Origin of the sequence: Bacteriovorax sp. Seq25_V (assembly GCF_000447795.1) — a bacterium.
In the GTDB taxonomy this organism is placed as follows: domain Bacteria; phylum Bdellovibrionota; class Bacteriovoracia; order Bacteriovoracales; family Bacteriovoracaceae; genus Halobacteriovorax_A.
Genome location: NZ_AUNI01000010.1, coordinates 56,945 through 114,615, shown reverse-complemented (window position 1 = coordinate 114,615; position 57,671 = coordinate 56,945). Strand labels below are relative to the sequence as shown.

General features: G+C 36.1%; 50 protein-coding genes and 1 tRNA gene (2 of these 51 running past the window's edge). 12 read left to right on the top strand and 39 right to left on the bottom strand.

The window, feature by feature from the left end:
- Positions 1–557, top strand: partial view of a hypothetical protein gene (locus tag M900_RS04655; protein WP_021273647.1) — the final stretch only. 2,755 nt of this gene lie to the left of the window's left edge; only the last 557 of its 3,312 coding nucleotides appear in the window; the start codon falls outside the window, past its left edge; it ends in the stop codon at positions 555–557.
- Between the two features lie 2 nt (positions 558–559).
- Here M900_RS04655 and M900_RS04650 read toward each other — a convergent pair whose 3' ends face one another.
- The 4 genes from M900_RS04650 to M900_RS04635 form a co-directional block, all read right to left on the bottom strand.
- Positions 560–2,101: a hypothetical protein gene (locus M900_RS04650; RefSeq protein WP_034731333.1), complete on the bottom strand. Its 1,542-nt coding sequence runs from the start codon at positions 2,099–2,101 to the stop codon at positions 560–562.
- Positions 2,043–3,590: a glycosyltransferase family 39 protein gene (locus M900_RS04645; RefSeq protein WP_034731330.1), complete on the bottom strand. Its 1,548-nt coding sequence runs from the start codon at positions 3,588–3,590 to the stop codon at positions 2,043–2,045. Before M900_RS04645 ends, M900_RS04650 begins: the two co-directional genes overlap by 59 nt.
- 1 nt (position 3,591) lies before the next feature.
- Positions 3,592–5,559: a type II secretion system protein gene (locus M900_RS04640; RefSeq protein ID WP_021273596.1), complete on the bottom strand. Its 1,968-nt coding sequence runs from the start codon at positions 5,557–5,559 to the stop codon at positions 3,592–3,594.
- 197 nt (positions 5,560–5,756) lie between these two features.
- On the bottom strand, positions 5,757–6,836 hold the full coding sequence (locus M900_RS04635; protein WP_021273723.1) for a radical SAM protein: 1,080 nt from the start codon (positions 6,834–6,836) through the stop codon (positions 5,757–5,759).
- A gap of 43 nt (positions 6,837–6,879) precedes the next feature.
- On the opposite strand from M900_RS04635, the gene M900_RS04630 reads away from it, so the two are divergent.
- A complete protein-coding gene (locus M900_RS04630) occupies positions 6,880–8,217 on the top strand; it encodes a DegT/DnrJ/EryC1/StrS family aminotransferase (RefSeq protein WP_034731324.1) in 1,338 nt (445 codons plus the stop codon).
- Here the strand turns inward: M900_RS04630 and M900_RS04625 are convergent.
- The 4 genes from M900_RS04625 to M900_RS04610 are packed head-to-tail and all read right to left on the bottom strand — an operon-like array spanning position 8,154 to position 12,055.
- Positions 8,154–9,719 carry a hypothetical protein gene (locus M900_RS04625; RefSeq protein ID WP_021273654.1) on the bottom strand — a complete coding sequence of 522 codons (1,566 nt, stop codon included), beginning with the start codon at positions 9,717–9,719 and terminating at the stop codon, positions 8,154–8,156. The two genes, M900_RS04630 and M900_RS04625, sit on opposite strands and share 64 nt — an antisense overlap.
- A complete protein-coding gene (locus M900_RS04620; RefSeq protein WP_021273764.1) occupies positions 9,712–10,653 on the bottom strand; it encodes a hypothetical protein in 942 nt (313 codons plus the stop codon). The genes M900_RS04625 and M900_RS04620 overlap by 8 nt, the downstream gene beginning before the upstream one ends.
- Complete coding sequence (locus M900_RS04615) at positions 10,650–11,057, bottom strand: hypothetical protein (protein ID WP_021273598.1); 408 nt, start codon at positions 11,055–11,057, stop codon at positions 10,650–10,652. The genes M900_RS04620 and M900_RS04615 overlap by 4 nt, the downstream gene beginning before the upstream one ends.
- Entirely contained in the window at positions 11,054–12,055 is a 1,002-nt protein-coding gene (locus tag M900_RS04610; protein WP_021273769.1) for an NAD(P)/FAD-dependent oxidoreductase, read from the bottom strand. The genes M900_RS04615 and M900_RS04610 overlap by 4 nt, the downstream gene beginning before the upstream one ends.
- A 119-nt stretch (positions 12,056–12,174) precedes the next feature.
- On the opposite strand from M900_RS04610, the gene M900_RS04605 reads away from it, so the two are divergent.
- Both M900_RS04605 and M900_RS04600 read left to right on the top strand, forming a co-directional pair.
- Positions 12,175–14,790, top strand: a complete 2,616-nt coding sequence (locus tag M900_RS04605) for an ankyrin repeat domain-containing protein (protein ID WP_021273724.1) — start codon at positions 12,175–12,177, stop codon at positions 14,788–14,790.
- Positions 14,783–15,613 (top strand): hypothetical protein, encoded by an 831-nt coding sequence (locus M900_RS04600; protein ID WP_021273733.1) that lies wholly within the window; start codon positions 14,783–14,785, stop codon positions 15,611–15,613. The genes M900_RS04605 and M900_RS04600 overlap by 8 nt, the downstream gene beginning before the upstream one ends.
- Here M900_RS04600 and M900_RS04595 read toward each other — a convergent pair.
- The 3 genes from M900_RS04595 to M900_RS04585 all read right to left on the bottom strand — a co-directional run bounded on the left by M900_RS04595 (position 15,610) and on the right by M900_RS04585 (position 18,678).
- Positions 15,610–16,950: a hemolysin family protein gene (locus M900_RS04595; protein ID WP_021273646.1), complete on the bottom strand. Its 1,341-nt coding sequence runs from the start codon at positions 16,948–16,950 to the stop codon at positions 15,610–15,612. The two genes, M900_RS04600 and M900_RS04595, sit on opposite strands and share 4 nt — an antisense overlap.
- 204 nt (positions 16,951–17,154) lie before the next feature.
- Positions 17,155–18,417 carry a DUF3373 family protein gene (locus M900_RS04590; RefSeq protein WP_034731320.1) on the bottom strand — a complete coding sequence of 421 codons (1,263 nt, stop codon included), beginning with the start codon at positions 18,415–18,417 and terminating at the stop codon, positions 17,155–17,157.
- Positions 18,418–18,432: 15 nt separating this feature from the next.
- Positions 18,433–18,678 carry a hypothetical protein gene (locus M900_RS04585; protein WP_021273707.1) on the bottom strand — a complete coding sequence of 82 codons (246 nt, stop codon included), beginning with the start codon at positions 18,676–18,678 and terminating at the stop codon, positions 18,433–18,435.
- A gap of 87 nt (positions 18,679–18,765) precedes the next feature.
- Between M900_RS04585 and M900_RS04580 the strand changes: the two genes are divergently transcribed.
- Positions 18,766–19,476, top strand: a complete 711-nt coding sequence (locus M900_RS04580; RefSeq protein ID WP_021273689.1) for an ABC transporter substrate-binding protein — start codon at positions 18,766–18,768, stop codon at positions 19,474–19,476.
- On the opposite strand, the gene M900_RS04575 is transcribed toward M900_RS04580, so the two are convergent.
- The 3 genes from M900_RS04575 to M900_RS04565 are packed head-to-tail and all read right to left on the bottom strand — an operon-like array spanning position 19,451 to position 21,134.
- The gene (locus M900_RS04575) at positions 19,451–19,927 is read right to left on the bottom strand and encodes a hypothetical protein (RefSeq protein WP_034731317.1); all 477 of its coding nucleotides are present in this window, start codon (positions 19,925–19,927) and stop codon (positions 19,451–19,453) included. The genes M900_RS04580 and M900_RS04575 overlap by 26 nt on opposite strands.
- Complete coding sequence (locus M900_RS04570; RefSeq protein WP_021273700.1) at positions 19,924–20,700, bottom strand: hypothetical protein; 777 nt, start codon at positions 20,698–20,700, stop codon at positions 19,924–19,926. Before M900_RS04570 ends, M900_RS04575 begins: the two co-directional genes overlap by 4 nt.
- Positions 20,700–21,134: an NUDIX domain-containing protein gene (locus M900_RS04565; protein ID WP_198295941.1), complete on the bottom strand. Its 435-nt coding sequence runs from the start codon at positions 21,132–21,134 to the stop codon at positions 20,700–20,702. Before M900_RS04565 ends, M900_RS04570 begins: the two co-directional genes overlap by 1 nt.
- Positions 21,135–21,198: 64 nt before the next feature.
- Here M900_RS04565 and M900_RS16965 point away from each other — a divergent pair, with 64 nt between their 5' ends.
- Positions 21,199–22,191 carry a tRNA-dihydrouridine synthase gene (locus M900_RS16965; protein ID WP_021273675.1) on the top strand — a complete coding sequence of 331 codons (993 nt, stop codon included), beginning with the start codon at positions 21,199–21,201 and terminating at the stop codon, positions 22,189–22,191.
- On the opposite strand, the gene M900_RS04555 is transcribed toward M900_RS16965, so the two are convergent.
- From M900_RS04555 to ftsY, 5 genes are all read right to left on the bottom strand, one after another.
- A complete protein-coding gene (locus M900_RS04555) occupies positions 22,171–22,563 on the bottom strand; it encodes a hypothetical protein (RefSeq protein WP_021273751.1) in 393 nt (130 codons plus the stop codon). The two genes, M900_RS16965 and M900_RS04555, sit on opposite strands and share 21 nt — an antisense overlap.
- A 30-nt stretch (positions 22,564–22,593) precedes the next feature.
- Entirely contained in the window at positions 22,594–24,153 is a 1,560-nt protein-coding gene (gene rny, locus M900_RS04550) for a ribonuclease Y (protein WP_021273760.1), read from the bottom strand.
- Positions 24,154–24,162: 9 nt separating this feature from the next.
- A complete protein-coding gene (locus M900_RS16960; protein WP_021273678.1) occupies positions 24,163–24,735 on the bottom strand; it encodes a 5-formyltetrahydrofolate cyclo-ligase in 573 nt (190 codons plus the stop codon).
- Positions 24,735–25,028, bottom strand: a complete 294-nt coding sequence (gene zapA, locus M900_RS04540) for a cell division protein ZapA (RefSeq protein ID WP_021273766.1) — start codon at positions 25,026–25,028, stop codon at positions 24,735–24,737. The genes M900_RS16960 and zapA overlap by 1 nt, the downstream gene beginning before the upstream one ends.
- Before the next feature lie 66 nt (positions 25,029–25,094).
- Positions 25,095–26,327 carry a signal recognition particle-docking protein FtsY gene (ftsY, locus tag M900_RS04535; protein ID WP_021273672.1) on the bottom strand — a complete coding sequence of 411 codons (1,233 nt, stop codon included), beginning with the start codon at positions 26,325–26,327 and terminating at the stop codon, positions 25,095–25,097.
- Positions 26,328–26,411: 84 nt separating this feature from the next.
- Here ftsY and epmA point away from each other — a divergent pair, with 84 nt between their 5' ends.
- Complete coding sequence (epmA, locus tag M900_RS04530) at positions 26,412–27,368, top strand: EF-P lysine aminoacylase EpmA (protein WP_021273728.1); 957 nt, start codon at positions 26,412–26,414, stop codon at positions 27,366–27,368.
- On the opposite strand, the gene M900_RS04525 is transcribed toward epmA, so the two are convergent.
- Both M900_RS04525 and M900_RS04520 read right to left on the bottom strand, forming a co-directional pair.
- On the bottom strand, positions 27,365–28,171 hold the full coding sequence (locus M900_RS04525) for a hypothetical protein (RefSeq protein ID WP_021273586.1): 807 nt from the start codon (positions 28,169–28,171) through the stop codon (positions 27,365–27,367). The genes epmA and M900_RS04525 overlap by 4 nt on opposite strands.
- Positions 28,172–28,182: 11 nt before the next feature.
- Entirely contained in the window at positions 28,183–29,478 is a 1,296-nt protein-coding gene (locus tag M900_RS04520) for a sigma-54 dependent transcriptional regulator (protein ID WP_021273693.1), read from the bottom strand.
- Between the two features lie 194 nt (positions 29,479–29,672).
- Here M900_RS04520 and M900_RS04515 point away from each other — a divergent pair, with 194 nt between their 5' ends.
- A complete protein-coding gene (locus M900_RS04515; protein ID WP_084703458.1) occupies positions 29,673–33,071 on the top strand; it encodes a putative Ig domain-containing protein in 3,399 nt (1,132 codons plus the stop codon).
- Here M900_RS04515 and rimO read toward each other — a convergent pair.
- Positions 33,068–34,462 carry a 30S ribosomal protein S12 methylthiotransferase RimO gene (rimO, locus tag M900_RS04510; RefSeq protein ID WP_021273663.1) on the bottom strand — a complete coding sequence of 465 codons (1,395 nt, stop codon included), beginning with the start codon at positions 34,460–34,462 and terminating at the stop codon, positions 33,068–33,070. The two genes, M900_RS04515 and rimO, sit on opposite strands and share 4 nt — an antisense overlap.
- A 145-nt stretch (positions 34,463–34,607) precedes the next feature.
- Here rimO and M900_RS04505 point away from each other — a divergent pair, with 145 nt between their 5' ends.
- Positions 34,608–36,614, top strand: a complete 2,007-nt coding sequence (locus M900_RS04505; protein ID WP_157680539.1) for a lytic transglycosylase domain-containing protein — start codon at positions 34,608–34,610, stop codon at positions 36,612–36,614.
- 2 nt (positions 36,615–36,616) lie between these two features.
- Here M900_RS04505 and M900_RS04500 read toward each other — a convergent pair whose 3' ends face one another.
- From M900_RS04500 to M900_RS04490, 3 genes are all read right to left on the bottom strand, one after another.
- Positions 36,617–37,213 carry an outer-membrane lipoprotein carrier protein LolA gene (locus tag M900_RS04500; RefSeq protein WP_021273660.1) on the bottom strand — a complete coding sequence of 199 codons (597 nt, stop codon included), beginning with the start codon at positions 37,211–37,213 and terminating at the stop codon, positions 36,617–36,619.
- Between the two features lie 50 nt (positions 37,214–37,263).
- The gene (smc, locus tag M900_RS04495; protein WP_021273674.1) at positions 37,264–40,947 is read right to left on the bottom strand and encodes a chromosome segregation protein SMC; all 3,684 of its coding nucleotides are present in this window, start codon (positions 40,945–40,947) and stop codon (positions 37,264–37,266) included.
- A 167-nt stretch (positions 40,948–41,114) separates the two neighbouring features.
- Positions 41,115–41,522, bottom strand: a complete 408-nt coding sequence (locus M900_RS04490; protein WP_021273752.1) for a hypothetical protein — start codon at positions 41,520–41,522, stop codon at positions 41,115–41,117.
- 154 nt (positions 41,523–41,676) lie between these two features.
- On the opposite strand from M900_RS04490, the gene M900_RS16955 reads away from it, so the two are divergent.
- Positions 41,677–42,819: an HD-GYP domain-containing protein gene (locus M900_RS16955; RefSeq protein WP_021273681.1), complete on the top strand. Its 1,143-nt coding sequence runs from the start codon at positions 41,677–41,679 to the stop codon at positions 42,817–42,819.
- A gap of 121 nt (positions 42,820–42,940) precedes the next feature.
- Positions 42,941–43,249: a hypothetical protein gene (locus M900_RS04480; protein WP_021273656.1), complete on the top strand. Its 309-nt coding sequence runs from the start codon at positions 42,941–42,943 to the stop codon at positions 43,247–43,249.
- Between the two features lie 407 nt (positions 43,250–43,656).
- On the opposite strand, the gene M900_RS04475 is transcribed toward M900_RS04480, so the two are convergent.
- The 3 genes from M900_RS04475 to rph all read right to left on the bottom strand — a co-directional run bounded on the left by M900_RS04475 (position 43,657) and on the right by rph (position 45,062).
- Positions 43,657–43,734, bottom strand: a tRNA-Pro gene (locus M900_RS04475).
- A 22-nt stretch (positions 43,735–43,756) separates the two neighbouring features.
- The gene (gene rdgB, locus M900_RS04470) at positions 43,757–44,362 is read right to left on the bottom strand and encodes an RdgB/HAM1 family non-canonical purine NTP pyrophosphatase (protein ID WP_021273739.1); all 606 of its coding nucleotides are present in this window, start codon (positions 44,360–44,362) and stop codon (positions 43,757–43,759) included.
- Positions 44,355–45,062, bottom strand: coding sequence for a ribonuclease PH (gene rph / locus M900_RS04465; RefSeq protein WP_034731412.1), 708 nt, complete (start codon positions 45,060–45,062; stop codon positions 44,355–44,357). The genes rdgB and rph overlap by 8 nt, the downstream gene beginning before the upstream one ends.
- Positions 45,063–45,120: 58 nt before the next feature.
- On the opposite strand from rph, the gene M900_RS04460 reads away from it, so the two are divergent.
- Positions 45,121–45,804: a biotin--[acetyl-CoA-carboxylase] ligase gene (locus M900_RS04460; protein WP_021273729.1), complete on the top strand. Its 684-nt coding sequence runs from the start codon at positions 45,121–45,123 to the stop codon at positions 45,802–45,804.
- Here the strand turns inward: M900_RS04460 and M900_RS04455 are convergent.
- From M900_RS04455 to M900_RS04405, 11 genes are all read right to left on the bottom strand, one after another.
- Positions 45,784–46,944 carry a response regulator gene (locus M900_RS04455; RefSeq protein WP_021273655.1) on the bottom strand — a complete coding sequence of 387 codons (1,161 nt, stop codon included), beginning with the start codon at positions 46,942–46,944 and terminating at the stop codon, positions 45,784–45,786. The two genes, M900_RS04460 and M900_RS04455, sit on opposite strands and share 21 nt — an antisense overlap.
- A 57-nt stretch (positions 46,945–47,001) precedes the next feature.
- On the bottom strand, positions 47,002–47,742 hold the full coding sequence (locus M900_RS04450; protein WP_021273619.1) for a PP2C family serine/threonine-protein phosphatase: 741 nt from the start codon (positions 47,740–47,742) through the stop codon (positions 47,002–47,004).
- Positions 47,739–49,967, bottom strand: a complete 2,229-nt coding sequence (locus M900_RS16950; RefSeq protein WP_084703456.1) for an FHA domain-containing protein — start codon at positions 49,965–49,967, stop codon at positions 47,739–47,741. Before M900_RS16950 ends, M900_RS04450 begins: the two co-directional genes overlap by 4 nt.
- Positions 49,942–50,925, bottom strand: a complete 984-nt coding sequence (locus M900_RS04440; RefSeq protein ID WP_021273639.1) for an FHA domain-containing protein — start codon at positions 50,923–50,925, stop codon at positions 49,942–49,944. Before M900_RS04440 ends, M900_RS16950 begins: the two co-directional genes overlap by 26 nt.
- A gap of 6 nt (positions 50,926–50,931) precedes the next feature.
- Positions 50,932–52,497: an FHA domain-containing protein gene (locus M900_RS04435; RefSeq protein ID WP_021273604.1), complete on the bottom strand. Its 1,566-nt coding sequence runs from the start codon at positions 52,495–52,497 to the stop codon at positions 50,932–50,934.
- Positions 52,485–52,826: a DUF192 domain-containing protein gene (locus M900_RS04430; RefSeq protein ID WP_021273645.1), complete on the bottom strand. Its 342-nt coding sequence runs from the start codon at positions 52,824–52,826 to the stop codon at positions 52,485–52,487. Before M900_RS04430 ends, M900_RS04435 begins: the two co-directional genes overlap by 13 nt.
- Positions 52,826–54,067 (bottom strand): type II secretion system F family protein, encoded by a 1,242-nt coding sequence (locus M900_RS16945; RefSeq protein WP_021273633.1) that lies wholly within the window; start codon positions 54,065–54,067, stop codon positions 52,826–52,828. Before M900_RS16945 ends, M900_RS04430 begins: the two co-directional genes overlap by 1 nt.
- A 73-nt stretch (positions 54,068–54,140) precedes the next feature.
- Entirely contained in the window at positions 54,141–55,214 is a 1,074-nt protein-coding gene (gene nagZ, locus M900_RS04420; protein ID WP_021273745.1) for a beta-N-acetylhexosaminidase, read from the bottom strand.
- Positions 55,215–55,256: 42 nt separating this feature from the next.
- Positions 55,257–56,066, bottom strand: a complete 810-nt coding sequence (locus M900_RS04415; protein WP_021273666.1) for an ABC transporter permease — start codon at positions 56,064–56,066, stop codon at positions 55,257–55,259.
- On the bottom strand, positions 56,063–56,962 hold the full coding sequence (locus tag M900_RS04410; protein ID WP_021273634.1) for an ABC transporter permease: 900 nt from the start codon (positions 56,960–56,962) through the stop codon (positions 56,063–56,065). The genes M900_RS04415 and M900_RS04410 overlap by 4 nt, the downstream gene beginning before the upstream one ends.
- Positions 56,962–57,671, bottom strand: partial view of a hypothetical protein gene (locus M900_RS04405; protein WP_021273749.1) — the 3' portion only. Its footprint extends 7 nt past the window's final position; only the last 710 of its 717 coding nucleotides appear in the window; its start codon lies beyond the right edge, outside the window; its stop codon occupies positions 56,962–56,964. Before M900_RS04405 ends, M900_RS04410 begins: the two co-directional genes overlap by 1 nt.

Here is a 57,671-nt window from a genome sequence, read left to right as displayed (position 1 = left end):
CGACGACCGAGTGGACTTGGACTTGTGAAGGTCAACACGGTGGTTCAAATGCAAACTGTACTGAAACAAGACCAGGGCTTTGTGCTTCTACTCACTATAGCTGCACGACGGGGACGTCGACAGCTAACGTCTCTGGTGCAACAGAATGGACCTGGACATGCTCTGGATCTTCAAATGATAGCTGTAGTGAAACGAAGCCAATGTCAAATTGTTCGAACTCTTCAGCTCCATCGATTTCAAATGCAACAGCATCATCGTCAGGAACAACTCTGCACGGTGGCACATTAAGTTATTCATGTGATTCTGGATTCTCCGGTAGTCCTTCGGCATCTTGTAATAACGGTTCATGGTCAGCAAGTGGTAGCTGTACTGCTGTCTCGGTTTGTACAGAAGGTGATACACGTTCTACTGGAGCTAGCCGCAGTAACTGCTGTACGGGCGCAAGTCAAAAATATTGTGAGGGCTGGAACAGAGAGGTATGTACTAGTGGGTCATGGGTTGATGATGGACACTGCACAGGTGAAATCTGTGTAGGCACTACTCAATATTGTCCGTAATATCATTTATTTTCTATTAAATACCAAGTCTTAATATCATCTGTGACGATAGCATCGTCATAGATGATAATATTATCTCTATTGATGTAATTTAAGCATGTCACAATTAAATAACTGATAATAAAAAAATGTGGAAGATAGCGTCCTATAAATTCTCTATTTCTAGAGATAATACATAAGAAACAAAGAAGTAAAATAAAAAGAATTAACCGTAACCATGAAAAATGGAAAGCCTGTACAGAAAGAAAGAAATAATTCGGTAAAAAGCTGATCCCCTCAGCAAAAACATTTAAATAAAAGCTATAACTTTCACCGAATGGTAAGTGGTTATAATAAGCAGAAAGAAACATCGTCCAAAGCATGCAAATAACACTAATTAACAGAAATCCTCTCTTAAATTTATGATTTTTAAAGATATGAGCAAGAACAAGAGCCCAAATATAAAGATTCCCAATGACATCACGCCAACCAAAATCAACTCCAGAATTAAATGCAAAAGAAATTGCAATGAATTTTGCGAGAGGTGAAAGCAGTAAAATTGTAAGATTTCTATCTTTAGTCTTTGTCGAGAAATAAAAAATCAGCAAAAATATGAAAATAGGACAAGTATATAAAAGACCTGAAAATGGAGTAAACAACATTGTCAGAGGAATAAAAGAACTTGTAACACCTCCATAACCAAGGTGTAAACTTCCATACTGCAAGTAGCGATTCACAAGAAAGAGAATCAGAACAAGTAGAACTACAAAACTAGGACCCACGTAATCTTTTGGCGTAAGATTTCCTCTTGATCTCCAAAAAACAATTGGTAAAAAAACAGCAACAAAAGCGATATCAACTTTTATAATAAAACCAATAGATAATAATGAAACAAAGTAAACTAACTCTCGTTCATTTAAAGTAAATTCTCTATCATAAAGAAATTTATATAAAAGAGTTAGAAGCGGCAGGAGAACGATATTCATATTACCTGGATAATGAATTGTATACATATAAAAAGGTGTTGCCCACATAAGAAGGGCCATGGAGATAACTTTATCGCGATTGGTACTCTCTCTGAAACAAAAAGACCAAAGCTGATAAAACCCAATCAGGGCGAACATAAATAACCCTACACCTATAAACATATCTTCTAAATATCTTGTTTCAGTTAAGGGCCAAGGTGCTTTCAAGTATTGCGATATATCACCGGAAAGACTTCGAGAGATATCACTAAAGAGTTTACCAATTATAATAAAAGGAGCGAAAACAAATGAGCTACCGTGACTGTGGTAATCTGGGTCATAGTTTGTAGGAGTTTGTATTATTGGTTCTTTACGATATTTTCTGATTTCATAAAGCTCATCACTAATATTAAGATTGCCATCTTCAATAATACTATGAGCGTAGCTATTGTACACTCCGTAATCAATATAGTCATAGCGTGGATATTGCCTGAAGAAAAAAAGCCCTAATAAAGTGAGCAGGAGAAAAATTTGATTTCTCTTATTTTTTGAATTTATAATTGATAATATAGTATCCTGTACCTTCTTTTTTCTTAACATGATCATATTCTATAATTTCAATTCCATCTCGGCGAGCCATTTCTTCAAACTTTTGATAATCAAAAATACCTTGATTCTGATACCAAGCTCCCCAAATATCCCTCTCAGGAAGAATAAGTACTCCATCTTGCCCGAATAAAGCTAGTGCAAGATTTATAGTCATATTATCGTACTCATAAAAATATCTATTTAGATTATAGATTTCTAAGTTATGGCCCAAATAATTTCCTTTCCCATGATCTGAGTCACTAAGATTTACTATCTTTTTACCAGAGAAAGCAGCCGCCTTATTCCATACTTGTTCATTTGTCTTGTAATCGAATATCGCTAATACGCCGGACCCGTAGTATGCACTTGAAAAAACTAAAAAACGTAAAAATAGAATAATCACTAATGGCTTAATCCGTATTTTATTCGTAAAAACAAAGAAATAGATCGGTATTATTAGAAAAGACAAATATAGAAAATAATTCTCTCCTGCGCGAGTACAAAAATAAACAGTTAGCAATGACAAAAATATCCCTAAAAGTATTTTCTTATTCATTTCACTAAAATTCACTTTACCAAACACTAGCAGCAATACAAACATACACAAAATCGTTTCTATAGGTACTGTAAGTGCTGATCCCACTTCTAAAAAATATTGATTATAAGCTGTCGGACTCATGAGTAGTCTCACAAAATAAAATATTAAGTGTGTTGGATCCCAACTTTGCATAACGAGACTAACTTCAGCCAATAAACGAGAAATATCCAATCGATACAAAAACAGGGCCCCTCCGAGGAAACCTCCTATAAAGAATAGTGACACTCGTTTTTTTGTTAGAGTTTGTCTAAGTGATTCTTTTGTATAAAATATTGGAATCACCCAAACAATCATCCAAAGAAAATTAAGCCTGAGATAGAGATTGAAGCCAATTAGGGCTCCGACTAAAAATAGCCCCCTCGAATTAATCTCTTGTTTCCTAGAAAAAATATAAAAAAGAATCATCATTGAAGTGAGATTTATAAGTTCAGTTATAAAAACAAAATAGCTTGTGAGAAACATCGGATCAATAACTAACATCATTGTCGCAATTGATGATTTCCTTTGACCTATAAAATTTCTTAACGCGAAAAAAAAGAGAAGTGCGGCAAGAGACTTAAATAATGCATGCCAAATTGCAAATGTATTTTCATTGAACACATAATTTAGAATTTTATATAATGAAAGACCTAGCCCTCCATGTCTAGCTGAGAACTTTATCGGGAACTCTTTCCCTACAATCTTAAAAGTTAGTATGGGTGTACTATTTCGAGAGACAATATTTTTTGTTAAATAAGTTTTTTCATTTATGCCTTTAGCTTTATCACTAACTAGGATATCTTGCTGATCATTAATTCCATATATTATGTCCGCAGGAATTATTTTATGGACGCTCATAAATGTAAATTGAATTACAAATATGAGCGCAAATAAGATGAGATGATAACTTTTTTTCGCTTCCAAATTATGGGTTTAAATTAACGGCCTTACAGCAAGAATAGCTAAATCCAGTCACGAGTGTAGGTGATGTCGACTTAGCTACCGATACCGAAGTAACAGAACCATTATAATAATTTGGAGTTACGTTAGAAACATACTGAACTGTTGTCGTTGTTGTATTAATTCGTGAGATAAAGTATCCGGAAGAGCATTGATTTCCAGCAGAGACCGTAACACAGCTTGAAGTCCCAATATTTATTTGCTCCCAATTACTTTTACAATTTCCGTTCAAACATAACTGACTTGCTGCTGATACTCTATTAGCACTCACAGTTCCGTTCGGGGCTGAAATTGTTGCACCTGCTTTAGGAGCACTAATATTACCTAAATTGGCTGTAATATTACCATTTGTAGAGGTTATATTACCAATTGAAGTTACCCCACCAGTTCCAGCATAAACAGCATTACAAACACCTGATTCGGTACAGTGTTTTAAGTCAAAATTACATCGTCCCGCCGAGTAGACCCCTACCGTATATGAACCATCAGCACTTTGAATTTGCATTCCTTGACATATTTGAGCAAATCCTACTTCTGATGGATTAGACGATAAGATATCATTATAAACAGATGTTAAGTTTCCAATCGCTGGTGTAATTGTATCTGCAATTTTTCTAGCGACCCATCCCATTGTTGCGGCATGAGTTGGAGTATTGGCCTGACTTTCAGTTTGATTTGGAATGTGAACATAACCACTAACAACGATATTACCTGCTCCAGGGTCCGCTAAAGATGTCCCCGAATCAATAATTAAGCTACCAGCTCTTAATGAACCAGCATTTGCAAACGGTGGCCTGGTAGAACCAACACCAATCGAATTATTTATATGCGCTTCACCAGCCGCGCGCGCCGCTGGATTAACACCAACACCTAATGACTTTTGAACTGAAGCGTTTCCATCGCCACCTGGATAAGCGACAGTTGAACCGATTGCGATAGAAGCCCCTACTGTGATCGAACCTTTTGCAGCATCAGCATCTCTCCCAACACCAAGCGAGTTATTAAAGAAACCAACACCTGGTTCTTCATAGGCAGTCACATTAGGAGGAGCCAGTGGAGAAGCACCAACAACAATTGAGTTTTTAACGGCCATGTATCCACCCTGTCCAGCATACTCAACTGGATCACGGCCAATACCAACCGAACCATCTACCCTAAGATCATTTGCCGTTGGAGTTATATTACTTGCTTCAATATTTACATTACCTTTAAATGTAGCTGCATAATCAGAGTTCGGTGCGAGATCATCTTCTACAGTAATATGACGACAGAAACCATCTGTATTCAATTCACCTTGAAGAGAGTCACATAGAGCTTTCGTATAGGTATTTGATTCAGTATCACAAGTAACTACCGATCCAGCTGTATCATGAACTAGCTGAACAGGGATTCTTAACTCATTAGTAATTGACCCTAGAGTTTTCGCTTTTTCATCAGCATCTGTAGTTGCTTTATTTTCATAATCCCCGCGCTTATAAACAACCACAAGATCAACCGTTGCATTTTGTCTATCTGTAGCACCAAGGGTTGGATCACTTCTATAAGCAGCGCCATTCGCTTGATAATTTTCTGTATGAATATCAGTAATAGTGATACGTCCTGAAGCATCTGTTAGATTTGGATCACCAAAAACGGCACCAGATGTAATGACGGCCCCACCACCAGGCCCAGCAATGCTTGCAAGGTTTGCGTTTGCCGTTACTACTGCTCCTGCAAATGTTGTCTGACATGCATTTTTTGATCTTAGTGAGGTGTAGAGAGTCGCACGTAAAGAGTTCGCAGTCATCGACTGGTTTGTATATCTTGTCGACTTAAAAAGGTTTCCTGTTAACTGCATAACAGCTACTGAGATAACCCCAACAATCCCGGCCGAAATCATAACCTCGGCTAGCGTGAAACCACTTGAAGATTTGAACAAATTTACTTTTTTCATAGGTTTTCCTAAATATCAATGTCTTCTCATTATATTTTAAAGACGTAGTAAACAAAATAAAATAACAAATTTAATTGTAAAACACTAAATTTCAACAAGTTAAGGCAAGTAAGCAAAATACCTGCTGCCAACAAAATATGGGCATTATCAACCTATTTTATCGAAAATTTAGCTATTTGCACCCTTAGGCAAAAGCTTCATCGTTTAGCTTGATGACAATGAGCTAGTGGGCAACCCTCACATGCGGGTAGGAATTGATTTATCTTCATGAATTTTTGAAAAAGCTTTGTACGCTTTGCTTTAACTATAGTTCCCAATTGATAATCGATCTCTTTAACGTTTCCAAGTCTATAGTTTAAGCATGAAGTAATGTCTCCATTAGGAAGAACTGAGATATCTGTCCAAGGTAAAGTGCACTTTTTTACACCATATGATCGAGGTGAAGTAATATAGTCGAGTAAATCGTTCTGATTTTTTAGTTTTAATGTAAATGCTGACTTGACCGCTCGCCCCTCTTTGGAGCTTAGAAATCGCTGAAGGCGCAGCTTTGCCTCTTCACTATATTCAAAAGTATTTCCCACATAGAAGTTTTCATTTTCAAGATCACTAAATGAATAAAGTGCACCATTAGGAACATTGTCATAGATAAGGTTAAAGGCAACATCAGAAACACAACGATGCTTCTTACTAAATTCCAATAATTCGAAAACCCCTTCTATTGAGGTTTCACTTAGAACAACCTTTAGTCCAACGCTCAAGCGATTATTATATTTTTGGTCAATGTAGTCCAATGCTTTCTTGATCTTGGCAAATGAACCTGGCACGCCTCGACTTTCATCATGGATTTTCTCAAAGCCGTCGATCGAAATCATTAAATAATCTAAACCACTTTCATAAAGCGAATCTATCTTTTCTGGAGTTAGAAGACTTCCATTCGTAACAAGAGTCACCATGCATAGGCGTTTTTTTGACTTCTTAATAAGTGATTCTATATTTTTAAAGAGTAATGGCTCTCCACCAGTAAAACTGACAATCGAGAATGGTCTGATTCTACTAACAACCTTCATCCACTCGCTAAGCTCAATTGGATCCTTGTCATTATTTAGTCCAGTAGCGACGTGGCAGTAAGAACACTTAAAGTTACATCGCGATGTCGGATGGAGTGTTATTCGGAGAGGAGCAAGATTAAGGATATTATTGGTCGCACGTAAGAAGACACCGTAAACCTTTGAAAGGAAGAAATAGATCGGTCTTGAATACTGCAACAGAAACATCATATAATTAGACTAAATCATTTTCGAAATAAAAACGAGCATTAAAATGAAAATCCCTAGAGGTAGATATTTTGCCAAGACCTCTGAGTTATTAAATTTACTCATCAATACAATTTTTTCATTTAATTCATCAACAGATGAAATCAATCTAAGTATCGAAGCTTTAACAAAGAAAAATTTAACAAATAATCAATCATTTATTTTTTCACCTTCATTTCGAATTGGTCTTTACTATGCGTTGAGTGCCATTAAAAAGATTTATCCTGATCGCAAAAGAATTGTTACAACATCCATTACAATTCCAGACACGATAAATGCCATTCGCTTAAATCAGCTCCAAGAATTATTCATTGAGATGGATGAGGAAACTCATGGTATTGACATTCAGAATGCAAAAGAGTGTCTCGACTCTGATGTATTAGCGATTATAGTCACACATCTAAGTGGGTCTATAGACCCCGAATTATCTTCACTCTACAAGTATTGTAAGGATAGAAATATTTTCGTCATCGAAGATTTCTCTCAGGCTTATGGCAACGAGCACTGCTTTAAATTTGCAGACATCTCAATTGGATCACTATCCACAGGAAAAACAGCATCAACACTTATTGGCGGGATTATTACAACCAAAGATCAATACATATTAAATGAAATTAAAAACGAAAAATCGAAGAATGAGGACAGAAATAAAGTTCAAAAATCAATGATTATATTCCAAATTATTGACAGTCTTAAAATCAATTTCTTTTGCAATAGATATATTTTTAGCTTTGCCACTTACTACGCTCTACGTATATTTAAAATACTATTTCCTTCCTCTTACTCAAAGCTTGAGCAAGCGAGAACAATCACAAGGGCCATTAATCAAGACCGTTTTTTTGAAAACTCGTTTACACACAGAGAAGCTTTTCCTTCCTTTTTCTTCTTTTCACTAAGTAAAGGACAACTATCTTTGTATATGAAGATGCTCAAGCGTCTAATATCAGGAAACCGAAAGAGAAGAGAAATTTTAGAACTATATCTTAACTTATTAAGTGAAGACTCAAAGAAAGCTATTCCAAAGAACTTCCTTACTCTTGAGAACAATACGTACTACCATATCCCTATAAAGACTTATGGAAAAAGGGATCTCATTCAAAATCTATTCTTTAAAAATGGAGTTGATATCTCTTCATATGGTCTTCCTCTTTGTCACAGTTATTTCTCAGAAACTAACAAGCAGATATCAGAACGCATTAAATATGATACTCTATTCATACCAATAAACGAGTTTTCAACAGATGATGATGTTAAGAAAATTGCGAATGTGACAAATAAAATTTACATGCAATTGAAAGAAATTTCTGTAATTTCTCGCGCACCTTTGTCGGGTAACGCAAACTGACTAATTACAACGGAATTATTAAATTTATTGGTGTAATAACAAGACGACATAATTCCTGGCTGCAGATAACCTTTCTGTCCAAAGTTATTCTTATATTCAATCTTTGAGCAATCTTCTTCCGTTTTAAATACAATTCTATATGTACAGCTTCCCACTACAGCGCTAGTGATCGAAACCCAATGTTCATCAACAAAGCAGTGCTCATTATCTAACTCAACTCCTTTCACCAGGCGATCAGTCAATGTTTTATCTCTGCACGATAAACTATTTGTAATTTTATTTGACCATGGTTTTGAATCAAGTGCCCCTTCACTTAAGAGCGTTCTAATAGCTTTAGAGGTCAGCTTTTCATTTTCAAATACAAGTGGCTTAAAACTAATATTATAGATTAACAGAACAACGACCTGTCCGAGTAACGCTAACAGATATTGCTTTCTACTTAGTTTAGAAACGGCAAAGGCACAGATAGTTATTAACACAAAGAGATAAGAATATGCATAACGAACAAAGAAGGTCTCCGATGCAATTGCAATTGCAAAGAATTGAATGAGACAAAATACTAGGATCAATCTGTAATCTCTTACAACTTTTTTAATCTCCCTTTTTCCAATCAATGGAAGCCACCAGTAGAAAAGTACAAGGGCTAAAGGTGTCCCTAAATAGAACATACCATCAGAAGTGAATGAGAAAATATTCATGCTTGGATCAAAAAATAGTAATGACTTCAAATGAAACCATATACGTGACATGAGATAACGAGGACTATCAAGCAAGGAAAACTCATAATAAGAAATCAATGCATCATGAAGACGCCCTTGCCCATCTGCGAAAGATGGAAACTCTCCAGTCCAAATATAGTTTCGATAAAACATAAGAGCAATACCGACAAAATATAAAACCACGGCCCTCTTCCTACTGTATATCATCACACCAGCAAGAAGTGAGCATATAACAATATATTCGGAACGTGTAAGTACAGTTAAAAGAAAAAGAAAGCTACTTAATAAATATTTATTTCTTCTGAGATACAAAATTCCCCATGATAAGAATGTAAGCGCATACCATGTCGCAATTTCTGAACTAAACATTTTTGTAAAAAACAAATCGACAACAGGAATAAAGAAAAAATAGAACAGAACTACACGGCTTCCATTATATTTATTTTCATCAGCAAGTAATTTAACACTGAAAAGATGGAGAGATATAACGAGCACAAGTAGTATCGGGCCGAATGCAAAATCTCCCAATATTGCATATAGTAGTGAAACAGGCGCTCCATTATTGTTATAAATATGACCTTTGATATATGTGAGATCGATTAAGGCGAAGCGACTCAATAGCTTCGAGTGACTTAGCCCATGCCAAAAATTTAAAAACTCATTACTTAAGTTAAAGTAATCATACTCAAAATACTGAAAGAGATTTTGAGTCATATATTTGAGAGCAAATAGAAAGTAAACGCCTACAAATATTGTAATAAATGTTTTCAAATTCTTAATCATTTAAAACCATGTATAGTAGATTTTTTAACATTTTAGCACGATTTAAGTTCCAATTCTTATTATTGCTAACAAACGGCGTAACTCGCTTTAATCTTTTAAGATTAAGTACTGGTAACAAGTGATCGACACCCTCTTCATGGACAAAATCACCAACATTTAACGTTGTTGATGAAAGCTCTACGAGGCCATCATTATTTCCCTTCCTTTCCATAATATAATCTCTCGTAAAACCTAGGATTGTCTCGACCCCTTCTTCATCTTTAATGTATGAGCCATACTGAAGAAATTTCTTATCACGTAATTTTTCTTCAATCATTTTAGTGTTCAACTTAATATAACCTTCACGGTCTTTGACAGAGATTGACTGAACACCTCCAGAGCTTCCCCCTAAAAATGAGAAGAGCCATTCGACGCCTTTTTTAAGAATTTTATTATCTAAAAATATCTCCGTTGCGACTGCTCCTTTAAATGGCGACTGCATTGCTATCCACGCATGTGTTCTCAAACGAATATCGTCATCATTTAGAAGTACATTTAAAAACTCAAGTCCACCTTTTGAGTGAGAAATCACTATTAGTTCACCAGTAATATCGGAAAGACTTTTTCTCAGTTGCAGACTATTCACATCAACACTTGCTTCAGACTCTAATATTATGCGTTGGCATTTAATTTTCTCTGTGGCACACCAGTTTAACTGTTCCTTAAAGTAATCGCCCATAAGATATGAGAAGTTTACTATTTGGCTAGAATCCTCAATCACAGTTTCAGAAAGAATTCCTGGAATAAAAACGATAGTTCTATTACCAACTAGCTTCTTTATTTCGGTCGTAGAAATCTCATTTTTCCGTTCGATTAATTTTAGATATTTATTAGAAAGGTCACCACCAAAGCAATGACCAGTTAGTAAGATGACAACAAGATATTTTATTTTCAAAGTTTACTCAGACTCGATTTAATTACTAATGAAGAGCTATCGTCTTTCCACTGTTCTTTAAATATAATCTCATTTCCGTCTCGTATTAGATCAACTTGATAAAGTCCATCATAATAAGAAAGATGAAGGGTATTGTCGTTAACATATCCCACTTCATCACCTTCATAAAATAATTTATCACCAGTTCTTTCAAAAACCGAATTTGGATATTCTGCAGACATAAATGAACAATTATATCCACCAGTCACTATCTCAAAATTCTTATCTGTCTCTACGAGTTTAAAGAAAACCTCAGTACACTTACCTTCTCTTCGAGTTGAGTAGAAATAACCTTCACCACTCCATTCCCCTGTAAAATCAGCATATATAAGTGAACTTAGAACAAGACAAATAATTATTTTCAACTTTTATTCCTTTTTTTTTCAAGGAGAATATGTCTCCTTTCTGCCCTAATTTTTCTATTGATGTCATCAACTGTATCTACGGCCATATCCCATGCAGTATAAATTTGCTTTTTAAAGCCTGCTCTAATATCACCAGCGACATAGAAATTTTCAACTCTTGTCATTCCTTTAGAGTCAGTAACGACATAACCTCGATTATCTATCTCAGCTCCAATTTCCTTCGCTAATTCATTATAAACAATTGTTCCAAGTGAAACAAACGTAAATTCACTCTGGAGTTGGCGCCCACTTTTAAAACGGTAGCCTTCAAGCACGCCCGTTTTTTTGTCACCAAGAACCTCTATAATCTCACTCTCAAATACTTCAATTTTATATAAATCAATTAACTCTTTTACATCATCATCAAATTCAGCCTTTGCACCATTTAGGAGAATGCTCATACTTGGTGTTTGATATCTTTCCTTTAGCATTACAGCGACCCAAGCTGCACTGCTTGTATTTCCAATGATTGAAGTATGTTTTCCAAGTACATGATGTCCATCACAACGGAGACAGTAATCTACGGTTTGTGCATTTGCATATGGGAAGATCTCTTTGATTGAATTATTAAAGTGAGGTTGAACATCCATGATCCCAGTACAAAGTACGACATACTTTGCTTTATATTTCTGATCATTACTATCGGTTATTTCGAAAAAATCATCTCTTTTGGTAATTGATCTTACTCCAACATTTTTAACTTGTGTGAGCCTATCTTTGAAATGACTTTGCTCTATCCATTCGATAGTTGACTTATTTGGGTTATCAATACCTTTTTTATAATCATGATAGCCTGGCATATTTTCTACTTTAGAAACCCAAAATGCACGTGAACGCTTTTTATCTTTTCCATCACCTGGAAATAATAAAACTTCATCGTTATTGAGAACACCTCTTAGTGTGGCCATAATTCCAGCAGCCCCACCACCAACAACTGCAATTTCATAAATTTTATTCATTCATCAGCTCCTTAGCTTCTCATAGTATATGCGGTGGAAATAGTTGCCGCCAATCAATTATATCTATGGAGCGATAAACATTGACACATAAGATACCGATTTTATTTATGAGAATAATCATGACTATTGATACCCAAACCCAAGAAATCTTGGTTGATGCTGTTGAAAATGACGCTATTTCCGTCTTAATCGATCACATCAAGCGAGATTTAAACATTAACGAGAAGCTTTCCAGTGAAGAAACTCTACTTCACAAGGCACTCCAATACCGTAAATTCCATATTTCTCAACAACTCGTTTTACTTGGTGCCGATATCAATAGTGTTGATCAATTCAATCGTTCTCCTCTTCATCATGCATGCCGCTCTGGATTTTACGAAGGAGCTAAATTACTAACACTCATTGGGGTGAACTTAAATCAGCAGGATCATAAGGGCCGAATTCCTCTTATGCACGCGATTAAGTTCAAGCAAATGCCACTTGTAAAACTTCTCATGAGTAAAGGTAGTGACAGCGACATAGAAGATAACAATGGCTTTAATTCACTAATGTGGGCAGTAATGCACCTCAGTCCAGAAGAGCTCAAAGAAATGATGAGCGCAAGTGAGGACGATGGTATTGAAGAAAAAATGGAACAAACATTTGTTGCGCACAAAGAGAATGAGATCAAGGTTGCAAATGAAACGTTTGATGCTATCAAAGATGAAAACATTGATTCTGACTCAGCTGACGAACGCCCAACAGACATTCCAGATGTCATTCGAGAGCAATTACCAACAATGGAACAAGCAGCAAGCTACTCAATTAAGGAGCATTTAGCTAGCTTACGTGAAAAGGCTGAACAAGATGGTTTTGACTATCAAATAGTTCACGAGTCAGAAGATGAAAAAGATCAGATCATCTATGAAGACGGTTCTACTTATGATGACACTATTAAAACGAAGGAAGAAATTGAGACGGCGTCTTATTCTATAGACCGCTCAACTCCAGAAAAGAGTGAATCCCAGCCAGAGTCCAGTGAGGACATATATCGCATTACGAGCAATGAGAATACTAATTCAGTAGACAATGAAAGACAGACAGTAACGTCAACTGATCCAAGCCTTATTGAACGCGAAAGTATAACAGTAAGCCAACAAGATATTAAAACACACCAACAAGAAAAAATTCACGTTGGCGAGTATCAAATCAATGTTAAAGAAAATGAAAAAATTGAAAGACCACTTTCTAGTAATCATCTGGAGCAAAATCAAAATGAGAACACTACAGTAGCTGGACATACTGATGTATCACCAGAAGAGCGAACAACTGTCGAAGGGATTTCTGAAAAAACGTGGGAAACGTCTAAACTATCTGGAACGGATCACATTAAAGAAGATCGCTCATTTATATCAGGTAATGAGCATGAATCAGACATAGTAATTCAAAAGCTCAAAAGATCTGAAGAGGGTTCAAACAATGAAGTCGAAGATGACTTCATGAAAGTAAAACACTTACAAGGTGGCGAAGAACAGGAAGATGAAAATTCTTTTCAAGTGCCAGACAGTACAACAGATGAGCAAAACAAAGTCATTCTCGACAAGAAGAAAAATATTACTTATCTTCGAGATGGCTTCAAAGATGAATATAAAGATGAATATGGTCAAATTCGTACTGTGGATAAAAATGTTGAGGACGACACCTTTGGAATTCTTAAGTCAGATGATCGCGTTATTAAGGATGAGTATGGAGAAATCACTACTGTAAACAAAGAAGTCGAGCCTTCATACGAGACAAAGGAACTTCGTCGATCTGAAACACCACAAGAGCCTTCGAAGGCGAGAATAATTAGCGGTTCACCAGAAGTTCAACAATCTGAAAAAATCACAGTCAGTGAGTCTAATCACCAAATTCTTGAGAATGAAAAAATAAAAAGGCCTGAACTTCTCACTCCAGGCAAACAGTCAGACTCTATAGATATTAAGAGAACTGAAGGATCTGAACCGGCATCAGAATCTAGCTTTGACCGGCTAAATGATACTGTAAAATCAGCAAAAAATGACAAAGAGACCGATGGTTATATCGTCAAAGGATCTATAGACGAAGATAAGAATAATGATGTGATTGCCATTAAGCATCTAACCTCTGATGCTCAAGAAGAGAAAGAGAATGAGAAGTCAAAAGAGGAAAATACTGAAGAACTAACAGAACAAGAACAAAAAGTTCTCGAAAATGCTGTTGATCCCAACATGAAAAATGCCAAGGGACAAACCCTATGCTGGATAGCTTCGGAGAAGGGTCAAGTTGCACTTTTAAAGAAACTCATTCTCCAGGGAGCAGATTATGAAATCAAAGACACAAAAGGTTTATCTTGTCTAATGATTGCCTCGCTTAATGGACATACTGAAGTTGTTGATTATCTCGCTCACAAAGTTCGCAATATTGACGAGAAAAGAACTGATGGTCACACAGCACTGTCACTGGCAATTGAGGCAGACCGTGCAGATTGTGCTCGTATCCTCATTGATAACTCTGCAAGTATTGACACTAAAATCAAAGGCAATACTCTCCTAATGCAAGCAGCATCTGTAGGAGCCTTAAACTCTATCAAGCTTCTTATTATGCTAGGGCAAGATCCTATTGAAAAAAACTTCCGTGGAAAAACAGCATTAGACTTAGCCAAGACGATGAAACAGAAAAAAGCCTTTATGATTCTCGGAAAAATCGTAGCCTCAAGGATAAAGAAAGATGAATGATGCTCTTTTAAAAATTACCAACAAAAAATTTGATGCCATCACTTTATTTCGAGAGAATCATACTGACATAACTAAAGCTTTGTCAGGGTACCTTGAAAGCCCGAAGCATATTCTTTTAAACCTGGCTCCACTTGACTCCCCAACTGACGAACTCCTTGATCTTATTAACTTTGTCTCTACAATTTTAAAGAGTTCATCTTATTCGCTTCAAGTATTTGATGCAGATCAAAAAGTTTTAAACAAGCTTAGTGATCATCGTTATCGTAATATTTTACCTGCGACAGATATGATCAAATACATCACACTCCTCGACAACATAGAGCGAGAGCTTAGAGTAGAGAGTTTACTTAAATGTTATGTGGATGAAACAATGAAATATTTCTTTTCGAAGAAAGGAATCATACTCAAGCGTGGCGAATTATCCCTAGATGATTCACCACAAACTTTTTTAAATCAAATGAATTATTTTCAAACATTTGAGCTTAGTAATTCTTTTTTCTCATTTGTTATTGGTGGAGCTGAGTCGTTCTTTGAAGATTTCATCCAAGAAATGGGTGAAAAAGAGTTATCTCCTATTTTTAGTGCTATTACAGGAAATATTCCTTCCAAATACTTTGAAGATGTGAAGCTTCATGATTACCTAGCTCACCCTTATAATAAATTCCCATCAGAGAAAATTGAAGTTGCAGGTAGCGCCCATCACCACTTCCAAAATTGCGTGGTGATGAAGATACCTCTAGAATTTAATTCGAAAACTTTTTATCTTGAAGTTTGGATACCAAAAGTATTCAGCAAGGAAGTATTTAACTTCTTAAATCCTTAGTTAATAACTTCTGGTTCTTCTGGCTCCGGTGACGCTGATTCTACAACTTCACGCTTAGAATATAAGTGCTTTTCACCATCAACGTCTTTGATACGAACTTCTCTAATTTCGTAGTCATCTACTTTCAATAAATGGAAACTTAATCCTTCCCAAACGATAATCTGCCCTTCTTCAGGAAAGTTATTTCCAAGCATATCCAGTACAAAGCCAGCTAGAGTAGAATAATTATCATTTAAAGGAATTTTAATGTCGTAATCGTTATAAAGTTCTCTAAGAGAAATTGATCCATCAACAACAATTCCATCTTCAGAATCAACTTCCATATACTCTTTTAGAACTTCTTCTTCATCAAGGTCGTGCTCATCTTGAATCTCCCCAAGGATTTCCTCGATAATATCTTCTAGGGTAATAATACCCACGATCAGTCCATTCTCATCTTTCACAAGGGCAAGGTGAACTTTCTTTCTATTCATGTGATCAAATACAGCCTGAATTTTCATATGCTCGAAAACAAAGAACGGTTCCTTGAGGTAATTCATTAAATCAAAATCTTTCTTATCCTCATCTTTAACAAAGGCAAGTGATTTCACATGAAGAAAACCTTTTATATTTTCAAGTTCTCCATCACAAACAGGGTAGCGACTGTGCGTATCGAGATTAACTATACTGATAATCTCTTTATACTGCATTTTTACCTGAATATACTTTACTTCCTTTCGAGGAATCATGATGTCTTTTACTTTAATTTTTGGAAACTCAAGAATCGAGTTAATCATATCGATCTGCTTAGCATCCATTGTATTTTCTTTTTCCGCTTTTTGAATCATGTACTCAATATCGTCTTTCGTGACCACTCGTCCGGTAAGTTGAGCATTTTCTCCAAGCACTGTATTGATAACCCAAACCATAAGCTTAATAACTGGGTAAGTTAGATAGTAGAAAACCTGTAGAACACGAATAGTGAAAACAGATAGAGATTCTGCATGAGTTCTTGCAAAAGTCTTTGGCATGATTTCACCAAAGATTAGAATAATTAAAGTTGTTACCCCTACTGCAATACTAATAGCATCAGTTGCAAAAATTCTTTGCGCAATTACTGTGGTTAGAGAAGATGCGAAAATATTTACAATATTATTTCCAACAAGAATTGTCGTTAAAAGTTCGCTTGGTTTTTCAACCATAAAGCTAAGGGCCTTACCTTTAGGTCCACCTTCTTCAATTAATTGTCTTGCGCGATCATGACTGACTGATAGTAAAACTGCCTCTGATCCTGAAAAGAATCCAGAAAGACAAAAGCATACCGTTAATGAGACTATCTCAAAACTGTCTATCTCCATTTAATAATGTCCTGGGGTTTTTGAAAAAACGTTTAAACGCTTCTGCGGGGGTTCTATGTTAAATTCCTTGTTATTTAACCTAACTAACAATTAGTCTTAAATTAATTAAGTTTAGCATTATTTTACACTATTTCAAGATTTTAGTCTATAGCCAGAAACGTAGTTTACTTAGGATCACGTAACCGTGACCCTAAGTATTTGTAATTAGAAGCTTAATTTTACCATTGCATAGTACGAGCTCCCCTCTTGCTTATTATAATAATCAGAGTGTGAAACTTCGTATTGATACGTACCTAATCGCATTCTTAAGTTATCATATATAGGCATTGACCAGTATAAATGATATCCAGTCATATCTGATGTCTTATAAAATGGAGCGATGTTAAAATACGTCCATTCATCAAGATAGTAGTTCTTATTTGTTACAAGATACTCGGCCCCAACTACATGTGTACTATCAAACTTATAATTTAAGTTGAATAGATATCCTTCTCCATTAATGTGCTTATTATTTGCTTTTGCTTGCCAGTCTGTACCAATAAAGCTCATCCAAAAATTTAGGCCAGTATTAGCAATTCCATTTAACCCAAGTGTCCAATTATATCCCCATCCTCTATAAGTATCTTTGTATGACTCCCACCAGAAATCTTCATAGTTCAATGTGAAAATATACATTTCTAAGCTGTCTACCCATGAAAGATTTTTAACTTCGTATTCTCCCAAAAAAGCCCATAGAAGTGTATCAGATTTAACTTTCTCATTTGGCCCAGGCTTACCAGAAGTATCCGCAGGCGTCTTCCTTTGCTTTGTTCTGTCTGATTTATCAATATTAATATACGGAGTGTAGAAAAATTTTAATTTTAAACTATGATCTTTTGGAAGAAATTTTGCTAAATTAATAGATAGTGCAACACCGTCAAATATTGAATTATATGCCATTCTTGGATAAGTACCACTTCTCTCTTGCCCATCTAACTGGTGCTGAGGTGGCCCGAAGTTCGTTGGCATTCTTCCAATAGCAAAATTGTAATATTCATTAGGTGTATACGTAAAAAACACTTTATCAAAGCGAGCTGTTGATCCCTGATAACCTAAACTTCCCTGATTAGACTTATTCCAGTAATCTTCTGCATCACCATCGCGTCCTTCGTTATTCCAAAACTTAGACATTCCCAATGTTGAATAAAAATTGATCCTATCATTCACATCATAATTAACGTCAAGAGACGCAATTGTTGCATAAACATTAACTTCATCTTTCTCTGTCGCTCCAGTTGAGATATCCGTTGTTTTTTTCTTTTCATATGCTTCATACATATTAATCAACTGACCAGAAATTGAAAAATTCCTAGTATAGTTTACAAGCTCCAGTTCCTCTAATCGAGACTGAATATCATTAATCTCTTTTTTCGTAACCTGCGCATAAATGCTTGTTACCGAAAGAACAATTACAAATAATTTTTTCATCATACTTTTCCTTATTTAATTACCTACAACATTCCCAGCAGAAGCTGAGCAACTAAGCTTACAATCCTCAGAAACTACAACTGGATTCTGTGGGCACAGTTTGTATTTAATTACATTTCCAGCTCTACCTGGCGTAGCTAAGGCAGAAGCCTCATCCTCAGATTTGCCACATTCTTTTTTCACTTGCTCCACAAAGTCCTCTTTGATCCCTGCAAGTGAAGACAACGAACAAATGCTAAGAAAAACTAACAATTCCTTCATTCCAAAACCTCCATATATTTTTTTGTTATCTTAATAAAAGCTATTGTTAAATGTAAATAATTTATTACGTTATGTTATGCTTAAGATATGAAGAAAAGTCTTGTAGCAACACTAGCTTTACTAATATTTTTACCTTCACAAGCTGGAGAAGTAGTTAAGGTCTCCACACTTGAGTGGCCTCCGTACACTTCAGCTCTTACTGACAAGTTCAACGAGAGTAATATACTTGTGAAAAAGATTTTCAAACAGGTCAATGTAAAAGCGGAGTTTAATTTCTATCCATGGTCTCGCGCCCTTATGCTAGCATCAAATGGTCTTGTTGATGCCCTTGGACCGGAATATTATAGTGAAGCGAGAAGCAAAGACTTCTATTACTCTGAACCATTTTACGAAACACCTCTTGTGCTAGTTGCACGCAAAGATTTTCCTCTCGATAGTTATAAAGAGTTATCTTTTTTAACTAAATATAAAATCGGAGTCGTTAAGAATTACATCAACAATGAATACATCGACGATAATAATACAATCACAAAGGAAAATGCTCTTGATGATCTTAATAATATCAAAAAACTAATCGCCAAGAGAATTGATGTCATTGTCATTGACAAAAAAGTAATGGATTATTTGATAGAAAAAGAAGGTTTGGGCCATGACTTTAAAGTTCTTGAGCCAATTCTTGAGAGAAAAAAACTATATGTGGTTTTCCCAAAAAAGAAAAAAGGCTCACTTGAACTAAGAGATAAATTCAATGCGGGCCTCAGAAAATTACAACTTAGTGATCGAGGTGCTCACCCTTAAAATCATGGTCTGAATAAACAATTCGATCATTCATCTCATGGTTAAAATCATGGATATCTTGAATATTCGTCACATTCCTAAAGATTGTATTACACTTATAGCAAATTCCAATCGGCTTAAGCTTTCTAAATAGAATAAAGTCAAAAACATAAAGTACAAGAAATGGAGCGACTGCATAAGGTGCATAGGGACTCATAAAGATCCAAACTGATAATAATGCAGCTGTCACGAATAATGTCACTCCTAACTTTCTATTGAAATCTTTTTGCTTATAGAAGTCTTGGCGCTGACAGCATGGGCAATCTTTTAAAACACCATCAAAATGCTCTGGTGTAAAATATATATTATGTTCTTTTCCACAAATTTTACACTCGCAACTCTTTGCATCCAGAGTTGGTGCGATTGAAATCCCTGATCCACATTCAGTACAAGTAAGAGTAATCTCCATCATATTAGTAGTCCAAATTTAAAGAATAAATAACTAGAGATTAGCTCTCCAATAAATACAAAAATTGTCATTGAATAATAAATACCTGTGGCACTTTGAATACTTCTCATGCACACAAGACGCCAACCGAAGTAACTCATTACTCCAATTACCAAGTATCCCCAAACACCTCTCATGATAAACATGATCCAGTTAAAAGAATACCCTCCTCCAAGCATAGTACCCAATTCAAGGTAAGCACTCGCATTCGAAGCTTCATAAAAGCTCCAAATGATCTTTGGAATCATGATTGCCCACATAATAAGTGTTGCAACTTTTAATGGTTTCTCACTTAACTTTGGAGTTACAAGGTACCAGTGCCCCAAGATCATCGCATATGTAATCGCTCCTAAGTAGTAAGCAGAACTCATGATGAACAAGTAGTTTCTTAGTGTGTATGTTTGATAAAAATAAAATTCAACAATTCCTAATGCTGCCGGAATTGCATAAAGAAGCCATAAAAGAGAATTTTTTTCATCGTGTGTATTGTGTAATTGGCGATGAAAAAGAAGACAAATACTTGATACAACAAGAATTGCTCCTTCAATATTTGCGAGAGACTTTCCCATTACAACATGACAGATAATCGCGCCAAAAATCGAGCTTAGACAAACAGTCGTTAGTAATTTTTGAAAACCTCCACCAGTCATTTTTGAATTTGCTACTGGAGCAAAGATAAAAACTCCAAAGCCAACTGAGAGAAGATAGAATTTTGAGAGCTCTAAAATATAATTCATTAAGCACCTATTATATTACTTTTCTTGAATTCCAAGAATTTCATCACAATACTAAAATTTGCATCAAGAAGATTTAATTTAATTACCTCATTTTTCATCATTTCAAAAGGAATGAATTTTGAGATCAAGCTATCTGTAAACTGATCTTCATCAGTTACTTCTAAATAAAAGGAATATAGTTGAACCTGGCGGTCTTCATAGTCAAATTGATCTATTGAGAATTGAAGAAAGCGAGGCTCGGCAATTCTAGGACCAACTTCCTCTTCAAATTCGCGAATACAGGCCTCAACTGGGCTCTCATTTATCTCAATTTTCCCCCCTGGAAACTCAAGCTTCCCATCAAGTGCACCAGCCTCTTTACGCTCTTGAAAATAGAACGTTATCCCCTCTCTTGAAGTTCTTATTGGCATGGCAAATGAGATAAATTTTCGCATGTGCTTTTCTACACATTTTTTAAAAAGTTGGCCAGTTTGTTGCGCATAGTCTATAAGGGAAGCCATGGAAAATCTGCCATTTAAAAAACATTCCCTACTCTTCGCCCCGATGGAAGGTGTAACTGACGGTGCATATAGACTCGCTGTTGGCAGAGCATTCAGTGAATGGGACTATTTTAGTACTGATTTTTTCCGTGTTCCTAGCGTCGGGAATATTTATCCAGAAGCTCTCAACAATCACTATGGAAAAAGAGCCCTTGAAAATAAGAAGCTCTACCAGAAAACTTCATATCAGATTCTAACTTCGGCCCGTGCTCAAACGAAAGAGACGGTTTCGATAATTAATGATCTTGGTTATCACCATCTTGATCTTAATCTTGGGTGCCCATCAAAGAAAGTTAATGCACACCATGGTGGCGCATTCTTACTCTCCGATCTTGATGCCCTGAGAGTAATAATCAAAGAAATTCGTGAAAGTTTTAAAGGTGTCTTCACTGCAAAAATTCGTGTTGGCTATAAAGATGATCTGAACTTCTTAAATATTTTGAAACTTCTCGAAGATGAAGGCGTTGAGGCCATTACAATTCATGCACGAACAAGAGACCAACTCTACCAAGGAATTGCAGATTGGAAGTACATTAAGCAAGCCGTTAAGGCCTGCAATATTCCAATCATTGGAAATGGTGATATCTGGACGGTTGAAGATATTGTTCGAATTTTTGATGAGTGTGATCCATACGCAGTAATGTTAGGACGAAGCGCTCTTAAAACCCCATGGCTTGCAACGCTCTTTGATCAGTTCAAAGATAATAGTCATTTTCTAAGTGAAGAATTTCTTCTTGAAGAGAGAAAGCAACATCTTGATACTTACTTCTATGAACTAGAAAAAGAATTTAGAATCGAAGGTCTTAAAGAAGAGATTATTCTTAAGCGATTTAAATCTTTTTCAAGGTATATCTTTGATGACTTCCCTGACTTTGAAACTGTACGCGGAAGGTTTCTTCGTAGCGAAAAACTCGAACATTTTAAAGATCATTTATCGAATCTTATTGTATAATCTTTCAAAACCAATAAAGACCACAACTCCAAGCAAGTAAGCAAGAATTAAAAGAAAGTTCATTTGTAATAGCAAGAGCACACAGAAAAATGTGAAGCTTGGAACAAATGTCACAATCACATCGCGATACTTATGCCCCTCAAATTTCTTGCTTAGAAAATTATGAAAGCCAAAAAGCGCTCGTGAAAAGCTATAAAATCGCCTCGGACTCTTTTTATATTCTTCGATATTTGGATGTGTCAGATACAAAGAAAATACTAATGGAACGAGATAGGATAGATGATATTCGAGTGGGATATCAAAGAAGTAATCGAGAAGGCTTTCGATTAAAAATAAAACAAAGAGAATGATGTAATACTTTTTCTTATCCATAAAAAAAAGGGTGCCGAAGCACCCATATCACTACTTGGCTACGCCAACTGATTTTGTTTCACGTACAACTGTAATTTTAATTGTACCTGGGTAAGACATTTCGTCTTCAATTTTTCTAGCGATTTCACGAGAAAGCATAACAGTTTGCTCATCGTTAACCTTATCGTTTTCAACGAAAACTCTAACTTCACGACCACCAGAAATTGCATAAGACTTCGAAACACCTTCGAAAGAGTTAACAATTTCCTCGATATCTGTAAGACGAGAAACATATGATTCAGTAAGGGCCTTACGGGCACCTGGACGAGCACCAGAAAGAGCATCCGCAGCTGCAACAATATGAGCAAGGATTGATTCTGGTTTTTCATCATCATGGTGAGCTCTAATCGCGTGAACGATATCTGGAGACTCTCCGTATTTCTTAGCAAAGTCTGCACCGATAACAGCGTGAGAACCTTCAGCCGAAGCATCAAGAACTTTTCCGATGTCATGTAGAAGACCTGCACGTCTTGCTTGCTTAACATTTAATCCCATCTCAGAAGCCATTGCACCAGCAACAAATGCTGCTTCAATTGCGTGCTGATATTGGTTTTGTGTATATGAAGTTCTGTAGTTCAGGGCCCCAATCAGTTTTAAGATTTCTGGGTGGATTCCGTGAACACCAATTTCCATCTGTGCTTTTTCACCAAGAGTTAGAAGGTGCTTTTCAAATTCAGCTTTAGACTTCTCGTGGAATTCTTCAACTTTTGCTGGGTGGATACGTCCGTCAGCAATTAGTTTTTCAATTGTTCTCTTTGCAATTTCACGTCTAACAACGTTGAAAGAAGAGATAACAACTAGCTCAGGAGTATCGTCGATAATTAAATCAACACCACAAATTTGCTCGAAAGCACGAATATTTCTACCTTCTCTACCAATTAGACGACCTTTAACATCGTCAGAAGGAAGGTCAACTGTAGTAATTGTTCTTTCCGCAACATATTCACCAGCAAATCTTTGAATCGCAATACCGATAATTCTCTTAGACTTATCTTCTGCGTTCTCTTTTGCTTCTTCTTCCATTTTGATAAGCATTTTAGAAAACTCAACTTTGGCTTCTTCTTCCATCGTCTTAACAAGTTCTTCTTTAGCTTGTTCTTTAGTCATCATCGCAACTTCAGTTAATTTAGTTGCATATTCTTCTTGTCTTACAATGTATCTTTCTTTTTCTTTGAAGATCTCAAGTTCTTTCGTTTTAAGTTCTTCTTCTCTCTTATCAATTTTTTTCTTAGCTTCCTCAATTTCATCAAGCTTCGTTTCTAGCTTAGCTTGTTTCTTATTGAGATCTTTCTCAGCTTCGTTAAGCTCTTTCTTCATTTTATCAGCAACTTTCTCTGCTTCTTCTTTGATTTCTTGAGCTAATTCTTTCGCTTCTTTGCGTGCCTTGTAATTGATATCCTTAGCTTGCTCTTTAGCTTTTTCGATGATCTCGTCACCTTTCTTTTCTCTTTCTGCTAGTTCTTTCTTAGCCTGTCCTGCTCGTACAACGAATCCTGCGATTACACCAACGATCAGAAAAAGCACAGAAGCCAGTATTACTTCAGTATTCATTCTTTCTCCCTATTTTCTATTCTCAACTTTCAATTGCAATTTATCAGTTATGACGAAGTCCATTTTCACGTCTGTCTCTTCCATTGGGACCTCATCTACTAATTGCTCATGAAAGCAGATGCCGATTTTTATCAAATTTTTATTTTCAAGATAACGATCATAGTAACCTTTCCCTCTACCTAACCTTGCTCCGTCTCTGCTAAAAGCCAAACCAGGTATCAATAGAATTTCAGGAACCACTTCCTCACTATCTTCGCTTGGTACGAAAAAACTTCGGCCAAACATTTCTTTTTTCTTCAGTTCATGACCTTGGCCAATTTTAAAAACCATGCCAGTGTCTTCACCAAAACTTGGAAAAGATATTCTTCCAAGGTTTTTGTTTACAAAGAGATCTGTAATCTCTGGCTCATCATCAAGTGGATAATAAGCTCCTAAATTTAGGTGGATAATTTTATTAGATAGAAGTAGTGAATATATTTGGTCTGTAATTTCTTGAGATTTAGAACTTAAAAGCGCCTGATTTTTACTGAGCTCTTTTAATATTTCTCTACACTCTTTTCGAAGCTCACTTTTTGTTTTCATCAGTGAGTCGATGGTGTTACTTCCTCAATCAACCTGAAAGCATCCTCAGCCATTTTTTCAAACTCAGTAATACTTTCTTTATATTCTCTCTCGAGTGTTACTTTATCAGTCGCATATTTTAGCGCAAGTAACACTGCGATTTGTGAATCTTTTAGATTAGGGTTTCCCTGCTTCATTTTTATAGCTTCATTGTTTACATAAGAAACAATTTCATCTGGTGAAACAGCTGTCTCGTCTTCGACTTCCTTAAGTCTTATACTGTGCCCTAAAATATTAAATTCTTTAACTTCCATCTTTATATCCGTCCTATAAAGATTCTAATATTATGCACTACTACCGTCAACGTATCAATTGAGCTTTTAATTCCCAACGAGAGCGTCAAGGTACTCATCCAGGGTGAACTGGTTTAAATCTTCAACATTTTCACCCACTCCTATATAAGTTATAGGAACTTGGAGATTTTTAACGATAGATACCGCACTCCCCGCTTTTGAAGATCCGTCACATTTAGTAAAAATTAGACCAGTTAAGTTTAGTGCCTTATTAAATTCCTCGGCCTGTCTTAAAGCATTCTGTCCAGTAATCGCATCAATAACCAATAAAGTATGGTGAGGCGCTGAGTCATCTAGCTTTTTAAGAACATTCTTACTCTTTGTTAGCTCTTCCATTAGATTTCCAGCAGTATGAAGTCTGCCCGCTGTGTCGAGGATACAGTAATTTGCTTCCTCATTCATTGCCGTCTGCAGTGCATCGTAACCCACACCACTTGGATTAGCTCCCTCTTTAGCTCGAATCATTGTTGCATTTGCTCGGTCACACCAAACTTGTAGCTGATCAACCGCTGCGGCCCTAAAAGTATCACAAGCACCAACAACAACTTTTGCTCCTTGCGCTGTAAGTTTTGTCGCAAGCTTTCCAATTGTCGTCGTCTTCCCTGCACCATTAACGCCAACGATCATAATAACCTTGAGTTTCTTATCCGCTGGATTGAACTCAAATAGGTCCGAATTAATACTTTCTTGAATAGATCCCATCTGTTCCGTTAAAAACTTTTTAATGAAATTCTTAAAATCAGATTCTTGCATCTCGCCTTTTTTAACTTCTTTTTCAATGGCCTCAATTAGCTCAGAAGTTACTGTTGGACCGAGGTCTGCTCCATAAAGAATTTCTTCAATCTCATCTAAGATATCTTCAGAAATTGTTCCCTTCCCAAAAAGAGAGCCAAGTTTCCCCCAAACATCAGTACGAGACTGACTAAGCCCTTTCGCAAGTCTGTCTTTCCATGAAAGCTTTGGCGTCTTCAGTGGCTCAGGTGCTTTTTCTTCTTTCAGCTCTACTGGAGCCGGAGCATCAAGTGACTCTTCAACGTCAACAATCTCGGCATGAGCTGAAACTTCTGCTTTTACAGCTTCAGTCACTTCCTCAATTTGTTTTTCAACATCAGTTGAAGAGGTTCTAAAAATTAAATAAAGACCAGCAAGAAATACTAATCCAATTAAAGCTATTGCAGCGTAAGCATGTGTATCAGTTACCACAAGATGAAGTCCTGCTTCATCAACCCAAGATTGTAGTGTAGAAATCAATTCAACCATTATTTACCCTTTTAAATTTTCTCTTGTTATGTCATATTCAACTACAAAAACAAAGAGCGCAAAGCGTTAAGTACGAGTTATCTTATGAAAAAATATGAGCCACTTTTTATCATACAAAATTCAATCAAAGAATATTTTAATTCGAAGAGTTTTCTTGAAGTAATCACTCCTCCCGTTGTAACAAATCCAGGCATGGAGACCCATATTCACCCTTTTCAACTCCACAGTATTCACGCAAAGCAAAACAGAGATCTATACCTTCATACTTCCCCTGAGTTCCATATGAAATCTCTTCTGAGTGAAGGCTACGAAAATATCTTCACTCTAAGCTATGCCTTTCGTGATGAGCCAGATAGTACCACTCACCGAAAACAATTCTTAATGCTCGAATGGTATCGAAGTAATGAGCGCTATGAGCAGATCATGCAAGATTGTGAAGAGCTCTTCTCTTACTGTCTCAACTCTTTAAAAAGTAAACAAGTTCCAACAAATTTTGAAAAAGTAAAATTCACTCGTATGACAGTGGCGCAAGCTTTTAAAAGGTATGTTGGAGTTAATATCCTAGACTATCTCAACAAAGACGATCTGTATGAGCTTATTAAAAATGAATTCAAAACAATTCATCTCGCCGCCAGAGAACAACTAACATGGGACGATCTCTTTTTCTTATTAATGCTAAACGAAGTTGAGCCTAAGTTTGTTGAGTATGACTTCTTACTTCTCTATGAATTTCCTGCACCACTAAAGGCTCTTTCAACCATAAAAGAATCTGACCCTCGAGTATGTGAGAGATTTGAAATCTATTCTCGTGGTGTTGAACTTTGTAACTGCTTTAATGAATTAACAGATGAATCAGAGCAAAGAGCGCGCTTTACCGAGCAAGCAAAAGAGAAGCAAAATTTCTATGGTTATGAGCTACCTGAGGCTTCAGTTCTCTACTCTGCACTGAAAAAGGGATTACCACCAAGTGCAGGCATCGCACTTGGTGTTGAACGACTTCTAATGTCTCTTGCAAAAATTAGTAATCCATTTTGGGATTAATTTGTAGATCTCTTTTGAAGATTATTAAATAGCATGTGCATTTTAATAATGATCTCTGACTTAACATATTGATTCGGAACACGTTTCGCCCAAGATAGATGAGAACTAGGATCTGTTTGTGATCTTAGTTTATTTGTCCATATAGGATAGTTTTTGGCAAGGTCAGCAGAAAGGACAGCGTACCAAGCATAGAAGTCTTCATCACGATCCGAAATTAAGTATGTATCAGCAATATCAAGAGCCTTCTCAGTCACGAGTCTTTTAATAGAATATAAATTTAAAGAGGCTAATGTTTTTTCTGAAACTTTCTGATTCACATAACGACTCATAAAAGAGATCGCAAAATCAACAAGGGCACGCGATGGTGAATCATTATAGTTTTCTAAACGACGATAATAATCATCTAAGACCATTGCTCGATAAACTCCTTCTCGAGTTGCTCCTTGGGATAAAGTATTAAACCATTTCCCCAGTTCATCTCTATTGGCCTTAACTTCTCTAGTTGCCATGATAAGTTCATTTATATAACTCACATTATATTCATTAATCTGCTCTTCAGTTAAATTAAGTGTGACTTTATCTTTTTTCTTCTTATAAATATCTGTAGATGTTGCGTCTGAAATAATCTTTGGAATTGCAGGTAACTCCATCTCTGAATCTTCTTTACCGAAAATTTTAGATGCGTACTCCTCACCAATTAATTTTACAGTTAAACTTTTCAATGTCCCTTTAAGCTCATTCATATCAAGCGCATGGGAATTTACGCTCACTAAAATCAATAGACCAAGAAAAATACTTTTCACTTAAACTCCTATTACCTTTTTATATACTTATAAAACATATTATTCGAAATTTTTAACTCATTAATTGTTGTTCTCGCTTTCTGTTGATTTTGCCCATACCTTTTTTGAATAAAGTATCTTTCAACCTCTTCGATAAACTTAGGTAGTCCAACTTCTAGCACCACATCTTCAAATCCATCAAGTCCTTCTCTCGAAATAAAATCTTTTTCATGACCAGAGAAGTATTCGTACATATATTCGAGGCCGATCACACCTGTTCCAGAAGCAGTTATTTCTTTCAATGCCTTTGTGATCTCTCTTAAATTACCCGGCCAGTGTCGAGAACATAGGTATTCCAAGGCCTCATTCGAAATAACAATTCTTCTTGGTTGTAACTTTATAATCTTTCTTATGAACTCTATTTTTTGTGAGTTTGTATATTCGTAGAATGATGGAAGTCTAATCTGTATATCGGATATTCTTTGAAAAAGATCATGACGGAATACTTTTTCTTTGATATTTCTTTCCAGGTCATCACATGTCGCTGTTATTAACAAGAAATCTACTTTACGTGGCTCGCTATCCCCAACCCTATACACTATTCTTTCATCTATCACTTTCAAAAGTTTAACCTGAGTCTCTAAATCAAGGGCCCCAATCTCATCAATAAATAAAACACCACCATTGGCACTCTCAATGCGTCCTTTTCGATCTTCACTTGCTCCAGTGAAAGCTCCTTTCTTATGTCCAAATAATTCAGACTCGATTAGAGTTCTCGAAAGCTCACTGCAATTAACACTAATAAACGGAAGATCTACCTTATCTCTAAGCTCACAGAGATAGCGATGAACCTCTTTTGCCAGAAAAGTTTTTCCTGTACCAGTGTCACCAGTCAGTAGTAAATTTTGATTTTTTAAAAAGATATTCTTTAATTTTGCAAGGTTTTGCTTAGAGATATTAAACTCATCAGTAGATATTTTTCCAAGTCTCTGCTTATTAATAACAAATTCAATTTGTTCTTCGGTAGCAGGTTTTACTAAGAAGTCAGATGCTCCAAACTCGTAAGCCTGAGAGATGATACTATCTTCCTCATGCCCTGTAAGTGCAATGGTCTTAATACCTCTTGCACTCAAACGGCTAATTACTTCAAGCCCAATAAGATCCTCTTCAAGATCTAAATCAACAAAAGCTAAATCTGCTTCGATATCATCAATTTCTTTTAAGACAAGATGAGCTTGGCTATACTCAAAGGTCCGAGCATATCTTTTTAGCATGAGCGACAGGCCCATTCTTGCCATTTCATCATCTTCTAAAATCAATATCTTCATATATTTACCTACTACTTAGTAAATTATAGGTGATTACATAATATTAGATAGATAGAAATATTTTATGTTGAAAAGCCAACGATTTTTGTCAATTTCTCTTAATTGATCATGGACAAAAATTGCCTAGAAGCCGATAAATACAGGACTTTTCGCAAAACTTAAACTTTTTAAGTTTTATTGTCGATAATATAGTCATGAGAACGTTAAAAGGAATTAGCACATTTATTTTATTACTGGTTTTGTTTCAAGGCTGCATGCCGGATAGCCTAACAAAGTTCAAGGAAGATTCGGTAAAAAAGGTCAAGGAAGAGGTTGTTGAAACCCCTGAAGTCGTTTTTACAGACTCCGACGGGAATACTATCGATGCTTCTACACTTAACGTACCAACTTCACTATCCTATGCGGACACAATTTTTGTTGCAGGCACAACAACATTTCTTAATCCGTCTGGAGATCTGAATGATCTACTCCCGGTTGAAAATGCATTAACTAACAATGCTGCAAATAATTTCAATCCGCGCTATACAATCACTCCCGCTCTTCCGTCTGGAGTGAATCTCAATACTACAACTGGAGTTATTACTGCAACAACGTCGACACCCGTTGTTTCATCTACTTATTACGTTACTCTCGTTTATCGAGACCCAAATAGTCTAGAAGATGTTCAACTTGGTCCTGTTGGTGTTGATATCGGTGTTGAAGCTGAGATTCCAGATGACTTTCATGTTACTTTTGGAGCAACTTCAGCAACAAGAAAAATGGGCCTAGCAGTAGATTCGAACGCTGCTTTTTCTAGTGCAAGTCAACTTGTCTCTAAGAATAGTGGCTCAGGGACTATTAATCTTGTTGATGGTAATGACAATATTTTCGTCGACGTTGCAGTTAGCTCAAAGTTTGTTATTGGTGACGAGCTTGACGACGGAACTGCATATGTTTCCACTGAAACAGTTATTGAGGACGTAAATTTTTATTTTCCAACAAACTCAACAGTTGAACTCAATCCAGGGTCATCAAGCGCAACAGCTTTAGTTGCCAACAACGGCGTTACTTTTAGCATCAGTCCGGCTCTTCCTTCAGGACTTACTCTTGATACGACTACTGGTTTTATTACCGGAACAGTGACGACTGCTCAAACAAAGAAAACCTATGTACTCAGCGTTGAAAATCAGTCTTCCAACCAAACATACACTTTTGGACTAGGTATCATTGAAGCACCCGAAATGCTTTCTTTGGCAAATTTGAAAATTCTCCAATTAGATGATACATCAGCTTTCAGAGTTGGGAGTGACATTTCTTCTTCTCCAATTGCTCCGCTTACAACATTTGGAACAGGTATTGTTCGATACAAAACTACAAATTATGTCGTTGTAGAAGTAACTTCTAACACTGACTTTATTGACGGCCAATTTGTTGATAATGCAAAAACATTTGTGGCTGCTGAAGCAAAGATACAAGAAGCCCCAGAGCTTATCTCTGGTTTAATTAACGTTGCCGATGCTTCTCTATTCACTGATTACAATAACCCTGCTCCTGGTGGAACTTCACGTGGTTATATTATTTGTCAGTCAGGAAATGCAAAAGCGACTATCACTAAAATTGATGGAAATACAATCTATTATCTACAATCAAAAGATACAACAGGCTTAACTGGCAACTTTGAAGATGATGGAGCTCAAACTATTTTTAATACGAGTTCATGTGATAGTAATAACCCTGTATCTGGAACAACAACACAAACCGTAATAAGCCTTTGGACGCCTAACCAGATAACAACTCTTGCAGCTGCTGCAACAGGAGCTGGGTTTAAAAAAGGTTATGATGTTATCTCAGATCAATCAGCTTCTGGATATGTTAGTGCTTTAAGTGGGAGTGACCTTGAAATTCAACTCAATACTCAGGTATCATTTAACAATGGTGACATTCTTGATCCTACGAAGCCATACAACGCCGGAACGGCAATTACCCAAGTTGCTTCAAATTTAAAACTTGAACTTGAAGTTGGACAACCAACTATAATTTCACCTTTTAGAGTTAAAGGTGATGATATTGTTTATACAATTTCTCCAGCACTACCAGAAGGTTTAACACTCTCTTCTTCGTCTGGGGTGATCTCTGGAACACCTACTAAATCTTATGCTAAAACAGCCTATACTTTAACAGGAACCAACATTATCGGCTCACAGTCTATTACACTTCATATACAAGTGTATGACTACTTCCAAGTAACAGATGCTACAGATGCACCAAGCTATATTCTTCACAAAGCTGGCCAGGCAAATAAGAACAAAAAATGTCGCATTAATAAAGAAGATATTCTAGGATTTGCAACTGTTCAAGATACAACTATTGTTGATATTGACTGTATGCTTGATGCTGGAGAATCTGATCTATATAACCTGGGTGCAAAACTTAAACCTCTTATTGGTAAGGGGATGTGTGAATTTATCAGCTACAGACCTTATGCTTTCTATAATAGAAGACCTTCTGAAACAGGAACTGCTACAAAGTATTCTACAATTGCAAGTAACTCATGTACCGCTAGTTCTATTCCTGTAAACGCTTTTTACACAACAACTGGTTTAAATTCTTCAGCGACAGCTGATGCAGCCTTCACAGCAGGTAGTACTCAAATTACAGACATGACTGCAGAGTCACTATGTAATACACCTTCAGATGACTCTCTCCCAAATTGCGATGAGGGTTCTCATATAGTTAGATCGTGGACAATTGCTACAGATCCTGATACCCCTACAGATTGTACTTACACATATGAAGATGTAACTATCGATTGTGGTGGAAATAGGAATAGCTGTATTGCTGGAGCTTTAAGGGATGCTACATCAACTTCGAATATCGAAAGTGGCATCAAGAGCATTATTTCACCTGCAAATGATGGATATTCGACGACAACACATTCTATTACCGCACCAATTGATAACGGCTACAAGACTAATATTAGTATCGCTAATTTTGCGCTCAATAACTCATGTCACTCGGACACTGTATCCACAGAAACAATTACATACTCTAATAGCTGGGATCGTTATAAAAATCTATCTTCAACTAAGCCAATCTCTGAATATGTTGATCCTTTTAAAGGGGCAAGTCCATACTACACTTTTACGTGTCTCGACTCAGCGTACGATATAAAAGCAAGGATTAGACTAAATATCAGAGAGTTTGATAGAAACTTCAGTCAAAATGAAAATATCGATTCAATCTTTGCAGATATGATGGATGATAATACTCTAGACCCATTTAATAATTCTTATAATCAAATTGATGACTGGGCAAATACTTTAGCACCGAATCTTTCAGGTTGTGATGCAACAACAACACCTACGCCAAGTACCGTTGCCTTAACAGGAACAGGGAGTGCGACAGCAGACTTCTTTACTGTAACAGGGACTGGAACTTTATTTGAAACTGAAATTAAAGCCGGTGAAACTGTAAATATTGGTGGAGAGGATGTGATCGTTAGAGAGGTCCTTTCTAACAATGAGTTTAAAACAGTAAACTTCATTATCGGAAATCATGCAGGAGCAGCTCTCACTAGAAGTGGTAGCTACTCATTCCCAGGTGACGATCTCTAATTAATCGTCACCACTTTACCGACTAAATCAAAATCTAGAACATCGGTGATCTCAACTTTTACGAGGTCACCCTCTTTAAGCTCAACATCTCCAAGATCATTGATAATAACTTTTCCATCGATATCTGGAGCTTGTCCGAAATGTCTACCAACAATTAGTAGATCTGTATCTTCGTGAGTACCTTCAACAAGAACATCAATTGTCTGTCCTAGGAATTCTTCATTTAGCTCTCTTGCGATTTCTTTTTGAACTTCAAAAAGTCTATCGAACCTTTCATCGATCGTTGCTTGATCCACTTTTTCTTTTAAACGGAAAGCAGGAGTACCCTCTTCATCAGAATATCTAAAAATTCCAAGATGGTTAAAGCGAGCTTCTTTAATACCTTCAAGTAGTTTTTCAAAATCAGCTTCACTCTCTCCAGGGAAACCAACAATAATTGAAGTTCTAAGAACAATACCCGGAATACGGCTTCTGATCTTCTGGATACGCTCCATGATCTTTTCACCAGTAATTTTTCTATTCATTCTCTTTAGAACATAGTCAGAAAAATGTTGAACTGGCATATCAAGGTATTTACAAACTTTTGAAGATGTTGCCATTTTTTCAATAACTTCATCAGTTAACTCATCTGGATAAAAGTAAAATAATCTAACCCAATCGACACCTTCAACCGTCTCGAGACCAGAAAGGAGATTAAATAAATTGTTATTTTCATCTAGGTCCACACCATAATCTGAAAGATCTTGAGAAATAAGATTAAGTTCCCTAACTCCAGTCTCAGAAAGTGTTTGAGCTTCCTTCACAAGAGACTCTACCGTTCGCGACCTTAGTCTTCCTCTTAAAGTTGGAATAATACAGAAAGTACAATTTCTATTACAACCTTCAGATATTTTTAACCACGCTGTATAAAATGGAGAAGTATTCATACGAGGATCAAACTCCGTGTGAATAAAGCGCGGGATTTCAACGAATGATTTCTTTTCTAATTTATTTTCTTCTAATGCTTTTAATAAAGGAACAATTTTATGATATTCACCTGTGCCAATAAACATATCAACTTCTGGTAGATTTTCTTCAAGTTCTTTTGCATATCTTTGTGCCATACATCCAGATACAACAAGTGCCTTACATACACCGTTATCTTCTTCTTTATAGTCAGCAAGCTCTAAGATAGTATCAACAGACTCCTGTTTCGCAGCTTCAATAAAAGAGCATGTATTAACAACTATTACCTCTGCTTCATTTGGCTCAAAAACAACTTGAAAACCATTTAGTCCCATATGACCAAGCATAACTTGAGCATCTACGAGGTTCTTTGAACAACCTAAAGAAGTAAAAAATACTGTTCTATCGATAAACTTTTTATCCATGCTATTAGAAGTGGTTTCCATAAAAATAAATGCTCCAGTAAGAAAAATTAGACTCTTTTATAATCAATCCAATGTTTTTTCAACTGCTTATGCAATTTTTTCACTGTCAAGTGAATGTATTTTCAATGACTTGATACTTATCCCGTGTTCATCTATCCTAAAAGAGATGAAAAATTTAACTATAATACTAATGATCTTATTTATGGCCTCATGTTCTCGACAGGGCATTCCGCCAAAAAATCCACTTAGCGAGCTTACCAAGCTTTCGAATCCTAATGATGATCAAAGAAATGCTCTTCTTATTTTGAAGTTAAAAGAGCACGACCAGAGTAGGAATTTTAAAAGCTGCCCTGAGCTGCGTGAGTTAACCAGTGACAAGCATCCATTGGCGCCATGGCTTCTTTCAAAGTACATTCTACTCTGTAACCCAGAAGATACTTTTATTTCAAATATATCTCAAAGACTCGAAACATTCCCCTCTTGGTCACTTGCTGATTTAAGTGAGAGTATCATATCAAAATCTAAAATTCCTGATGAGATCATTAAGGCCAAGTTAACTCTTCTTGATTACCAGAAGACTCAAAAAGCTAAAATAGATCTATTGCAAGACGCAATTAAAATTGCAAAAAAAAACAAACTCCCTCAGGAAGAACTTTATAAAAAACTTGAAGATGTTTCGCCACAATACACACGAGAAGTAACATTGGAAAATATGTATGATGTAGCAAGAGACTTTGAGCGAAATAGAAATTTCAAACATGCCCGTGAGCTTTATCGTAAAATTGTAAGACATAAAGACACTTCATTAGAAGACCAAGTTAAGGCTTGGGAGCGCGTACGCATGAGCTACAAACTTCAACGAGATAAAGAAACCTATCTCAAGCAAACACAACGTCTTGTTAAGTTTTTAAGCTTTAAAAAAGATAACGCTTTCGGGCTCGATAAGTATGTTGAGTATTCGATAACTCTTGCACGCATTTACTGGACGAATGACCAATTCCCAAAGGCTAAGGCTCGTCTGAGTAGGCTACTAAAACTGAAAGAGTTAGCAAATAAGCACCTCGCACAAGTTTACTTCTATCTTGGCGGTATCAGTGAAGACGAGGATAAACTTGAAACAGCAATAAATTTTTACAAGAAGGCTTATACTTTAGCCAATGATTCAAACGAAAAAGAACTTGCATCCTTGAAAGATGATTCATTGTGGAACATCTCTTGGTATTACTACAAAGAGAAGGAATACAACCTAAGTTTAGAATGGCTATCAAAATACACAGAAGAAGATTCTCCAGACTATAAATTTTATTTTTGGAAAGCAGCAATCTTGAAAAAGGTTAACAGAGAAGATGACTCTCAAGATGTAATAAGATTTCTACGAAAAGCTGATCCTTATGGTTATTACGGGCAATTAAGCTATATTTACTCAAATGAACTAAGCACTTTACCAAACTCAGTAGAAAAAATTAAGTATGGAAATGACCCATTATCCTGGGCCCTCTACTGCAATCTTGATGAACTAGCACAAAATATTCTTGATAATGATCCAAACACGAGTTTATCAAAGTATTACCAAGCATCTTATTATGACAAAATGATATTCAAGTACTTCTCTCTATCAAAAGAAAAGAAAGAAGATCTTCTTCGCGAAACACCTTTATACTCGTTTCCACTAGCTTTTAGTGATGAGTTTATTAATGCGAATAGATCAGAGCACGTTTCCGCTCCTCTACTAATGTCTATTGCAAGACAAGAGTCTGCATTTAATCCATTCGCACGAAGCCCGGCTGATGCCTTTGGCCTTCTACAGCTTATACCTGCACAGGGCGAACGACTTTCAAAAAAAGCGAATATCGCGTTCAAAGATTTTAACGATCTTTATGATATTGAAAAAAATATTTCTCTCTCATCAATACTTCTTGAAGAGCTTATGAAGAGGCAAAATTTTAATTTCATTAATTTTGTGGCAAGTTATAACGCTGGCGAAAACCCTGTTCACCGTTGGAGAAGCCGCAACAAGAGCCTAACAGATATCGAATTTATTGAACAAATTCCATATAGCGAAACACGTAATTACGTGAAACTTGTTACGAGAAACTATCTCGTTTATAAAAGGCTCTTAAGTAAAGAGCCATTTTCGATAACAGACAGATTCTTTTCTCAAGGAAAGTACTAAGACTACTGTTTTAGTACTTTCGCTCCTTTTGGAATTTCAAAAACAAAATGTTTGGCTGGAAATGTAACTTTTGTTGCAATATTTGAAAGTTTCAGTTCAACTAATCGACCATCAGTATAACTAATATCGATAATATTAAGTTCATCGAAGATTAGCCTATCAGCTTTATTAAATTTTAATGTGGCAGTTTTAATTCCAGTTGATTTTGATGCTGACTTGTTAAATGTTAAAAGAGCCTCACTACCCTTAATTGCGACAGAATAGTTTCCATTTGTCTTTAGTCCATCTTTTAGAATATCAAAAAAACTTGAAAGGCTCGCGGCCTGTCCCTTATGAACAGTTACCTCAGCTGGTTCGTCGTCAAATAGTGGAGCACGATAAATCCAAGTGGTTTTAGAATTCGAAACATATACAAGTTTCTCTGGTTTTTCTTGATCGATTTTTAAATTACTTGGGTATTTATATTCGAACACTCCTGTTCCACTTCTATTTTGCTGACTCACTTGCGATTTAAATTCTTGCGTATAATTCATCTTGAATGAGTTTGGTATAAAAGCGAAAGTCGGAATTGATAAAAGAAAGATAAATGATTTAAGCATATTGGGGTCTCCGATTAATAGACCCCAATAGTATAATTTGTTTTTTGAAATTAGTGAAGTTGTACAGAAACAGCTTTTGAAACACCTGGTTCCTGCATTGTAACACCGTAAAGTGTATCATTTAGCTCCATTGTCTTCTTATTGTGAGTAATCAAAATAAATTGAGATTCTTTACTCATCTCTCTTAGAAGTTCGTTGAATCTACCAACGTTAGCATCATCAAGAGGGGCATCAACCTCATCGAGAAGACAGAACGGAGCTGGCTTAACAAGGTAGATTGAGAAGATTAGAGATACAGCTGTCATCGCTTTCTCTCCCCCTGACATCAGGTTGATATTTTGCATCTTCTTACCTGGTGGCTGAGCGATAATATCAAGACCACATTCAGGGTCATCAATATTTCCTACAATCTTCAGAGTTGCAGATCCACCACCAAAGATGATTGGGAATACTTTTTGGAAACGAACGTTAACTTCTTCAAAAGCAATTGCAAATCTCTCTTTAGATTTTTCATCAATATGATTAATTGCAGTCTGTAGATCTTCTAAAGATTTTCTTAGCTCTTCTTCCTGAACCTTTAAGAAGTCATGACGTAATTTTTGTCTGTCATAATCTTCAATCGCCTGCCAGTTAATCTCGCCAAGTCTAACATACTCGTTCTTATAGTTTTTAAGCTTATTTGAAAGTTCTTTCAATTCTTGACCGTATTTTCTTACGAAGTCATAAGAAACGGCCTCAACTTCAACAACACCATTTTCAGTTTCCATGTAATACATTCTAGAAACGTCATTAAGTCTTTCGAAATCTTCGTTAGCATATTCTAAGAAGCGACCGATTGAAACACGTAGATCCACTCTATACTTTTCAAATATATTCTTAACAATCTCTTCTTCTTCAGCAAGGTACTGCTCGAAACGAACTTCTTTTTCTGTGACTTCTTTATCAGTTTTAGAGATATCTTTTCCAAGGGCCTTAACTCTATCTTCTCTCTCCTGCATACTAAGAAGAAGTTCAGATAATTCGTCTTTTAGGTGAGAAAGTACTTCATCTTTATCAGATAGGATCTCTGCAGTCTCTTTATTACTTACTTCAAGAGTTTGAAGTTCTTCTTCAACAACAGTCATCTCATCAGATAATTTTTCAACTAACTCTGTGTTTGTTTGAATACGAAGTTCTTGTTTTTCAAGTTGAGCTTCGATATCTAATATTTGAGATTCTAGAGATTTCACTCTTTGATCAAAAGTCTTTGCTTCTACTTGTTTGGCCATTAGAACTTCTCTATCTGCTTCGTAAGTAGAGCGAACATCTTCAAATTCAGCTTCTCTTTCTTCAATTAATGCAGAGATTTCTTCAAGCTCTTCATCAATAGCAGATTTGTCTTTAGAGAATGACTCTTCTTTTTCAAGAATATCTAAACGAAGTTTTGAAGTTTCATCGCGACGAGACTTTAAGATATCAAGTCTTGTATTACCGTTCTCCATTCCAGAAAGCTTAGAATCAAGAGCAGATTTCTTAGAGGCAAAGTCAGCTTTAGAGTTTGCAAGCTTATCTCTTAGTTCTTCGTGCTCAATAACTTTGGCAGCAACAAGATTATTGCTTTCTTCTACTTGTGCTTCAAGCTTAGCGACTTCTTCGTTTAAAACAGCGAGAGATGCTTCAAGTTCTTCAATTTTATTATTTCTAGCAACAGCACTTTGTGCTTCATTCTCAGCTGATTTAACGGCCAGAACAGTTGCCTTATTTCTATTTCTAAGGATTGTCTTCCCAGACATATCCGTTAAACCAATAAAGTTAATCGCACTTGAAATTGTTTTTGCTTTATCAAGATCAAGATTCTCAACAATGAATAATCCATCTAAGTATGGTGTTAGTCTTGACTTAAATTCTTCTGGAATTTGAACTACAGAAGCAAGGCTTACAATTTCTTGTCCAAGCTTAACAGAGATTCTCTCTTTTGTTTCTGGTGATACAAGATCTGCAGACTTATCACCAAGAAGAATTTCTAGGGCCTTATCAGAGTTATCATTTACCCATGATTTTAGTAGACCTAGATCATCTTCAGTTGTCACAAGAGTATCGAAAAACTCTCCGAGAAGTGCCTCAACAGCAGCAGTGTACTTATCATCACACTTAACAAGGTTTCCTAAAAGCTTATAAGCTTCAGTTTCATTGTTTTTTAAGAACTCAGTAATTCCCTCTTTTGCACCTTCTAAAGATGATGCAACTTCTTTTAGAGAGTTGTAACGAGACTCAGTAGTAATTTGTTCTTTTGTTTTTGTTTTTAAAGTTGCTTCAAGATCTCTATCAAAACGAGTTAGCTCTTCAAGCTCTCTTTTTGAAACCGATTCTTTAAAAGTTAACTCTTCTACTAATTTTTCAGCAGCGTTAACTTCGTCTCTTTCTTTTGCGATCTCAGTTGAGACACCAGAATATTGTTTTTCTAATGCTTCAATTTCAGTTGCAAGATCTTGAAGAGAACGAGCATATTCTTCAAGCTTAGAATTATTTTGGAAAGCAAGTTGATCCATTTTAGAAACTTCTTCTTTCTTTTCAGTTAGAGAGTCTCTAAGATCATTTAAAGCTTCCTTCTTAAGTTCTAGTTCTGCTTTTAATTCTTCAATTCTTTCTTCTTCAGCTTCGTAGTCAAATTCTTCTTTTGCTGAAGCAACAACAGTTTCTTTCTCTTCGATTAGCGCATCACGCTTCTCTCTTCTCTCAAGGATTTCAGTCTTAAGATCTTCAGTCTCTTGTTGTCTTGTTTCTAATTGTTTTTCTTTATCAGTTAAACTTGAACAAAGTGAGTTTAATCTCTCTTCAGATTTTGCAAGCTTATTCGATATTTCATTTCTTTCTTTTTGAAGATTCTCAATTCCTTCTGCTTTTTCTTCGCGAGTATATCTTTCTTCCTCTAGTGAAATTTCTAGTTGCTCCTTCTCATTAATCCAAGATTGAAGTTGCATTTTCTTTTCAATAAGCTCACTACTTCCATCTCTAAGCTCTTTAAGCATGTCAAACATACGGTGAGCATTTACAGAAATTTCTGTTCTTTGAATTTTATCTTTTAAACTTCTCGCTCTTTCTGCCTTCTCAGCTTGCTTTTGAAGCGATCTTAAGTTCTTTTCAATTTCAATTTTTAGATCTGCAAGACGAGTTAAGTTTTGTTCTGTAGCTTCAATCTTTTTTAGAGATTCTTTTTTTCTGATTTTGAATTTTGTAATACCAGCAACTTCTTCGATCATCGTACGACGCTCAACCGGCTTCATTTGAACAAGTTTATTGATCTCACCCTGAGCAATAATTGAATAAGACTTCGCCCCAGCTCCTGTATCCATGAAAACTTCTTGGATATCTTTAAGACGAGCAGGTTCACCGTTGATACGATATTCAGTGTCACCATTTTTATAAAGCTTTCTTGTCAATTGAATCTCAGAAGGACTCGCCACCTTATTTCCAATATGAATATGCTTACCAGTAGTGTTCTCTAGAACAAGTGTTGCTTCTGCAAACGAACCTGGAGAATATTTTGAAGATCCTGCAAAGATCAGGTCTTTCATTGAACTACCTCTGAGGTGCTTGGCAGACTGCTCTCCCATTACCCAAAATAAGGCATCAACGATATTAGATTTACCACATCCATTTGGCCCAACGATTCCTGTAATTCCATCATCGAAATTAATAACCGTTCTATCTTTGAATGATTTAAATCCCTGAATAATCAATCTTTTCAGTTGCACATTTACTCCGTCGTCTCAAAATAAATAATTTTAAATTAGTGTTGTGTGTTAGACACCCAATCTACCATTAACAGAAGGGATTCGTACACTTAAAATAGTTTTTTGCCCCTACGGCGACAACGTAGTTTCGATTACTTAGAGAATAAAAAAAACTTACATCTGGAGGGTTATTTACAGTTGTAGACACGAGAAACCGAATCCTCATCCTTACCGTATTTTTTTTGAATAATTTCAAGGACTTGCTTAACTTTAAAATACTTAGCAATGGTAGCCTTATTTTGCTGTTCTTTACTGCTACTATAGATTTTAACAATATCAGATGCCTCCCAAGCCGCTTCTTGAAGCGAGTTTGGAGTATCTAAGTACTTTGTCAATTGTACTATATTCATACCACTAACCGATTTTACTCTTAAATACTCGCGCGCATCAGAACCAAGGGCCTTGATGATACAGATTGACTCACAAGACTTTTCCATGATGATTTCGTCGGCTTGGTTAATCTTCGCATTTGAACAAGCAGTAGACGCCATCGCGTGAACCGACAAAAGTGAGATGAGTAGTATTATATTTTTCATGATGGAGAGGTATACCTCAAAATTTTTGACAACGGCAACGCCATTTTTTACTTAAGAATTATTTACATCTTATATGCTCTAACCTCCTGTAAACACGATCCATCTTAACAATTCATAACTAAAGCTTATACCAGCAGATGTCGATAATTTACTTATGAACGATCACACAAACCAAGAATCTTCGAGTTATTTTACAATCCCTTTCAACCTTATCTTTATTGATGGGCCGATTCCATATCCAATTTATGTGAATTCATCATCACGTGAATCCGTTGAAAAATTTGTAAAAATTGTTGGTGAAGGAGAAGTACTCCGTGAAGAGCTTGTTGAAGGTTTCAAAAAATACCTTCGTGTCTACGTCAAAGAAAGTGATCGCCCAAAATATTTACAAAGTTTAGTACATCATAAAAATGCAGCAGATATAGAAAAAGTAGCTGTCATAAAAGATTCAGCTATTAAATATCTTGATGATATATTCAGTCCTTCCAAGGAATTTAATACGCAAATCCTTGGCGAGGCAATTGAAGGTTGTCATGAATCAATGAAGTCAATGGTTGGCGTAATTAGAGATTATGATATCAACAATCTTAAGAATCTTATTGCTGATCTTTCATTTCATGATTTTTATACCTACGACCATTCTATCAATGTAAGTATGTACACGGTTTTAATTTTCAAATCTCTAAAACCAAACGCAAAAGAAGAAGACCTCGTTAGCGCTGGTCTAGGTGGCCTTTTACACGATTTAGGAAAAACTAAAATCCCGACAGATATTTTAAATAATACAGGAAAACTTTCTGATGAAGATTTTAATGTCATCAAAACTCACCCAGAATTGGGAGCTGAGCTTTTTGAACAATCTTCCCCTGACCTACCTGGAATAAACAAGGAAGCAATCAAGAGAGTTATTCTAGAGCATCATGAAAACTGGGATGGAACTGGTTATCCAAATAAATTGCCTGGGAAGGACCATCATCTTTTCTCACGAGTTTGCTCAATTGCAGACTTTTTCGATGCTATCACGACGAAGAGATCTTACTCTGATGTTCTACCAATTGAAGATGCACTCGCTGTCATGGAAAAAACAGTTGGTAAAAAAATAGATCCAGAAATTTTTAAATTCTTCACTGAAAAAATCTCAAAAGCAGTTCTTAATGGTAAGGCCGGTATTGAACTTCCTGAAGATTTTGACACTGAAAGGGCCCACAAAGTTCTACCGATTCAAAAGGTTCAGCCTAAGAAGATTAGTAGCGACTTCACAAAACCTGAAGGGAAGCCAAAGAAAAAGGCTGCCTAACTATCTAATTTTCTTTAGTTGTTATTTTTCTTAGTCGATATGCCTATGTTTAGAAACTTTTACGTTTTGTCTTCGTACAATAAATAACAATATCGAGTCCCTCGATAACAAGGAGAATTTAATGAAATATTTTTTAATTCTAGCTACAATTTTTTCTCTCAGTACATTCGCTTCGGACAACAAAGACGCAAAGAAAGGTGAAAAGTTTGAAGCAGCAAAAACGAAAATCCTTGCAGGAATGGATGAAAGAATTTCAAGTCTAACTGAAGGTAAGGCCTGTATTTCTGCTGCTAAAAATCGTGAAGAACTCAAGTCTTGTCGTGCAAAAATGAAAGAGAAAATGAAAGGCATGAAAGAAAAAAGACAAGAACATAAAAAAGCAATGAAGAAGAAAATGAAAGAGAAGAAAAAAGAATCTTCTCAAGAATAAAAACTAAGCACTCGAAAGAGTGCTTTTTGATTTATAAAACCAAATTAAAATTTCTAGCATCAACACTGAAACTTTAAGATCATTTATATTCGTGAAATAAAAAACTGAACTGGGAAAGAATGGTCGGAGCCACATCTTGCGATCAAAGGCTAACGGGCTTTGGCGCAAAGATGCGTAAGAACGAAAACTAAAAATATAAGCGTTAGCGCTATATTTTTAAGACCATTTATGTTCGTGAAATTAAAAACTAGAACTGGGAAAGAATGGTCGGAGCACATCTTGCGATCAAAGGCCAACGGGCTTTGGCGCAAAGATGCGTAAGAACGAAAACTAAAAATATAAGCGTTAGCGCTATATTTTTAAGACCATTTGTGTTCGTGTAATATTAAAAATGAACTGGGAAAGAATGGTCGGAGCCGAGAGGATTTGAACCTCCGACCCCTTGCTCCCAAAGCAAGTGCGCTACCAAACTGCGCTACGCTCCGACATTAAGATTGTGAGATTAGTTTATAATTTATCTTTTCCGTTTTGGCAATTTCTTTCTCTAAAAAATATTTCAGCCTGCTTACAAGCTTTTGCCCTGTGGGAATTATCATCTTTCCACTCAGCTAACTCGGCGATTGTCTTATCACTTTCATGGGCTAAGGGTTTGAAAACTGGATCATATCCAAAGCCATGCTCCCCAGTATAGGTGTCACTAATCTGGCCTTCCATTCTTCCTTCGAAGAAATAAATGTTATTTTCATCGATATAAAAACAGAGAACACAAACAAAATAGGCTTCCCTATTTTTCTCGTCTTGCATCTTCTCAAGAAGAAGCATTGCCCTGTCTTTATCAGTTAGGCCATCTCCACCAAAACGAGCTGAGTGAATTCCTAACTCATTTGGCAAGGCCGCCACACAAATTCCAGAGTCATCAGAAAGAATTGGCGTTTTAAATTTGTCATAATAAGCCTTGGCTTTTTTTAAAGCATTCTCATGAAAAGTCACACCGTCTTCGACAACCTCGAGCTTTTCAGGGGCTGCCGAAATTTCCAAAACTTCAGGATTAAAAATTTTTGCGAATTCTTCTGCTTTATGAGCATTACCTGTCGCAAGTACAAACTTATTCACTTAAAACCTTTTTCTGTGCTTCAAATACATGTACCAGGGAAGTCTTTGCACAATCAATTAGGGCCATTAGCTCTTCGCTTGAAAATGGTTCTCCCTCTGCTGTACCTTGAATTTCAACGAACTTTCCAGTTCCTGTCATTACGATATTCATATCTGTTTCACAGCTTGAATCTTCCTCGTAATTTAAATCTGCGATAACTTCACCATTTTTATTAATCCCAATGCTAAGCGCCCCAAGACTGTCTTTAATTGGATTTTCAGTAATCACACCATCATTCATTAGTTTCTTTATTGCTAACTCTAGTGCAACGTATGCTCCAGAAATTGATGTTGTCCTTGTTCCACCATCAGCTACCAGAACATCGCAATCAAGAGTAATTATTCTTTCCCCTAATTTTTCTAAATCAATAACTGCTCTTAAACTTCTTGCGATTAAGCGTTGAATCTCTTGAGTTCTGCCACCAAGTTTTCCAACTTCTCTTCTACTTCTTGTATGTGTTGATCCTGGAAGCATTGAGTATTCAGCCGTTACCCAGCCTCTATTTTGACCTCTAAGCCATGGAGGGACACCATCTTCCATTGTAGCAGTAATATGAACTTTCGTATTACCGAACTCAGCAATAACACTCCCTAGTGCATAAGGATTGATATTTTTTTGAAATTTGATTTCTCTAGGTACAGATCGTTTAATTAGTGACATAAATTCCTCAGGCTGATAATTATTAAAGACAAGAAATTCTAACATAAACAGAGTCACCATGAAACACCTACATTTTGACACAATTAGCTCAACTCAAGACTATCTAATTGAAAACCTCGAGGGTTCACCCGAACATTTTCTAGTTAGTGCTAAACATCAGTCAAAAGGGCGTGGGCGCTCTTCCAACAAATGGGATTCATTTTCTAACTCACTAGCTTTTTCATTTAAGGTTGCGCCATCAAAAGTTCTAACCCTCACATCACTAGAAATTGCCATACTCCTGATCAAGTTTATTGACAGCGAAAAAGTTAAACTTAAATGGCCAAATGACTTACTATCTGTAGACCTCAATAAGTGTGGAGGAATCTTAATTCAACTTATTGATGGAGTTGCAATCGTGGGAGTTGGTCTTAATTGGGGCCAGAGCGTTGGTGAAGAGCATGAAGAATATAAAACAGGTAAAGGTGAAATCTCATCTGCTGTTTTAAATGATACTGAATTTGAAACACTACCTAAAGCAATATACGAATTCATATTGCAAAATCGTATGGAACCATCTCAGATAATTACAGATTGGAATGCTAATTGTGTTCACCTTGGAAAAAAAGTTACAATTCTTGATGGTGACGATAGAGTTGATGGAATCTTTAAAGGAATTGGCCCCGCAGGAGAGGCCATTATTGAAAACAATAACAAAGAGCTTAAGATTTACTCAGGCTCTCTAATTATCAATAGAGCTTAAAACCTCTTTACTAATATTTTTAAGCTCTTTTTTAATAATATTTTCTGCTAGATCAGGAATAATATCCCACATGATTTTTTCAATATTTTCTCTACAGTATTGATCAACATACTTATGAACAATTGGAGAAAGGTCTTCTTTCAATGCCTCTTTAAGCTCTTCAGTAGAAAGCCCAACCATTGGAGAACTATTGCCCTCCATTACATTGTAGTGAAAATCGTTATTAACAAGAGGTTCTGCTTCAGTTTCCTCTTCTTCATAATCAATTTCTTCTTCTGCTATAAGAGAAACCTCTTCTGGCTCAGAAAGAACCTCATCAACTGACCAAAAATCAGATGATTCTATATCTTCTTCACTAAGGGCTTCTAACTCATCATGGCTATCACCAGCATCAAGAGACTCTAGCTCATCAAGAGAAATTTCTTTTGTAACTTCATCCTCTGAGTCTGTGTAGTCTTCATCTTCAACTTCTTCAACAAGTGTATTTGCTGACAAGAATTTTGAAGCAATATTTTTAGACTCTTCGATTACTGGAGGATATACAGGATAATCATTTGTTAAATCCCTTGCTGCTAGGTCATCTTTACTAAATCCCCAACCTCCAAGTTCATTATCAAGGTCATTTGAATCAATCTCATCAGAAGCATCAGCAGAGAACTCTTCAAGCTCCTCAATTTCAGCTTCACTTTCTTTAACCTGAGGTGAATTGATATCCCAATCAGAAAAATCAGTCTCATCATCAGACTCTTCTTCCAGTACTTCAGTAGCAGTCTCAACCTCAGCACTTAGAAGAGCTTCACATTTACGTATAAATTTATCTGTTTCAAATGGCTTTACAACTTTGTCAGCGAAACCGGAATCAACAAATTGCGACTCATCGATAGTATCAAATGTCCCTAGGAGGGCCATTATTGGAATCGTTTTATTCTTTTCACGAACAGCCTTTGCTAGCTCATATCCAGATTTTGTTTCAGACAGACTAAAATCAAGAAGTAGCAAGTCAGCATCAGATGAGATTTTATTATAAAGCTCACTCTCACTTAGAACTGAAATGAGCTCATATCCCTTACTCCCGAAGGTGATTTTAATTACTTTTTGAATTGTTTGGCTGTCATCAGCAACGATTATTTTTTTTGTCATAAATTAATAACTCCAGTTATTATTGTTGCCTAAAATAGACGTCTAATCAACAAAGAATTAAAGAGTTATGACAATAGCCGACTGATTATCTAGGTTACCTCTATCGTTAGAAACACTAAATAATCTCTTCACTATGTTTAGTTCATCTGTAATTGTTGATTCAATAATTGTTTTAATATCATCAGTAGCAAGTCGTGAATAAACACCATCTGTCAGAAGACAGATCTTATCACCTTTTCGCACACTAATTTCCCAAACTTTTGGCATTAATCTTTCGAATAAACCAAGTCCAGAAAGAGGGAATGTCCTATTTGTCATATTATTTTCAATTGATCCAATTGGCGTGATTGTATCTGGTGGTGAGATTACTGAAACTTTATTTCCACGATATAAAAAGCCTGCACAATTTCCAGTTGATGCTAGACTCAGGATATTTTCACTCACAATACCAACAAGACAACTTACACCAGCTCTTTCATTCATTGGTCTATCTTTATTTGTATTAATAAGCGTTGCATGTGCAATCTCAAGGGCATTAATTAAACAATTTGTTTCTAATAAATAATTCGGACTAAAGAAATATGGCATCGTTGAATCAGGATCGACACTTACCTTGGTAAAGAATGCTCCGACTTTCTCCCTGGCCATTGCGACAGCTGTATCACCAACAGTTCCGCCACCAAACCCATCAAAAACTCCAAAGAGTCTACTTTCGAGATCTACAATAATATCATCTTCATTGATATTGAGGTAAGGTCCCTGAAAAGTTTTTGCATAATAGCTTTCAATCTCAATCATAAATTCCTCAATCTATCAGTAGACTTAATATAGTACTCATTATCTTCAGGAGTGATTTGTTGAATCTCCTGAAACTTCTCTTTTGCCTTTTCAAATAAACCAAGAGATTCAGCAATAATAGCTTCACGATATATTTTTTGCGCCCTCGAAGTCAGAGTGAACTTAATATCATCCATCTCATTTAATGCTTCAACAGAAGTCGGATCATATTTTAAAATTTCATTGTATACGTTATAGGCACCTTTTAGATCTTCTCCTTCTTTCAAAGAACGTGCTTTCCCAAGCAGAGGCTCTACGACCTCTCCAAGCTTTGCCTTAGATTCTTTAAGCATGTCAGTCCCTTCTTTAATAAGATCCTCATCCATACTCTTAATCGTTAAGAACTTTTCGAGTTCGCCGATTGCACGATACCACTCTTCTTTGAGATATAAAGCCTTACCAGGTGCTAAAGAATCAACCATTCGCTTTCTCTCAGCAATTTTTTGGGCCTCAGCTAATTCTTTTTCCGCCTTTTCTTTTTTCCATGCATTTAAATCGATTTCTAAGTTTGTTACATCGTAATTATCTGGATCAATTTCACGAATTTTCACAAACAGATTTTCTGCAGATGATACATTTCGTTCTTTAACTGCAACTTCTGCTTTCTCAAGTAGCTCTTGTACCTTCTTCTTTCTAATTGCGCGTTCTTCTTCTGCTCGTCTCTCTAGCTCTGCTTTTTCAAGCTGAGCTAGTTTTTCCTTGGCAAGCTGATTTAACTGAATTGCTTCTTTATAATCTTTTTTGATCAAAAATAGCTTTTCAAACTCAGCTATTGCTTCGGGATACTTCCCCTCGACAAGAAAGGCTTGCCCTAGTTGATAAAGAGATTCTGCCTGTGCGGCCTGCTCAGGTGTCAACTTTGATTCAGTAGGTTTCTGAGCTTCGACTACTTTCTCATTCTTTTTGGCATTTGCTTTTTTTGCTGTCTCAGTAGCTGGTTGCTCACCATCATCCAAGAAAATCCACAAGGCAACTAAGACGACAGCATATATCAAGAGCTTCTTTCTCTTTTGAGGATCTTTAAGTGCCTCTTTCGAGAATAACGAACTATTTCCGCCAAGTGAACTAGAGTCAATACCCTCTCCCCCGTCAAAATCGGCATCGTCACCATCCATGACTTCGACAATTTCTTCAACTTCGACGACTTGGTTTTCTTCAACAGGCATCAACATGCCTTTTTGACTATCGATGAACTCGCTTCCAATACGGACAGTAAATGTTGTCCCACCGATAATAAACTCATCACCATTTGTGATATCTTTTTTGTTAATCCTTTTTCCGTTAAGTATTGTCCCGTTTCCAGACTGTAAATCTTCTAATGTACAGGTAATATTATTTTTACGAAGTACTGCGTGAACTGATGAAACTTCTGGATCAGCAAGAACGATCTTACACTTCTTTGGGTCACGACCAATAAAAACTTCAGAATCTTCAATATTAAAAGTGTCGTATGGGGCAAACTCACCAAAGAGTTCTAATGAAAACTTGGCAAATCCACTTAAGACCTTTGTTCCCTCATCATCGTCATAGGAATCGACTGCGTACTCATCATCATATGAATCCGCATAATCATCTAACATCTCATCCTCCCCCATGGTCTCGTCACTAGGGGTTTCAAAGTTATTCTCAGTTAATTCACTTTCATCAAATGACTGGTCAAAATCATCTAGCGTTTGAGGTGCTTCCTCTTCTACTGTATCGTCTAAGGCTTCGGTGTAATCAACTGGCTCTTCTGCAACAGTTAAAGTTCCATCATCCTCAGCACTAAAATCCTCTTGTATCGTTTCGGTACGATCTTCAATGACAGCGGTATTTTCAGTACTGTCATCAACTTCATCAATAACTTCTGGTGTCTCTTGAATATTATGAGCTGATTCAAACTCAAAAGTGAGACTGAATTCATCGACCTTAAGTAGATCACCATTATTTAAAATATTTTCTGAATATATTTGAGCATTATTAACAGTGACATCAACATAATCTGACAAATTACGAATCTTCCATATTTTGCCATCAAAACTCAGTTGGCATTGCTGTCGTGATATCTTTTGATCATCTAAAATTACGTGACATTCATTTGACCTACCTATATAGAAGGTAGACGCCTGCCCTTTAACTACAAATGAAGCTAATTCAATTTTATGTAGAATATTTCCATTTTTAGAAACAGTGATTATCACGTTCATCCTTTCCAAGTTTAGTTGCCATATCTTTTACATTTTTATCGGCTTCTTTAAATCTTTCATCATCTGGATAATCTTTTAGTAACTTTACGACACTACAATATGTCATTAAAGCCTGATGAAATTTCAAAGAGTCTTTATATTTTGTTGCCTGTAAGAACATAACTTCGATTTTCTCATCTAACCTCTGCTTAGCTCTATTCATATGAAAAGCAGCATCCCCACTATTTGGGTCTAGCATTAGAGCAACACCAAATTCCTCCATCGCTCTGAAGTAATTCCCTTCTCTCGCCTCTCTCCTACCACGATGAATATAAGCTTCTACCTTTGTTTCAACTTCTTTCTCCACATCAGACTTCTTACTCGTAGTCTTCTTTGTTCCCTCTATAAAAGGTGTGGTATTTGAATTATTCTTTGCATTCTTTGTTGCATCACCAGATTCATCTGAAGGAAGGAATAAAAAAGCAGCAGCAAGAATAAGAATAATCAACATTAAATTATTCTTTTTCTTAGGCTTCGCTTTTGACTTCTTTACCTTAGACTTTACTTCTTCAACTTCTTCTTCCTCTTCTTCATCATCGTCTTCATCTTCAACTAGAGCGAGTGGCATAATATCGAGAATAGAATACTTATAAACTGTCGAGCCTATTATTATCTTGTCGCCATTTTTTAACTTGTGCTGTTTCACATCGAGATCGTTAACTACGACGCCATTTTGTGAGCCAAGATCAGTAAGGACGATATCCTTTCCAACACGTGATAATTCGACGTGCTCTCTTGATGCTTGAGTGTCTAGAATTTGAATATCGGCCTTATTAGATCGCCCCATAACCATTCGGTTACCATTAAGGTAATAACAAAGACCTTTATTCTTTCCTGTCATACAAACGACACGATGATACACCCCAGCTGTCTCTGGAAGTGTTAAGTCTTTAGTAATTTTAACAGGCGCTTTACTCATTTAAGGTTAACCCTCTTGTACAAACGTTACGTAAAATGCTTTTGGAAAATTATCTTTTCCAATTAGACTTACCGTATAGATACTATATGGATGTCCAGCAAGTTCATATTCTCCATGTTGTGAAGTTCCACCATTCTCACCAGATGCATCACATAGCTCCATCACCGTGGCAGCAAAACCTTTTTCTCTTGCGACATCGAGCAAACTCATTCCCAGAGATGAAGATTCCCTAATCCCTGTAATGTCCTCTGCTTGCCCGTTAATATGAGAGAGATTCTTCTCTGAATTAAGAATTAACACAGGACCTGTTGCCCCTTGCATAAATTCATAAAGAGAAGCAACATAAGTTTCATCACTTTCTAATTCTGTAAAATCATCATCCATAGAATCCTTTTGTAGCTCACGTAATCGCTGCAAAATTGTATTCACAGATGATCTTAATGGAGATAGCTCTCCCCACAAAAACTGACTTTCAAGTGTTCTACGCTTGCCTCTTAACGACTCTTCAATCTGAAACTTCATCTCTTCCAGTGGTCGTAGTGTTAGATAGTATAAAATCGCAAAGAAAATAATCGATGCAATAAATGATGTAATTAGAGCCTCAAAGTATGCAACCTGGCTTTTCGTTGCCTCTTCTGTAATTGATGTAGGTTTAAATCGAATTGCAATAACACCAACAATATCAGATTCACCTGTTTTCATGTTTGGAGCCTTGATGACCTGTCCAATACCAATTTCATTATTTTCTAGTCGAACAACAAACCCATTATCGATGTTTCGAGGATTTGCTTCAGCCCACTGTCTAACTTGTGCGGAAAAAGGGTCATCAATATATTGATTCAAGCGACTAAGTGGTCTAACAATTCGTCCACTAATATCGAAGAGATCATACGAAACAATCCCCATGTTATTTGCTTCTAAAAACGATGTATCAACTCGATCAAGATCTTTAATAGACAGGGCTTTCCTGTTCATTCTCTTGATCTGATCCGCATAATGCTCGCCTCTTTTAGCAACTTCATAAAGAAGTAGCGCCTTACTTGTTTTTAAAACAGGCAAGATAGTTAGTGTTACGTTAACGACAACGAAGATAAATAGTAAAATGGCAATTAATATACGCCATTCATATTCATTGTTAATTCCGTGGATAATAGACATGAAGCGATACTTAAAGAGCCAAATAAGCTTACCTGCGACATTCTCTGGCATATCACCACCAGTTAAGAAGTCTGGTTCATCATCATCTTCACTTTTTATTTTCTTCTTAATAATTTTCTTTTTTTCTTTAACTTGAACAACCTGAAGTATGGTGTCTGGAAGAGCGATTTTATCTCCATTTTTCACAGTAGTTCGCTTAATGATTTTCCCATTTACGAAAGTACCGTTAGCACTACCGAGATCTTTAATGTAGGCAACATCACCAGTCACAGAAATAGATAAATGCTTTTTAGAAACACCTTCTACTGGAAAGTGAACTGTGCACTCGTCCGATCGCCCAAGAGTATTTTCTCCCTCTGCAAGCTCATACTCTGTTCCGCGCAGTTTTCCTGCGACTACAACTAATTTATACATAACTCTAACTCTTCTCCGACCTTAAGATCGCCCTTTAGTTTTCCGGCCTCAAATTCAATTACTTGTGTTGCACCGAAAACAATTCTCGTCATTCTCCAAGGTTTAATATTTCTATAGACTCTTACCACCTTGAAGTTTTTATTCATAAATACGACATCGATTGGATACTTCATAAAGAATGTATGAATCGAATTGCATTTTTTAATTAATAATGAATCAAACTCAACCAACGGGCCTTTAAACATAAGACCAATTAATCGAGCAAAAAAGCTATCCGCAATCTTTATTTTTTCTGCAATTAATTCTCCACTTTGCTTTTTAAGTTTCATTATTTTCCTCCAGTCACCATATCAACAGCGATAGGAGCAAAAACCATCAATAAAACAGCTGGAAGAATAAAAATCATCATTGGAAAAAGAATTTTTGTCGCAGCAGTTGCTCCTTCCTTTTCAATATCAGCAGATTTCTTTTGTCTAATCTCAATAGATAAAGACTTCAATATAGGACCAATTGATGCCCCTACTGAGTCAGCAGCAATAAGTGTTGCACAAAAAGATGAAATTTGTACGAGGTCAACTCTCCACGCCATATTTCGTAGTGCTTCAGCTCTTGAGGCACCTACTTTAATTTCCTTAATTAGAATTTCAAACTCATCTGTTAAAGGACCTGGTTTCGCCTTCTCAACAACCTTTGTCATTGCAGCAACAAAATCCAAACCTGCTTCGACAGAAAGTGCCAACATATCAACACTGAAAGGCATACCTCTAATTAAATCTTTTTGTCTTGTTTCAATCTTTCCCTTGATCCAAATATCTGGGTACACAAATCCGACAGCAGCAGTAACAGGCACAAGACTCAATGGCCAAGTTGCTTCAAGGAAATATCTAATAACAATGAACATTACAGGGAAACCAACAATCAAAAATAGTTTAAATGCGTAGAAGTCCTCTGTTGTTAAGACATCTGTTAAACCGGCACTAGCTAGTTTTCTTCTATACTTCTCTTTGATTTTCTTTTTGTTCTTCATGCTCGCTACAACTGGCGAGAGATATCTTTTAAAGAAGGGTCTTGAGTATTGTAATACTATACCGTGGCTTTTAACTTTGCTAACCTTGGCATCTTCACCATCTTCTAGTTTTTGTTGCGCCTGAAATTGTTCGTTGTCTTGAAACATCATTAACGTAACAATCAAGACTGCAACACCCATAAGAAGTATTCCAGACCAAAAGATAATTTGTGAACCTTTATAAAGTTCATCACCTTTTAAATAATCACAAGCAGCCTTCTCACCATTTTTACAGGCTTCACCAATCAGGCGTTTACCTTCTTTCTGATAATTTATTTTATCTTGCTTGAATTTTGATTCAGTAAATTGAAGATATAAAAGTCCTAACTCAAAACAACTTGCTTGATAATTTTTTTTACACGAATCTTCGAGAATATAAGCATGTTGTCTCTTGTCATAAATATCATAAGAACCAAGTTTTTCGGCCTGAGCGAATACATTTGCTATATTTATAAAAAATATAAAGAAAATTAGAAATGAAAATTTATTTCGTAATGATATCATTACCCTAGAATACCAAATCTTTTCGATTCTTTAGCTACTAGGGCAATAAAGTCCTTATTTAAGTGACTGAATTTTATGCTTTATCAGCAGTAATTCCAACGATTTCACTCAGGAGTTCCTTGGCCTCAGCCGTACCAATTTTTTTGGTCACATCAGGAATATATTTTGGCTTATAATCTGATAAATACTGTTTCTTTAGTTCGTTGATACGTACTACTTTTTCTTCAATACACTCATTACTAATTTGTTTTTTCTTATATGCTTCTTTCACAGCGTAGTAAGCTTCTTTACATGTTTCCATACTACGATACTCAACTATATCAGCACCTGCCTTAAGGGCCATTAAGGCAGCTTCTCCATAAGAGTAACGATCTGTAATTGCTTTCATTTCCATATCATCAGTAATGATCACTTTCTTAAACTTCAACTCAGACCTTAAAAGATCATATGCATTTTTGGAAAGTGTACACGGAAGTTCTTCATCAATTGAATCAACTTGAAGATGGGCCATCATCACCATCTCAACTCTTGACTTAACTGCCTTAACAAATGGAATAAATTCTTCTTCTCTAAGCTCTTCTAAAGATTTTTTGACGATTGGTAGATCATAGTGACTATCTTTAGTTGTACAGCCGTGACCTGGAAAGTGCTTAGCACAACCCATTACATTATTCGTCTGAAGACCTCTAATCGCAGAAGATACAAATAGTGATACCGTTTCAGCATTATCACCAAACGCGCGGTCTCCAATAACTTTATTATTTGGATTATTAAAAATATCACAAACTGGAGCTAGATTAAGATTGATTCCACAGGCTTCAAGTTCTTTTGCTGCTATATCGTGAACTTCGAAACATACCTTTGGAGAATCTTTTTTAACAATATCAAGCATTGGTGGAAAATGAGTAAAATGCTTTTTAAATCTGATTACTCGACCACCTTCATGGTCTACAGCAATAAATAATGGAAAGTGATCTCTTAATGCTTGGATCGAGTTTACAAGTTCTGCCAATTGAGCCGGACTCTCATAATTATTTGCAAAGAGTATGACTCCACCAATATTTTCTTCTGAAATAAATTTACTTTCATCCTCAGTCAGTACTGTCCCTGAGATACCTGTTATAAATAATTGACCTAATTCTTTCATATATTCTCCAATAGTCCCTAATCGGATTTAAGTACTATTTTATTAGTTTTGGTTTTTTGGATCAAGAGCGTCTCTAAGTCCATCGCTAAACAAATTTAATGAAACAATTAAACCTGTCATTAATAGACTTGTAACTAAAACGACATGGGGAGCTTCTAATAGAACAACTTTTGCCATAGCAAGTATTGCACCCCAAGAATATTCACTTGCCCCAAGACCTAAGAACCCAAGACTTGCTTCACTAATAACAACCCCACTTAAACCTAAAACAAAGTGTATTGAAATGACTGGAAGTATTGAAGGTAGAATTGATTTGTAAAACAATCTAAAGTTAGACACACCAATTGCTCTTGCTGACTCAACAAAACCTAGATTCATAACTCTTAGTGTCTCACCTCTTGCAATTCGAGCGTAGCCTGGCCATGAAGTGAAGATTAAACACAGGACAAGACCAGTAACCGAAGCACCTGACATTGACATAACTAAAATAGCCAACAAAATACTAGGAAAAATAAAAATAATATTTGTAAACAAATCCATAAACTCAGATACAAACTTTATTTTCATTGCAGATAAATAACCTATAAGTATACCCAATAGACATGAAGACAAACTTACTACAAATGAGATTGTAAAAGTATAAACAAGCCCAACAGACAATACTTCAAAAAGACTACGCCCTAGAACGTCTGCTCCAAATACAAAACCATTTATGCTTGGTGCGACAAGTTCTTTTTCAATATTCATCTGTGGAGCAAATGTATTTCCTTTTAACAAAATCCATGTAATGGCCCACAAGAAATAGATGCCTAGAATAACTCCACCAATTTTTATTTCTTTATTTATTTTCATTGCTCGATTCTCGGGTCAAGTTTTGCATTCACGAAATCAATAACGAAATAGACAAACATATAAACTAGAGTTGAATATGCGATCACGCCCTGAACAACTGGGTAATCTCTATTTCCAATTGCCTCAAAAAGTAATGACCCAACACCTGGAATATCAAAAATTGTTTCAGTGATCATAGTCCCCGCCATAACCACAGATAGTTGAATTGCTACAACATTCAAAATTGTTGGCATACAGACTTTAATTATACGAAGTAAAATCGCTTTATTAAATAACCCTTTAGCCTGAAGAACAAGAACCCAAAGATTACTAACCTCTTCCAAGTACTTATTTCTCATAACTCGTATTATCACTGATGAAAGAGGAAGAACCAAAGTTAAAATAGGTAACACCATATGTGATAAACTCGTCCATTCTGACACGGGCAACACTCCGGCCTTAACTGCGAAAACGAGTACTAAGAGCGGGGCCAAGGAAAAAATTGGAAAGGATAACAATATCAAACTTCCAAATCGAACACCGTAGTCTTTAAGATTACCTTGATTAACTGCTGCAATGGTTCCAAGAATTAATCCGATCGGAGTAGAGATGAGGATTGAAATCAAGGCCAATGTCAACGTTGGCTTCATTCGCTCACCAAGTAACTCAACAACTGTTTCTTTATTAAAAAATGATTTGCCTAGATTAAGAGAAAAGATCCCTTTTACAAAATCAAAATATTGATGAGTAATTGTTTTATCTAAACCTAACTCAGAACGATATTTTACTATTTCCTCCTGCTTTGCTTCAGGTCCAAGTAGTCTTTCAACCGGATCACCTGGAGTCATCCTCAAGGCAAAGAATATAATTGTAATGGCCATCAATAGCGTAAAAAGTGTTTTCAATAAGAACTTCATTATCTACGAACCCTTGTATATGCCTGTGATGACCAATAATGATTTACAAGTTGTCCGTTCTTGTTAATGAAGTAGAACTGACTTTGTCCACCAGCATTCAGAGTAAAACGATAGAACCCCGCACTGTTTCTGCCATCGTAAGAAATTGTTGCTTCGGTAATTGGAGTTGGTGGAAGATTTAAAAACTGTTCATGAAAATATGGATAACCTTCCCACACAAGTATGAAATTCATTGTTCCAGAGTTATTTTTAACAGCATTTTCGAAGAAACTAGATACAACAGCACATTCAGTTACAATGGAGTAAAAACAAATCGCTCCATTCCCTTTTGGCATGGAATACTCTTTTGTGCCATTCCACTGATCTTCTGGCGAATCCATCGTAATTCGAACTATTTCTTTTTTGTAATCAAGAGCAAGTTTTGTCACGTATTTTTGACCATTTAAAAAATAGATTGCTTCTGACTTAATTGGCCTAAAAATTTTTGAATCTTTATTTAGTTCATATACTTCTGAGAATGTAACAGACTTTTCGACTACGACATCAGGTTTTTCCATATCAGTAATTAAAGTTTTGCTGATGAAATCCTTATCTTTATTATAACCGATACTTCTTTGAACTTTGTATGATCCAGCTTCTTCAGTCTGAACAAAGCTGGCCTCTTCAGGCTTTACTTCAATTTTATCAAGATTAAGATAAGCGCAGCTTG

Excerpts from the sequence above, each read along its gene's own strand:
- M900_RS04590 (WP_034731320.1), bottom strand. The coding sequence starts at position 18,417 with ATGAAAAAATTATTTGTAATTGTTCTTTCGGTAACAAGCATTTATGCG.
- M900_RS04415 (WP_021273666.1), bottom strand. The coding sequence starts at position 56,066 with ATGAAAATAAATAAAGAAATAAAAATTGGTGGAGTTATTCTAGGCATC.
- M900_RS16945 (WP_021273633.1), bottom strand. The coding sequence starts at position 54,067 with ATGATATCATTACGAAATAAATTTTCATTTCTAATTTTCTTTATATTT.
- M900_RS04605 (WP_021273724.1), top strand. The coding sequence starts at position 12,175 with ATGACTATTGATACCCAAACCCAAGAAATCTTGGTTGATGCTGTTGAA.
- M900_RS04515 (WP_084703458.1), top strand. The coding sequence starts at position 29,673 with ATGAGAACGTTAAAAGGAATTAGCACATTTATTTTATTACTGGTTTTG.
- M900_RS04480 (WP_021273656.1), top strand. The coding sequence starts at position 42,941 with ATGAAATATTTTTTAATTCTAGCTACAATTTTTTCTCTCAGTACATTC.
- nagZ (WP_021273745.1), bottom strand. The coding sequence starts at position 55,214 with ATGAAAGAATTAGGTCAATTATTTATAACAGGTATCTCAGGGACAGTA.
- M900_RS04455 (WP_021273655.1), bottom strand. The coding sequence starts at position 46,944 with ATGACAAAAAAAATAATCGTTGCTGATGACAGCCAAACAATTCAAAAA.
- M900_RS04630 (WP_034731324.1), top strand. The coding sequence starts at position 6,880 with ATGAAAATCCCTAGAGGTAGATATTTTGCCAAGACCTCTGAGTTATTA.
- M900_RS04585 (WP_021273707.1), bottom strand. The coding sequence starts at position 18,678 with ATGAAGGAATTGTTAGTTTTTCTTAGCATTTGTTCGTTGTCTTCACTT.
- M900_RS04635 (WP_021273723.1), bottom strand. The coding sequence starts at position 6,836 with ATGATGTTTCTGTTGCAGTATTCAAGACCGATCTATTTCTTCCTTTCA.
- ftsY (WP_021273672.1), bottom strand. The coding sequence starts at position 26,327 with ATGGTTGAATTGATTTCTACACTACAATCTTGGGTTGATGAAGCAGGA.
- M900_RS16960 (WP_021273678.1), bottom strand. The coding sequence starts at position 24,735 with ATGAAAACAAAAAGTGAGCTTCGAAAAGAGTGTAGAGAAATATTAAAA.
- M900_RS16955 (WP_021273681.1), top strand. The coding sequence starts at position 41,677 with ATGAACGATCACACAAACCAAGAATCTTCGAGTTATTTTACAATCCCT.
- M900_RS04450 (WP_021273619.1), bottom strand. The coding sequence starts at position 47,742 with ATGATTGAGATTGAAAGCTATTATGCAAAAACTTTTCAGGGACCTTAC.
- rny (WP_021273760.1), bottom strand. The coding sequence starts at position 24,153 with ATGAATACTGAAGTAATACTGGCTTCTGTGCTTTTTCTGATCGTTGGT.
- M900_RS04570 (WP_021273700.1), bottom strand. The coding sequence starts at position 20,700 with ATGAATTATATTTTAGAGCTCTCAAAATTCTATCTTCTCTCAGTTGGC.
- M900_RS04490 (WP_021273752.1), bottom strand. The coding sequence starts at position 41,522 with ATGAAAAATATAATACTACTCATCTCACTTTTGTCGGTTCACGCGATG.
- M900_RS04600 (WP_021273733.1), top strand. The coding sequence starts at position 14,783 with ATGAATGATGCTCTTTTAAAAATTACCAACAAAAAATTTGATGCCATC.
- M900_RS04650 (WP_034731333.1), bottom strand. The coding sequence starts at position 2,101 with ATGTTAAGAAAAAAGAAGGTACAGGATACTATATTATCAATTATAAAT.
- M900_RS04625 (WP_021273654.1), bottom strand. The coding sequence starts at position 9,719 with ATGATTAAGAATTTGAAAACATTTATTACAATATTTGTAGGCGTTTAC.
- rimO (WP_021273663.1), bottom strand. The coding sequence starts at position 34,462 with ATGGAAACCACTTCTAATAGCATGGATAAAAAGTTTATCGATAGAACA.
- M900_RS04640 (WP_021273596.1), bottom strand. The coding sequence starts at position 5,559 with ATGAAAAAAGTAAATTTGTTCAAATCTTCAAGTGGTTTCACGCTAGCC.
- M900_RS16965 (WP_021273675.1), top strand. The coding sequence starts at position 21,199 with ATGGAAAATCTGCCATTTAAAAAACATTCCCTACTCTTCGCCCCGATG.
- zapA (WP_021273766.1), bottom strand. The coding sequence starts at position 25,028 with ATGGAAGTTAAAGAATTTAATATTTTAGGGCACAGTATAAGACTTAAG.
- M900_RS04575 (WP_034731317.1), bottom strand. The coding sequence starts at position 19,927 with ATGATGGAGATTACTCTTACTTGTACTGAATGTGGATCAGGGATTTCA.
- M900_RS16950 (WP_084703456.1), bottom strand. The coding sequence starts at position 49,967 with ATGAACGTGATAATCACTGTTTCTAAAAATGGAAATATTCTACATAAA.
- epmA (WP_021273728.1), top strand. The coding sequence starts at position 26,412 with ATGAAAAAATATGAGCCACTTTTTATCATACAAAATTCAATCAAAGAA.
- M900_RS04410 (WP_021273634.1), bottom strand. The coding sequence starts at position 56,962 with ATGAAGTTCTTATTGAAAACACTTTTTACGCTATTGATGGCCATTACA.
- M900_RS04435 (WP_021273604.1), bottom strand. The coding sequence starts at position 52,497 with ATGTATAAATTAGTTGTAGTCGCAGGAAAACTGCGCGGAACAGAGTAT.
- M900_RS04430 (WP_021273645.1), bottom strand. The coding sequence starts at position 52,826 with ATGAAACTTAAAAAGCAAAGTGGAGAATTAATTGCAGAAAAAATAAAG.
- M900_RS04610 (WP_021273769.1), bottom strand. The coding sequence starts at position 12,055 with ATGAATAAAATTTATGAAATTGCAGTTGTTGGTGGTGGGGCTGCTGGA.
- M900_RS04505 (WP_157680539.1), top strand. The coding sequence starts at position 34,608 with ATGAAAAATTTAACTATAATACTAATGATCTTATTTATGGCCTCATGT.
- M900_RS04440 (WP_021273639.1), bottom strand. The coding sequence starts at position 50,925 with ATGAGTAAAGCGCCTGTTAAAATTACTAAAGACTTAACACTTCCAGAG.
- M900_RS04520 (WP_021273693.1), bottom strand. The coding sequence starts at position 29,478 with ATGAAGATATTGATTTTAGAAGATGATGAAATGGCAAGAATGGGCCTG.
- M900_RS04555 (WP_021273751.1), bottom strand. The coding sequence starts at position 22,563 with ATGGATAAGAAAAAGTATTACATCATTCTCTTTGTTTTATTTTTAATC.
- M900_RS04500 (WP_021273660.1), bottom strand. The coding sequence starts at position 37,213 with ATGCTTAAATCATTTATCTTTCTTTTATCAATTCCGACTTTCGCTTTT.
- rph (WP_034731412.1), bottom strand. The coding sequence starts at position 45,062 with ATGTCACTAATTAAACGATCTGTACCTAGAGAAATCAAATTTCAAAAA.
- M900_RS04580 (WP_021273689.1), top strand. The coding sequence starts at position 18,766 with ATGAAGAAAAGTCTTGTAGCAACACTAGCTTTACTAATATTTTTACCT.
- M900_RS04595 (WP_021273646.1), bottom strand. The coding sequence starts at position 16,950 with ATGGAGATAGACAGTTTTGAGATAGTCTCATTAACGGTATGCTTTTGT.
- M900_RS04565 (WP_198295941.1), bottom strand. The coding sequence starts at position 21,134 with ATGCGAAAATTTATCTCATTTGCCATGCCAATAAGAACTTCAAGAGAG.
- M900_RS04460 (WP_021273729.1), top strand. The coding sequence starts at position 45,121 with ATGAAACACCTACATTTTGACACAATTAGCTCAACTCAAGACTATCTA.